We start from the raw sequence: 57671 nt of genomic DNA on the forward strand, positions 1-57671 counted from the left end.
ATTACCCATGGAGTGGCCGTACTCGCAGTTGATGCGCGGCTTGGGGAACGGATGCTCGCCAAAGTCGTTCATCTGCGACACGCGGGAGTACATGGTGGAAATGACGTCGACGGTATCGGCGTTGCGATCCTCCTCGTAGTGGACCGGACGACCGTCGAGCTCGTGAGCTTTGGCGTACATCGCGCGGATGTTGCAGCCATAGCCGCTCTCGTTGCCCATCGACCACATGATGATGCACGCGTGGTTGCGTTCCTGCATCACCAGGCGCTCAACACGGTCAACGTAAGCCGGCTCCCAGGCAGGGTCGTCGGTGACCAGGGCGATATTGCCGATATTCTCGAAGCCGTGGCTCTCCATATCGGTCTCGGCGACCAGCATGATGCCGTACTCGTCGCACAGCTCGTAGAAGCGCGGATCGTTGGCGTAGTGGGACGTGCGCACCGCGTTGATGTTGTGCTGCTTCATGAGCTCCAGGTCGCGGCGCATGCGCTCGAGACCCACGGCGCGACCCTTGTGATCGTCGTGGTCGTGGCGGTTGACGCCATGCATCTTAAAGTAGGTGCCGTTAAGGTAGATATGATTGCCCTCGACCGTCACCTCGGCAAGGCCTTGGCGATGCGGAACGTACTCGCTGATCTCGCCGCCGTCGTAGACCTCAAGCGTAAGGTCATAGAGGAAGGGGTCCTCGGGGTTCCAGAAGTGGGCATCGGCAACGCTGCACTCGGCATGGCCGTCGACGCACTCGCCCGTAGCGACCACATTCTGGCCATCGCTGAGCGTATACACGACGCGACTTGCGCCCTCGGCAACCGTATCGAGCGTGATCAGAGCGGCATCGCCCTCGCGGTGCGTGCGGAACCTAAAGTCGACCAGATGCGCGGCGGGACGCTGCATGAGGTACACATCGCGGAAGATGCCCGATGCCCACCACATGTCCTGGTCCTCGATGTAGCTACCATCGCTGTACTGCAGAACCTTGACCGCAAACAGGTTGTCGCCCTCGACGAGCGCGTCGGTCACGTCAAACTCGGCGGACAGGCGCGAACCCTTGGTCATGCCGATAAACTTGCCGTTGACATACAGCTCGCCGTAGCTCTCGATACCGTCGAAGCGAATAATCTCGCGAGCGCCGGCAGGCACGGCGGGAAGTTTGACGATGCGCTGGTAGACGCCCGTAGGGTCGTCGGAGGGAACGAACGGCTGATCCACCGGGAACGGAAAACCCTCGTCGGTGTAGGCAAGGTTGCCATAGCCGTCTACCTGCCACAGGTGCGGAACCTCCACGTGATCCCACTCGGGCTTGTACGTGCAAAGTGCTTCGTTGGAGACGGCCGCGGGGCCCTCAAAAAGGCGGAACTGCCACGAGCCGGACAGCTGGACAAATCCGCGCGACAGCTCGCGGCTGTACGTAGCGGCGAGATCGGCGGTCTCATAACCCATAAAGTACGCATGGGGTGCCAGGCGGTTCCTGTGGGTGAGCGCTTGGTTTTCCCAATCGTTAATGGCGTCCATGGTGATGCTCCTTCGTCATCGTAGTGCTTCTTTGTGCAACCGGTTGTCCTTATCTTACGGGCGGTACAAAAATCTGTGCAACCGGTTGTACAACCATGCTACTTATGTCACCCTAAGCTTAGGTGCACAGCACGGGGCATCGTTCTTGAACTCACAGGCAACTGTCGCGCCTGCCTATGTCTCGCCCATACATGCCGTGCTCAGTCGCAGTTTGATTGCAAAACGACACCGGTCACCGGATACCATGGACGCCGTTCACGCGCGCTATAGTTATCTGTATCCGCATTAGCCTTTATCGATAGCCCACCGACCCAATTGCACAGGAGACGCCATGACCCAACCAGCACGCACCGCACCCACGCTTGCCGAGGTTGCTGAAGCTGCCGGTGTTTCGCGCTCCACGGCATCGCGTGCCCTCAACGACTCCCCCCGCATTAGCGAGGAAACTAAAAAGCGCGTCCGCGCGGCGGCGAAAAAGGTTAACTTCGTTCCCAACGCACGCGGCCGGGCGCTCGCCGTCGGACGCACGGAAATTATCGCCGTACTGGTTACCGAGCCTTTGAGCGAGCTGTTTAGCGATCCCACCTACAGTGAGTTTTTAAGCGGCATTACCGAGGAACTTTCGGAGTCGTCTTACTTGCCCGTGATCTTGCAGGCATCTTCCTCGCATGAGCGCAACCGCGCACGCGAGCATTTTGAGCGCCGCTCGTTTGACGCCGCCATCGACGTCTCGCCCTACAAGGGCAGTGAGCTGCTCGAGGTGCTGCGCGAGCTGGGCGTACCCACTGTGTTATGCGGCCAGCTCGAGGGCCATCCCTATCGCGACGTGTTCTCGACGGTCTACTCCGACGACGAAGAGGGCGGACGCTTTGCGGCGCTCGCTATGAAAGATCGCGGACGCAAGGACATCGTTGCCGTGCTGGGGCCGCAGGATAACCCCGCCGTCATCGACCGCCTTCGCGGCTACCGTGCAATTTTGGGCGAAAGCCTTCCGGATGAAAATGTCATCTATACCGGATGGAGCAGCGGAGACGGCTACCAAGCCACGCGGCGGTTGCTCGCGCGCGAAATACATGCCGACGGCGTGCTATGCGGATCGGACCGTATCGCAACCGGCGTTATCGCCGCATTCAACGAAGCAGGAATTAGCGTACCCAAAGACGTTTCGGTCGTGGGCTTCGATGACCACGAGGTCGCAGCTCGCAGCGTCCCCGCGTTGACGACCATTCGTCAGCCGCTTCGCGAGGAAGGCCGCATGGCCGCAGGCATTGCGCTCGATATGATCAATGGCGCCGTGCCCACCACCACCGTCATGCACATGCAGCTCGTTCAGAGAGACTCACTGTAGGAAACTGGGCCGGGCTTTCCGCTAGGCTGCTTTAGCGGAAAGCCCGACCCATTCCGAACGCCGATTCTGGGATGTACTTTCCGCCAGAAGCTCAACCGGAAAGTGCGACCCGTTATTTGGCTGGATTCTGGGTCGCAGTTTCCGCGACGCCCGGTCATCCCAAGCCCTCACAATCTCGGCGCATAAAAAACGAGGAAAGGCACACGTCCTTCCCTCGTTGCAAGCAATATGTAGCCGCTCGCCTACATCAAGCGCAGGCTGACGTCCTTGAGCTGGGCGCCGGAAACGGCACTCGGAGCACCCGACATGAGGTCGGAGCCGCTGGCCGTCTTGGGGAACGCCATGACGTCGCGGATGGAGTCGGAACCGGTGAGCAGCATGCACACGCGGTCCAGGCCCAGAGCAAAACCACCCATCGGGGGTGCACCAAACTTGAGCGCCTCCATGAGGAAGCCGAACTGCGACTCGGCTCGCTCCTCGGTGAAGCCCAGGAGTTTGAGCATGGACATCTGCATCTCGGCGTTGTGGATACGCATACCGCCGCCGCCGGCCTCAAAGCCGTCCATGACAAAGTCGTAGGTGCAGGAACCGGCCGCCAGCGGGTCGGCCTCGATCTTGGCGATGTCGGTCTCGGTCGGCAGCGTGAAGGGCTGATGCTCGGCAGCATAGGCCTTGCGATCCTCGTCCCAATGGAACAGCGGGAAGTTGACGACCCACAGGAAGTCGTGACCCTCGCGCTTGACCTCAAGCGCATTGGCCATGTGCGAACGCATGCCGCCCAGAATCTCGTCGGAGAGCAGGCGCGGGCCGGCGGCGAACATCACAAGGTCGCCGGGCTCGACGTCCATACGCTCGCGCAGAGCGGCCATCTCCTCGTCCGAGAAGAACTTGACGATGGGGCTGTTGATGGAGCCGTCCTCGCGGAAGGCGATCCAGGCCAGGCCCTTGGCGCCAAACGTGGAGGCCACGCCGGCGAGCTTATCGATCTTGGCACGTGCCCAGGCACCGGCGCCCTTGGCGTTAATGGCCTTGACGACAGAACCCTCCTCGTTTGCGGCAGTCGCAAAGACCTTGAACTTGGAGTTGGCAAAGATGTCGGTCAGGTCGACCAGATGCATGCCATAGCGGGTATCGGGCTTGTCGGAGCCATAGGTGTCCATGGCCTCCCAGTAGTCCATGCGACGCAGCGGCGTGGGCATCTCGACACCCATGCGGCCGAAGGCATCGGACAGGACCTCTTCGAGTGCGCTCATGACGTCATTCTGGTCCACGAAGGACATCTCGATATCGACCTGAGTGAACTCGGGCTGACGGTCGGCGCGCAGATCCTCGTCGCGGAAGCACTTGGCAACCTGGTAGTAGCGCTCAACGCCACCGACCATGAGCAGCTGCTTCAGGAGCTGCGGGGACTGCGGCAGGGCGTAGAAGTTACCCGGCTGGATACGGCTGGGAACGATGAAGTCACGAGCGCCCTCGGGCGTGGACTTAAACAGGGAGGGCGTCTCGACCTCCATGAACTCACGGTTGTGCAGCGCCTCGCGAATGGCAAAGGTAAAGTCGGAGCGCAGCTTGAGGTTGGCCATCATCTCGGGACGACGGAGGTCCAGATAGCGATAGCGCAGACGGGTGTCCTCGCTGGTCTCGATGCCGTCCTCGATCTGGAACGGCGGGGTGACGGACGTGTTGAGCACCTCGGCGTGGTCGGTCAGGACCTCGATCTCGCCGGTCGCGAGCTTGGCGTTGGTGGTCTCCTCGCCACGGGAGCGCACGACGCCGTGAATCTTGATGGGCCACTCGGGACGCATGGTCTCGGCGATCTTAAAAGCATCGCCGTCGGAGTGCTCGGGGTCGAAGGTGAGCTGCGTGATGCCCTCGCGGTCGCGAAGGTCGCAGAAAATAAGGCCGCCGTGGTCGCGGCGACGGCTCACCCAACCGGTGAGGGTGACCTCTTCGCCCACGTTCTCGCGGCGAAGCTCGCCGCAGGTACGGGTGTGCATGGAATGCTCGTCGATGGGACGGGTCTGGCTCATACCAGTGATCCTCCTTTATGGATCTGTGCCGCCCCGTGTCGTTCCGGGCGGCGTCGTACAGATTTGCCCAGCCTGCGTAAACCGCGCAGCCAGACATGGCGTTCTATCTTATCGCACCTGTGTCGATGTGCCGCGGAAAAGTAGCTCCTGCCCAAAGACTTGACGGAGACGAAACAATTGCCGCACCGTGGCACCCGCCCGCGCTCGTCACGTGCGACAATATGCCCCAATAAAACAGCACTTGGAAAGGCCCGTCATGACTGCACGCCTCATCGTTATGGATATCGACTCCACGCTCATCAACCAGGAGGTCATCGACCTGTTGGGCGAAGAGGCCGGCGTAGGCGAACAGGTGGCACAGATCACCGAACGCGCCATGCGCGGCGAGCTGGACTTTAAGCAAGCGCTCGTGGAGCGCGTGGGGCTGCTCGCCGGCTTGGACGACAGCGTGTTCGAGCGCACCTTTGAGCGCGTGACGTTTACCCCCGGCGCGCTGGAGCTTGTGCGCTCGGCACACAGCAAGGGCTGGAAGGTCGGCGTGGTGAGCGGCGGCTTCCACGAGGTCGCCGACAAAATCGCGGCCGCCGCGGGCATCGATTTTTGCCTGGCCAACCGCCTGGAGGTCGTGGACGGCAAGCTCACCGGTAAGTTGGCTGCCGACATTGTGACCAAGGAGTCCAAGCTCATCCAGCTGCTGGACTGGGCAGTTGAGTGCGGCGTCGACATGGCCCACACGGTCGCTATTGGCGACGGGGCAAACGACATCCCCATGATCCAGGCCGCGGGCACGGGCATCGCGTTTTGCGCCAAGCCTAAGACGCGCGAAGCCGCCCCGTTTGCCATCGACGAGCGCAACCTGATGCTCGCCATGGACATCATCCTGCGTGACTAGCCGATCCGTCTAACAATTGAATCAGTCTGTCCTATAGTTTCCGAACAATTTTGTCTTAGTGTTCGGAAACATACCCTTTGAGTGCTAGACTTTGCGCCGTCGAAGGGAACATATATGGATAAGCGAGATCTTGAGCAGCTGCTGAGCGATGTTGCCGACGGAGCAGTCGCCCCGGCAGTCGCCCTCACGCGCATCCAGACGGCGCCAACCGCCGATCTGGGTTTTGCGCAGCTCGATCTTTCGCGCGGAGTGCGCCAGGGAGCCGGCGAGGTTGTCTACGGCGCCGGTAAAACCGCCGAGCAGATTGCCGCCATTATCGAAGCGCTGCACGATGCCGGCCAGGAGCGCATCCTGGTCACGCGCCTGGACGCCGAAAAGGCAGCCCGCACCTCGGAACTCCTCGACAACGGCATCGACCTGGGATATGTCCCGGACGCACAGCTCGCCCTCGTAGGAGGCAAGCCCTCCCCTACCGGCAATGGACGCATCGTCGTCGCCTGCGCCGGTACGAGCGACTTACCCGTCGCCGAGGAGGCCGCGTTGACGGCCGAGTTCTATGGCAACGAGGTCGACCGCCTCTACGACGTGGGTGTCGCCGGCCTGCACCGTCTGCTCGCGCATGCCGAGGAACTTGCCCGGGCGCAGGTGGTCATCGCCATCGCCGGCATGGAGGGCGCACTGGCGAGCGTTGTCGGCGGCCTGGTGAGCTGTCCGGTCATCGCCGTTCCCACCAGCGTGGGTTACGGCGCGAGCTTTGGTGGCGTAGCCGCGCTGCTCGCCATGCTCAACTCCTGCGCCAGCGGCGTTTCGGTCGTCAATATCGACAACGGCTTTGGTGCCGCCTACCAGGCAAGTCTTATCAATCATCTGAGCGCCGGCACACCCCGCGCCCGTTAAGGAGCATTCCATGTCCAACCATCAGCACACGCTTATCATCGACGGCACCTCGGGCATCAGCGGCGACATGACCGTCGCGGCCCTGCTCGACCTGGGCGCCAGCGAGGAGCACCTGCGCGAACAGCTCGCCACGCTGCCGGTCGACGGCTTTGAGATTGCCGTTACGCGTGCAAACAAGCATGGCATCGACGCCTGCGATTTCGACGTCCAACTTGCAGAGGAGCTCGAGAACCACGATCACGATATGGCCTGGCTCTACGGCAACGAAGCAACCACCGAACACACGCACGAGCATGAGCACCACCATCATGACCATGGCGAGCACGAACACGAGCACTGCCACGATCATGACCATGAGGCCCACGGTCATGGCCACGAGGACCATCATCACGCCCACCACCATCACCACCGTTCTTTGGCGGACGTCACCGCCATCATCGACGGCTCGCAGCTAAGCGATGGCGCCAAGCGTCGCGCCCTCACCATTTTTTCCGTACTCGCCGCTGCCGAGGCAAAGGCTCACGGCAAAACGCCCGACACCGTCCTGTTTCATGAAGTGGGCGCCGTCGACTCCATCGTCGACGTCTGCTCTGTCGCCATCTGCCTCGATGACCTGGGCATTGAGGACATCGTTGTCGAGTCGCTCTCCGAGGGCCACGGAACCATCCGCTGCGCCCACGGTCTCATGCCCATTCCCGTCCCCGCCGTTGTCAACCTATGCCAAGCAGGCAATATCGCCCTCACGCCCGCGCCGGTCGCCGGCGAGCTCGTGACGCCCACGGGCGCCGCCATCGTCGCCGCACTGCGCACGTCCGAGCACCTGCCAGCCCGCTACCGCATCGAAGCCGTCGGCTACGGCGCCGGCAAGCGCCCCTACGAGGGCTGCTCCGGCACGCTCCGTTGCCTGCTTGTTCACGTGGATGCATAGCCATGGATGCCCGCAAAACCAAAAGCCGCGCCGCCATCGTCGCAGCATTTTCCGAGCTCCTTCGCGAGGAGGACTACGGCAAGATCACCGTCGGCGACATCATCGCTCGCGCCCATGTGGGTCGGGCCACGTTCTACGGCCTCTTCAAGAGCAAAGACTACCTACTGTCCGAGCTCGTGAGCGACATCTGTACCCACGCCCTCGACGACGATGGCACACCACTCGATGATCCGCTCGTACAAGTCGAGCATATCCTCAACAACCTCTGGGAACGCCGTCAAGGCGTACGAGCCCTCGTAGCCGGCGCCGGCTCACGCGTCTTCGCCGACTGCCTACGCAAGACCATCATGTCACGAGCAGCCGAAACCGTCCCTACCGACCCAAACGGTCCCGCCGCCACCATGGACCGAAGCTTCCTGCTACACCACATAGCCTCAAGCTTCGTAGGAATGGTCCAATGGTGGGCCTGGCACAACTTCCAAGCCCCAAAAGAGGACGTAGCCAAAGACTACCTATCAGCCATAAAACCCCTCTTCAACTAAGTAAGAAACTCATCCCAAAGCATCGCCCCAACCCAGGCCGCCACGCATCCCAAAGTGTCACTCGCACCTCAAAGCGCCTAACAACAAAGTGCCCACCACATCCAAATTCAGATATATATGTTGGTTGCTTGTTCGAACGCAACTGGATTCCCGCAGGGTCCGGCATAGGTTAACTTTCCGCCGCACTCCGCAGGACGCAAGAAGCTCCCGCCGCACGAAGTGCGCAGCGGGAGCTTCTTGCATGTCCGAGGACGCGGCGGAAAGTTAACCTATGCCGGACCCGGGCGTTATATCAATTGTTTTGGACTAGAACATGCCCAAGAAACCGTGCACAAACAGCGCGGCCAGAGCGGCACCGATAAACGGAGCGATGCCAGGAACGAGCAGGCCGTACTTCCAGTTGTTGTCAGCCTTGTTCTTGATCGGCAGCACCTGATAGGCCATGCGAGGACCAAGGTCACGAGCCTGGTTCATGGCGAAGCCGGTGATGCCGCCCATGCCCATGCCAACAGCCCAAACGATCAGACCGACGCAGATGGCAAGCATCAGAACGTTCTCGCCGGCGCGGTTAGCGGCAGCAAGGATGGCGCTGATGAACACAAAGGTGCAGATAGCCTCGCAGAAGAAGTTACGGGCGTAGTTCGTACCCTCGGTGGTGGGGTTGGTCGAGAAGATGTTGCGCTGGGCAATGGGGTCGACGACACCATCGGAAGCCTTGAACTCATCGGCATACATCAACCACGCGATTACGGCGCCCACAAAGCCGCCGAGCATATCGGCAACCATGAAGGGGATGCAGCTGCTCCACGGCACCAGACCGACGATGCACTGGGCGAGCACCATAGCCGGGTTCATGCACACGGCACCGCCAAAGACAAACAGGCAGACCGAGATGCCAAAAGACCAAGTGGTGATGGCAAACATGTGGCCAGAGCCCTGATACTTGGTGCCCTTGAGCACGGTATCGCAGTGCACGCCCACGCCAAAGATGATCATGAGGGCCGTTGCGCCGAATTCGTAGAGGAGTTTGGTAAGCATAAAACCTTATCTTTCTTGTCGGTTATAAACGATTCGTTTAGGCCACGCGCTAGTGCTGCGCGACGACAACGCCCAGGCCATCGGGAATGACGGCGACCTTGGCATCGGCACCCTTCATCTCAAAGGCGAGCTTGAGCGCCTCCTCGATAGTGTTGACCGGCGTCATGTGCATATCCTTGAGCATCTGGTGATCGCACAGGTCGGTGACCATGATCACAGGGTGATGCGCCAGGATGCGGGCAAAGATCTGGCTCGTCCACTGGTCGGGCAGGGTCTCGTCCTTAGGACGGTCGATGCAGGCGCGCTCGAACTCCGCCGGGTCGTTGTCGGCGATGTTGTGATAGAAGCCCTCGCCACCGTGACCGTCGGCACAACCGGCGACATCGATGATCACACCGCCCTCGGGAAGCGTAGCCTCGGCAGCGCACATGCCCTTCACGGCCTGGTAGATGTTCTGGTCGAGCGGGTAGCCGCCGTTGGTGGTGATGGCAATCTCGCACTCAACGGGCTCAACACCGGCAAGGCTCTTCACAAACTCGCAGCCAGCCTCGTGTGCCTTGTGGATGTCGCCGGCGAAGGAGCCAATGACCTCGTGCTTACCGTTGAGCACCACGTTGAGCACAAAGGCAAGGTGAGCCATCTCGGCAGCGGCAAACATATCCTCGCTCACGTGGTTGTGGCACAGGTTGCCGGCACGCGAATGGGAATCGTTCACAAACTGGCCGTTGTGGTTGTACATGATGGTCTTGTAGCTGGCGATACCGGGCAGCACGGACTTACGGCTGCCAGAGAAACCGGCAAAGAAGTGCGGCTCAATAAAGCCCTCGGCAAGCAGCAGATCGCAATCGGCCGCAATCTTGTTGATGATGCACTCGCCACCAGAAGGCAAGGTGCCGATCTTTTTCATCATGCTGTCGTCAGTCGCGACGTGCATAACGATTTCCTCGTTGGCAACGATCTCCTCGCCATACTTGTTGACGAGCTCCTCATGCGTCGACGGACGGTGCATACCCGTAGCAACCAAAATACGAACTCGAGCCTCGGGCGCAGCGGAATGGATGTGATGCAGCAGAATAGGCATCGTCACACGCGAGGGAACGGGACGCGTATGATCGGAGCTAATAATGACAATATCCTTCTTGCCAGCACAAAGCTCCTCGAGCGAAGGCGAGCCATAAGGGTTGGCAAGCGACTCCTCTACCAGCTCTTCCTGCGATTTCGTAGTCTTAAACTCGTTTTGATGACCTTCCATCACACCCGCGAAGTTCTTATCCTCGAGCTCCAGATGCAACGTCTTGTGGTCAAACGGCAGTTCACATTCAAACAATGACGAGCGCCCTCTTCCTTTCAACTGACACACTAGATAAACCGTTGGAAGGATACGCCGCTCACCGAAAAACACCACCGTCCACCGACTCATTAACACAACGTTCATATTTGACCCACAACAAAACGGCCGCGATCCCAAACGGGACCGCGGCCGTCTGCCAAAGACACTATAGACAGGATGACTTACGCAGCGCCGAGGCAAACATCTACCCCGAGACGTACGCGCGTAAGCCATTTTGCATATATGCGTTAATTAATTGCATAAAATGGCGCATGGATTTCTAGCTGCAACAGGGTAGTGCCCTCCGGAGCGTGCATTTTTGCGAGTATTCAGCATCACGAAATCAGATTATGGGGCCAAGAGTCTTTTAAAAGGCAGAAAGCCCTCACGACTCATCCCGTCAGGACGACGTACTGCGATAAGCCATCCATATTTGAACATCGTTAGCCTCCAATTGGCGCGCAGAGGCATCAACAAAGGCAGCGAAAATCGGCTATCGCCTTATACATCAATCTTTGGCTGCTGAAAACTCCGTTTTTTGCACGTCGCCCCAAGCACCACCCTCAGCCAACGGCTAATCCGCCGAAGACCAGACATCGCAGGGCCCGCCATAGGTTTACTTTTAGGCAAACTCCGCAGGACGCAAGAAGCCCTCGCCGCACTCCACGCTATGCGCGAAGCGCACCATTCTTCTCCTCAGCTTTAATCCCAGAAGACCGAGGACGAAGGGACCCGATGGGTTTCCCTCTGAATGCATACCGCAGCACGAAGCCCCCTTATCCGCAGCTCCGAAGGAGCAGGATAAGGGGGCTTCAAGTGCGAGGACGCATTCAGAGGGAAACCCATCGGGTCCCGGTGAGAGCCACAGGGCTATCGATTACCCCGTGTTCTGCAGTCCTGCCGAGACGCCGGTCACAGTCGAAAGAATCAGGCTCATGTACTCGGCCTTCTTCTCCTCGGCCATCTCGTCCTGGTTCATACGCACCTCGCGAAGGGCGCGGACCTGAGCGATGGACAGGGCGTCGACGTAGGGGTTACGCACGCGAACGGCGCAGCCGAGCACGCGGCGGCGCTGCAGCGGCCACTCGTCACCGACGATGGCAAGGACCCACTTACGCGTGAGCTGCATCTCGGTGAAGACCTTCTCGGACAGATCCTGGCGATCGCCCAGGTGCAGATACATCTTGGCGATGCGCTGGTCGGTCTTGGCGATCGACATCTCGATGTTATCGATAAAGGTGCGGAAGAACGGCCACTCCTGGTAGGCAGCCTTAAGCTGGTCAAGGTCGCCCAACTGCTCGCAGGCGGTGCCCAGGCCGTACCAAGCGGCCAGGTTAATGCGTGCCTGGCTCCAGCTGAAGATCCACGGAATGGTACGCAGGTCGTCGAGCGACTTGGCGCCCAGGCCGCGCTTGGCGGGACGCGAGCCGATCGGCAGCAGACCGACCTCGGTCAACGGCGTCACGGTCGAGAACCACGGTGTAAAGTCCTCGGTGTTCAGCAGGTCCAGATAGCGCTCGTGGCTTGCGGCGTTGAGCTTCTCGGCCATATCCCAGAACTTCTGCGTGGTCTCGGTGTTGGTCTTCTCGACACTCGGGGCCGACTGCAAAAGCGTTGCGGCGGCAACGGACTCAACATGGCGCTGAGCCAGCGTGCGGTTGCCGTAACGGGCAAAGATGACCTCGCCCTGCTCGGTGAGCTTAAAGAAGCAGTTGACCGAACCCTTGGGCTGCGCCAGCACGGCCTTGTTGGCCGGGCCGCCGCCACGGCCCACGGCACCGCCGCGACCGTGCATGAGCACCAGGTCGATATCGTTCTTCTCTGCCCACTTGGCGATGCGCTCCTGCGCGGAGTGCAGCGCGAGCATGGCCGTGGTAGGACCGGCATCCTTGGAAGAGTCGGAATAGCCCAGCATGACCTCCATGCGGCGGTTGGTCTGGGCAAGGCGCTTTTGCACCACGGGCAGCGTAAGCATCTGATCGAGCACGTCGACGCAGCCCTCGAGGTCCTCGAGCTGCTCGAACAACGGGATCACGTCGAGCTCGGGGACATCCTCCTCGTGTGCAAAGGACAGGTGCGCCAGCTCAAAGACGTCGGCCACATGCTGAGCGCTCTTGGTAAACGAGATGATGTAGCGGTGCGCCATCTTCTTGCCGTAGCGCTTTTGGATGGAGCCGATAGCGCGGAAGGTATCGATGACCTCGCGCGTCATGGGCTGCAGGTCGCCATGGATACCGTTCTCGTGGATATCCTTAAGGGCGCGGGCATGCACCACGGAGTGCTGACGGAACTCCATCTCGACCATATGGAAGCCGAAGGACTCGACCTGCCAGATGATGGTCTGGACCGGGCCGTAGGCAGCACGGACGGCACCGCAGGCGGCCAGCGAGCGCTGGACGACGCGCAGGTCCTCCAGGAACTCATCGGCGCTGTGGTACATGGTGTCGGTGATACGACGGACGGTGGCGTTCAGGCGGTCGGCCATGACGAGCATGACGGCGCGATGCGGCTCGTGCTCGGAGATCAGCTCGGCGCGGGCCGTGTAACGAGGGCTCATCTCGACCTGATGGTTCCACAGGTTAATGAGCTCGGCCGACGGCTTGCTGTAGGTAGCCTCGAGCGTGAGGTTGCGGCCGATGTGGCGGCACTTGTCCTCGAGCTTGAGCACCATGTGCGTAAAGTACTTGGCGGCGACCTCACGGCTCACCTTGGCGGTGACGTTGGGGTTACCGTCGCGGTCGGAACCGATCCAGCTGCCGGGATGGAAGAACGCCGGGCACAGCGGCGGCACAGTACCGGCCTTGTCGCCCAGCACCCAATCGTCAAAACGACGATAGATAACGGGGATAACGTCGAACAGCGTGTTATCGAAGATGTCGATGATGGTATCGGCTTCCTCGACCGGCGTGGGCTTCTTGAGCGCGATGGGACTCGTACGCACCAGGGCGTCGATCTCCTGCAGCATATGGCGCTCGTTCTCCACCAGGTCGGAGCCGCCCAGACGCGGACGCTCCTCCAGCAGGTTGGAGATACGGCGGATCTTGCCCTCGACGGCCTTACGACGGGCCTCGGTGGGATGTGCGGTAAAGACAGGGTGGAACTCGAGCTTGTCGAGCAGCTCGTTGGCACCCTCGACACCCAGCTCATTCACCAGCTGGTGATAGGCAACGGTAAGCTCGTTGGCAGGATCGACCTCGGTATCGGTCGACGCACCGGCCTCGCGCTCGCGCAGCTGCGCCACACGGTAGTTCTCCTCCGACAGGTTTGCCAGATGGAAAAAGCTCGTAAAGGCGCGAACGATGACCTGCTGCTTATCGAGCGGCAGGCTGTCGATCAAATCGACGACCTCACGAAATGCCACGGCAGTGGGCTCGTCGGCGGTGGGCACGCCCTGCTCGTCGACGGCTTCGTCGGCAGCGCAGGTACCGGGGTTGCCGGCATTGACCACAATCTCGGCTGTCAAAATCTTGTCGAACAGGTCCGCGATCTCGGGATCATACTCGCTAAGCACACGGCGCTCCAGGCGCAAGAACAGCGCCAGATTGTCGCGCAGCTCCTCGGGGATCTCGATCTCGGCGAGACGCTCCCTGGACTCGGCATTCGAGCCGATTCGGTTAACGAGGCGGTTGACCACGGCAGCGACGCGCGCCGCGGCTTCGGGTACAGACTGGTTGCTTAGGTTCTCAGCCACGTTTCCTCCCATTCCTCCTTCTATGCACGTAACATGCGGTATTCATTATAGGCGCTTGAGAAATACTTTCGACACTGATTGCGCTTTACCACACAAAAGTATTTTCTGCATTGCAAAGGTTTTTGCCCTAAATGGTCGTATTTCTCGGTGGGCGGCATACGTAAACGGGGGCATTCCGCATAAAAGCGAAACACCCCCGTAACAATCGCTCTCCATGAGCAGGGCACGTTAGCAGGCCCGAAGCTCAAAAAGATGCGCTACAGGCGCTCGCGAACCGCCTCGACGACGTTGTCCAGATCGGCGAGCACCTCGTCATGGCTCTGCATGTCGCGCACTTTGACCTTGCCGGCGGCAAGCTCGTCGCCACCCAGGACCAAGATGAGCTTGGCGCCTACCTTATCGGCTTGCTTAAACTGGGCCTTGAGCGAACGACCCTGATAGTCGGCCTCGGTCACGATACCTGCGGCGCGAAGCTCCTGCGTAATGGCAAAGACGTTCTGACGCAGCTCCTTGCCGGCGTTGGCGACATAGACGCACGGGGCCTCATCGGCACCCAAATCGCTGCCAAAGGCCTGCAGGGCCAGCAGGGCGCGCTCAAAACCGACAGCAAAGCCGACGCCCGCCGTGGGCTTGCCACCCTCGAGCTCGACCAGGCCATCGTAGCGGCCGCCGCCGCCGATGGAGCCGACGCCGGCGCCAGGGGCCTCGACCTCAAAGACAGTACGGGTGTAGTAGTCCAGGCCGCGCACCAAGGTGGGATCCTCGACATACTCGATACCGGCGGCATCCAGATAGCGCTTGACCTGCTCGTAGTGCTCGCGGCACTCATCGCACAGGTTGTCACCCATCAGCGGAGCCTCGGCCATGATCTCGCGGCAGTGGTCGTTCTTGCAGTCGAAGGCACGCAGCGGGTTGAGCTCGGCGCGCTCGCGGCACTCGTCACACATCTCGTCTGCGTGATCGAGGATGAACTGCTTGACCTGCTCGCGGTAAGCCGGACGGCACTGGGCGTCACCCATCGAGTTGATGAGCAGACGAAGCTTGGAAAGATCGAAGCCCAGGCGCTTGTAGAACTCCATGAGCATGATGATGCACTCGGCGTCTGCCGCCGGATCGGGAGCGCCGAGCCACTCGATGCCCACCTGGTGGAACTGGCGCAGGCGGCCCTTCTGGGGACGCTCGCCGCGGAACATGGCCTCGGCGTAGTAAGCCTTAAACGGCGTGGAGCCCTGGGGCACCAGATTGTTCTCGACGACGGCGCGCACCACGCCGGCCGTGCCCTCGGGGCGAAGTGCCAGGCGCTGCTTGGGCTTGAGTTTGGTGTCGGTGCCCTCGGTAAAGACGCGCTCCAGGTTGGCACCGCTGAACACGCGGAACATTTCCTTGCGCACGACGTCGGTCGACTGGCCGATACCGTGGACAAACACGTCAACCTGCTCGATCGCGGGCGTCTCGATGGGTTTAAAACCAAACGGCTCGAACACGCCGGCCGCAATCTGCTGCATCTTTTGCCAGGCGCGCATCTCGGCGCCGATAAGGTCGCGGGTTCCCTCCGCCTTCTGTGCCTGCATGGGCAAACACCTTTCTTTTGTATCGCGTCATAGGTAGTGGACATTATACGGCACAAAGCAGCAACGCGGCGGCGCGCCTGACCGAACGAGGGTATGGGGACTCGTTCGGCCAGACGCGCCGCCGCGGACGAAGCGGACAAGCGGCGATGCGCTTTGGCCTACCTACTCCCCCGCCACGCTCGCGCGCAGCTTGGCGGCGATGGGCTCGGATGCCAGCAGGAACACGAGCATGACCACGGAGCACGCCAGGCACACGATCCAGGTGCTCGCAAAGGAGCCCGAGACGGCAAAGAGCACATAGACCTGCCAAAGCTCACCCACAAAGCTCATGCCCGCGAGCACCGTCGAGGTGGCGATAACGGTAAGCGAGCCCAATACGCGGCCACTCACCTTATCGGCAACATGGCCGATAACGAGCGAACCCACGACACTCACCACGGTGGAGATGGCATTGGAGATGTTGTACTGCGCAAGGGAAATGCCCAGGTCGCTGACGATCAGCGGCTGGAACAGGCTCATGCAGTTGACGAAAATCGTGTAGCACGTGGCCATGATCACGAAGCCGGAGGTCACAACGAGCCAGCCGGGGAAGAACTTACGCTGCTGGGACATACTGCTCCTTATTTAACAAACGAATAGCCGGCGCCGGGCGCCGGTAGTGCCCAAGATTGCCTTGAAAGACAAGGGCATAGGCCTTACGGCCATGCCCGCAGGCTTGAAAGGCAAGGTTGGGTGCTACCGGTGGTCGGCGATATAGCCCAAAGCGACGGCGGTATAGGCCGCGGCGCCGAGAGGAAGCTCGGCATCGTTAAAACGTGCCTTGGGATGGTGCTGGGCAAAGTGTTCGTCCGTGTCGGTTACGGCCGCGCCCACGGTAAAGTACGCACTCGGAATCTCGCTCGAGATAAGCGCAAAGTCCTCACTCGCCATGGCATGGAAAAGCGGCAAGAAAGCCACCTTGGGCAGCACTGCGCCCACGTAGCCAAGCGACGCCTGAGTCATATCGCTGTCGAGTACAAGCGGCGGAACATCCGAAAGCGTCTCGATGGTCGCCGGCGTACGATATGTTGCGGCAACGCCGTTAACGACCTCCGCGATGCGGGTCTTGAGGTGCTCCATGAGCTCAACATCAAAGCCGCGCAGCGTTCCCTCAAGCACGCAGGTGTCGGGGATGACGTTGGCCGCCAAGCCGCCGGCAAACTTACCAACGGTAAGTGCGACTTCCTTGGCCGCCGGCACCTCGCGGGAGATGAGCTCCTGAAGTGCCAGATGCACATGCACGCCGGCCGTGATGGGGTCGATGCAAATCTCGGGGCTCGAGCCATGGCCGCCCTTGCCTTGAAGCGTGATGCGAAAACCGTACACGCCCGAGAGCGCCGGGCTGCCGTAGAGCACCAAACCAAGCGGCGACTGGCTATTGACATGCATGGCAAAGGCGACCTGAGGACGCGGGTTCTGCAGCAGACCGTCGGCGATGGCGGCGCGGGCACCCTCAAAGGTTTCCTCGCCCGGCTGGAACAGCAACTTAACCGTGGCGTTGGCATCAACAAGCTCTGCCTCGCGCGCTTTGAGCATACGAGCCGCACCAAGCAGCGCCGTCGCGTGCATATCGTGACCGCAAGCGTGCATGCAGCCGTTGGTGGATGCAAAGGGCTCGCCGGATTCCTCGGCAACGGGCAGGGCGTCCATGTCGCCACGGAGCATGATGACCGTACCGGCCTGCTCATTCGTGCAGACGCCATTACCCTGGGCCGCGGCGGCACCGGCGCCGACAAGGCCCACAACGCAGGAACCATCGACGAGCGTGGCAAACGGGATGTCCATCTCGGTCAGGCGCGCTTGGATATACGCAGAGGTCTGTGGGAGGCTATTACCCAGCTCGGGCATCTGGTGTAGATCGTGTCGCCACGCAGCGAGCTCGTCTGCAAAAGCCTGAGCTTCTGCAACAAGACCGTCACCGATAGCGGTCTGCGCCGCTGCGGTGGCCTTGGGCGCTGATTGCGGTTGAAGATCGGACAAAGCTGGTGCCATAGATGCCCTCCAGTATCGTTTTTGCAGCAAGCACTTTGATAGCATAAAGTGCAAGGTACTACTTTAAGGGCGAGGCATAAAAAATGCCGCCCCGGGAGGGCGGCGCAACAAGTTGTTTACAATTGCGGGCGCGGCTTTCGACGCAAAAAATCGAAGTGAGTCTCGCTCAAGATAATCGACAGGAAGATGAGCGCGAAGCCGGCGAGCAGGCGCGAGGTGAGCGCCTCCCCCATCAGCAGCACCGAGAACAGCACACCCGAAGGCGACTCCATCGAAAGGAGCAGCGAGCCCGTCGAGGCCGGGACATGCGCCAGGCCGACGTTTTGGATGAGCAGAGCCACGCATGTGCAGCCCACCGAGAGAAACGCCATCGCAGTGATAAAGCTCGGCGTCCACACGGACAGAGGCGCTTGGGTCTCGAATAGCAGCGACGTTGCCAGGCTCAGCACGCCGTTGCCCACAAACATCCAAAACGTGATGACGTTGATGTCCATTTTGCGACCGTACTTGGCAGTCACCGCCATCTGGATGGCGAAAAAGACCGCACCCGCCAGCGTAATGACGTCACCGATGTTGAATTCAACGCTATCGAGCGCCACCAAACCAATGCCCGCCAAGCACAGCAGTGCCGCGCCCAGGTTATAGCGGGTGAGTTTTTCGCCGCTCAGAAAATAGCTCGCGAACGGCACAAGGATGCAGTACGTGCCCGTCAAAAAAGCATTCTTGCCCGCCGTAGTATGTGCCAGACCGACCGTCTGCAACGCATAGGCCGCCCACATGAGCACGCCCATACTCAGGCCAACGATCAGGTTGCGAGCGTTGAAATGTGCAATGATGCGCTTGTGGAAGACGGCAAACATGACCAACGCTGCGGGCAGAAAGCGTACATAGAGCAGCTCGAACACCGGAATGGTGTCGAGCGCATCCTTCATAGTGGTAAAGGAGTAGCCCCAGATAATCGCCACCGAAAGCAGCAGAACTTTCCAGAACAGCGGCGAGCGAGCGCCGGCGCCGCGGGAGGTGCCGCCCGCGCCTAGGTCCTCGCGAGCAACAGGGCTATCGGGCAAGTTTTCGATTTCGTTGGCAGCGTATTGGGCCATGGAACATCCTCACACTCAAACTGGGCGTGGTGTCCGCACGCGTAAGGCTGCGTGCCGCCTCATGGTCAAATAAAAACGGGACGCGCCGGACCCCCGGCACGCCCCGCTACTGTAGCAACAACCAAGCAACCCGTGCAATCCAGCCCACTAAAGCGTTTTGTTCCGCCGTTCTACCGAACGGCGGACCGGCCGACGCTGCGCGAGCCGCATTCACACCAATCTGACGTTCAATTTCAAGGGCGCGACCAGAAGGTCAGCGCCCTTTCATTTCACGTCACCTTGGCGCAAATGCGGCTCGCTCGCTGACATTGCCGCAGCATCAGCGTTTACATTGTTGCGCTAGATTAATTTAGTACTCTCCAGCTTTTCGATGATCCAGTCGTTAGCTTTGATAACCGGACGGCGGAAGACGACGCCCAGGGCCAGCGACGGAATCAGGTAGCTCGCCAAGATACCCAGCTCAATCCAGTACTCCATATGGTAGGCACCGGCCATGGCGGCGTGCATGGCGTTGATGCCGTGAGTAAACGGCAGGAACGGGTAGATCGCCTGGAACACGGGGCCGGTCATCTCGATGGGGAACGTACCGCCCGAACCGCCGACCTGCATGACCAGCAGCACGACGGCGAGGGCCTTGCCGATATCTCCAAACGATACCGTAAGCGTGTAGACGATATTGGAGAACACTAGACTCGCGACCCAGCCCGCCAGCACAAACTGCAGGGGATTGTCGCACTGGATGCCAAAGAACAGAATGTCGCCCGCGCACACGAGCGTTGCCTGCAGCAGAGCCAGACCGCCAAAGAACAGGTAGCGACCCAGGTAGATCTCGTGCAGGCGCACGGGGATGAGCTCGTTGATAAGCTCATCGTCAACCGAAACCTTCATCATGGCCGCCAGTACGATCGAGCCGACCCATAGCGACAGAATCGTGTAGAACGGCGCCATAGCCGAGCCGTAGTTGCGGATCGGATAGACCGGCTTGCGATCGAGCGCAACGGGGCCGGAAAGCGACACGGCGAGGCCCTCGGGGTCGCTGCCAATCATTGTCTTAATCATGGCCAGGTCACCCGAGATCAGAGCGCTATCAAGCTCGTCCTTAAAGGCACTGATCTTGTCCGACGCCTCGCCCAGCTGATTGGAAGCCTTGTTGACCAGCTTTGCAGCCTTGGAGAGACCCTTCGCGAGCGAACCAGAGGCGTCGGTCAGACCGCTCACGGCGCTATCCAAGTCACCCGAGATACCGTTCAGGGAATCCAGAACGCCCGAAATGGTCTTCTTGAGCTCCTTGGCCTTAACCGAGAACGTAGAATCGTAGTCGGACTTGGCACCCGAGATACCCGCCTTGGCATCGGCGATGGCCTGGTCGACCTCGGCACGCGAATTGTTGACCTCCGCCATGCTGCCCGAAAGGGACTTTGCGGTCGCCGTCAGGTCCTTCGCATTGTTACGGTACTCCGCGGCAATTCTGCCCAGCGACGTCGCAGCGGACTTGAGGCCGTCTTTGAGCTTGTCATCACTCACCTGGTCGGCAAGGTTGCGGAGCCGATCGGCCATCGCATCGATATCGTCAGCACGCGTATTGAGCGCCGCTGCGGCTTCGTTGAGCTGAGACACCGTAAGGTCAACATGCTGATTCGCGGCATCGAATGCCTTCGCAAGCTCGGCGGACACGTTGTCGAACGAGCCCGCGCTTCCGTCAATCGCCGCGTCAACGGCATCGCTGGCGGCCTTGAGCGCTTCCTTGGAATCATTGATTCCGTTCTTGGCGTGCTCCATCAGCTGCTTCGTCGACTCATCAACGGTGCCCGTCTGCTTGAGCATGCCACCCGCCGATGTCAACGAATCGGACGTAGAGCTCAAAATGCCCGCGAGTGACGTCGCGCTCGCCTGAACGTCCTGCAGGTCCTCGACCGAATCGCCCAGTGTAGAGGACAGATTGGCGATAAAGTTGCTCACCTGGTCGGTGCTCATATAGTCGAGCAGGCTGGACACGGTCTTAAGGCCGATAGTCGTAATGGTCTTGGTAAAGGTCTCGTTGACCTGGCTCTGGACGGCGCTCGAGCCCTTCTCGGTCACGATCTGTGCGATGGCGTTGGCCTTCTGGTTCTCATAGAACTCGATATCGGCGTGCTTCACGTCGGTCGAGAAGAGCGTCATCATGTCTGCGCTAAAACTTTTAGGGATAACAACGGCCGCATAGTATGCGCCCGACTTAACGCCCTCAATCGCCTTATCGCGGTCGTTGAGGACGACCCAGTCGAAGTTCTCGTTGCCGCGCAGGGTGGCGGTTACGTTTTCGCCCACGTTGACCTCGACGGGAATCAGATCGCTCTCGTAGCCCTCGTCAGTGTTGACCACTGCAATTTTAAGGTTGCCGGTATTGCCGTAGGGATCCCAGCTTCCGGCGATGTTAAACCACGCGTACAGGCACGGCACGATGATCAGGCCCATCACAACAACCAAGCCGATCACGGAGCGGGACACGTTTTGGACATCGCGCTTAAACAGGTGCAGGATGTTTTTCATTTATGCCTCACCTCCTTTAGAGTGCTTGCCAAGCGGGGTGGTGTCCCCGTCGTTTCCGCTTACGTTGTCAACGTCGTCGACATCTTGAGCCTTACGATGCGCACCGATATGCGGCAGACGGCTCGTGGGCTGTTCGCTGTCCTTGGTGCCCCGCTCGCTGGCGTTGAGACCAAACATGCGACGGGCAGCAGGGATGGCAGCCGTGTGCTCGCGCATCTCGCGGCGAAGGTCCTCGTCCGAAAGCGCCGAGATACGCATCTGGGTATTGAGGCTCGCACGGATGTACTCGATGTTGATGAGCCAGCCACAGATGGCGATAACCGAAATGATCCAGATAACGAGCAGGATAATCTTGCCGTTATTGTCGATATCGAGCACCGTCGAGAGCACAAAGAGCAGGACCTGCACGCCTACCACGGCAGCAAAACCGCCCTTGATGTAGTACGGGTAGCGATGCTCAAACGCCACGGCATGATCGAGCAGCTCGCGACGGTACGAATCGGAATCGAGCATGACGCGCATGGCCGTGCGCAGCGAATAGCGCTGGCGCGGCAGGTCGTTGGACTCGCAGATCATGAGGCCCGTCGTGGAAAGCTGCTTATCAAAGAGCAGGTTAAGGTTGAGCAGCAGCGGACGCAGCTGCAGGCCGATAAAGAGCGCCACGATCAAGAACACGCCCAGAATGCACAGGTTGAACAGGTAGTTGAACGAATACATGCCGCCGACCGTCTCGCGCAGCAGATTGATGCCGTAGGTAAAGGGCAGCAGCGGGTGCAGCCACTGGAAGAAGCCGGGCATCATCTCGATGGGGTACATGCCCGACGAACCCGGGATCTGCACGATGACGAGAATGACGCCGATAGCCTTGCCGATATGCTTAAACGTGGTGGACAGCGCATAGATGATATTGACGTAGGTGAACGAAATGGCGATGCCGCCCAGCACGAACAGCAGCGGGCTGACGCACTGCACGCCAATCACCAGATCGCCTACCGTAACGATGATGGCCTGCAACGCGCCCAGGATCACCAGGAGCAACCAGCGGCCAAAGTAGCCCTGACGCGCGGTAAAGCTGCCGATGCCTTCGCGATCGACCTCGAGCTTGTAGATGGCGATAAGCACGTAGCCGCCCACCCAAAGCGCCAGGTTGGTATAGAACGGGGCAATGCCCGAGCCGAAGCTCTTAACCGGATAGATCGACTTGGACGCGAGCTCAACCGGAGATGCCATGAAATCTGCCACGTCATTGACATCGACGCCCATCAGATCGGCCAGCTCGCCCATGGACTCGGAGGTCTGCAGCGCCGCGATGTCATTGGCGGCGGTTGCAAGCTTGTCCTGGACCTTGGCAAGCGAGGAATCGGTCTGGGACAGCGTGGTCTTGGCCTGGCCGAGCGTAGCGCTAAGCTGCGCCAACGTGCCGCGCGCATTTGCAAGTGTAGGTGTCATACCCGAGACGATACCGGTCAGGTCGCCCGAAACGGCAGCAAAAGAGTCGAGCGCGCTCGAGGCCTTCGGCAGCGCGTTTTGGCCCAAGTCCGTCTGGGCTTGGCCAAGGTTGGTCGCACCGGTATGAATTGCGTTATTGATAGCGTCACTGGCACCCGAAACAGCCGCTGCGTCATTCGCCATGGCGCTCGACTGCGCGGACAGACCGTCCTTGATGCTCTGAAGCTTTTCATTCTGCTCTCGAAGCAAATCGATGGTCGATACAATGCGCGCGTCAATTTCCTCGGAACCTGTCGACGTGTCATTGGCGAGAATCTCCAAGTGCCCGATAACGGCCTTATTGTGGTCGATCGTCGCTTGAAGAGACTCGAGCGAGTTGTCGATACGGGTGGTCGTAGATGTGACCGCGCCCGTCAGCTTGCCGATGGCAGCGTTCGCAGAGGCCGACGTCTTGGTGAGCGCAAGGCTGCCTTCCGAGAGCGCCTTGGAGAGCGAGGTGATGGAGTTGCCCGCCGTGGTGCGAGCTTCGCTCAGCAGGTCGTTGCCCTGGGAGATCGCCTGCGTCAGCGACGGTGCCTGGCCTTGCAAGCCGGCAAGTGCCGCATCAGCCGAGGCGATAGCGCCGCTCGTCTTATCGATGGCGGCATTCATATCGCCAATCGAATCGCGCACCTCGCCCAAGGTGTCGGACGCCTCGGACACCGAACTTGCCAGCGAGTCCTGAGTCTGGGTTGCCTTGTCCTTTAAATCGACACCGGCATCCTTGGCGATACCGGCAACAGTCTTGCCTACCGTAGAGACAAATTCCGAGTTGATCTGCTCCTCGATGGTGTTTGCACCGGTATCGGTAACCTTGGGCGCAATGGCGCTCTTCTTCTCATTGACGTAGTACGTGAGCTTGGGCTGATGGTAGTTGCCGTCGAGCATCGAAACCAGGTTATCCGAGAAGTTCTTGGGAATCACGATAGCGGCATAGTACTCGCCGCTCTCGACGCCCTCCTTGGCATCGGCCGTCGAGTCGACGAACGTCCAGCCCAACTGATGATTCTCCTTGAGCTGGTCGACCACTTTGTCGCCAGCGTTGAGCTCACCCACCAAGTCGTTTTGGGTGCCTCGATCGTTGTTGGCGATAGCAATCTTGATGCCTTGGGTGTTTCCATACGGATCCCAGTTTGCCACGATGTTATACCAGGCATACAGCGAGGGAATAACGCACACGCCTAGGGTAACCACCAGGGCGACGGGGTTCACAAGCAGTCGCTTAATGTCGCGCTTAAATATCGCAAAGGACACCTTTGCATTGGATAGTTTGCTGCCGAGACTCACGCTTGGACCATCCATCCTGTCGTTAAATCGAATCGTACTATCGACAACCATTGTAGTAGGCGCTTTAACGTCTCAAAGCACAATGGTGTTGAGTTTTGCGGGTAGCAATATACTACGAAGATGAGTTAACGTACAGATGTACAGTATCCTAAATTTCAGCAGGTCACAAAACCACAACCCGCACAAATTAGCAATTCAAATAGTCATCGGGGACGTTCTTAAACGACTAGTCAAACAAAAACGTCCCCAATGACTACTTAGGACCACGGCAACGTCGATGTTTTGGCAATGCCAGCGAGCGGGCGCCAGAGCGAACAAATTGGCATGAAAAGAGGACGGCATAGACCTTCTGGTCATGCCGTCCTCTTTGAATGACAAGTTGTCGCTCTGGCGCCCGCGCAGCGTCGACTGGTCCGCCGTTCGTTAGAACGGCGGAACTGAGGGCAGCGTCGAGCCGTTACGCGGTTTGGTAAAACCGCGTAAATACCTAACTACATCAAGTTGCAAACAGCTGCTGCGAAGGCAACGGGGTCCTCGGGCAGAATGCCCTCGACCAGCAGGGCCTGGTCATAGAGCAAACCGGAGTACTGCTTGATCTTGTCGGCGTCGCCCGCCTTCTGAGCGGCGACGAGCTTGGAAAAGACCGGGTGCTTGGCGTTGAGCTCGAGCACGCGCTGGCTCTTGGGCATACCGTCGGGCGCGCCCTCGGGACCCTTCTGGAGCACCTTCTCCATCTCGAGCGAAAGCGGGCCCTCGGTGGTGATGCACGCGGGAGCATCGGTCAGGCGCGCAGAGACGGCAACCTTCTCGACCTTGTCGCCGAGTGCCTCCTTCATGGCGTTAAAGAGGTCCTCGTTCTCCTTGGTGGCGTCCTCGGCCTCCTTTTTCTCGTCCTCGGTCGCCAGGTCAAGATCACCGGTTGCGACGTTCTTGAGCTCCAGGTGACGATCCTCAACCTCGGGCTCGGCACCATCGGCCACGGCCTTCTCGGCAGCCTCGCGGGCGGCATCGTCCTCGTAGATCTTGGGCATATCAGCGGCAACGTACTCACGCATAGCCTGGAAGGTGAACTCATCCACGTCCTGCGTCAGCAGCAGCACGTCATAGCCGCGGTCGAGCACGCCCTTTACCACGGGCATCTTGGCCAAGCGCTCACGCGAGTCGCCGGCGGCGTAGTAGATGGCCTTCTGATCCTCGGGCATGCCCTTGGCATACTCGGCCAGGGTAATCATCTTCTGTTCCTTGGCAGACCAGAACAGCAACAGATCGGCGAGCTCATCGGCCTTCATGCCATAGCTCGAGTAGATGCCGTACTTAAGACCGCGGCCAAAGTTCTCAAAGAACTTCTCGTAGGCCTCGCGGTCGTTGTCACGCATATCCTCAAGGTCGGCGGTGATCTTCTTTTCCACACGCTTGGCGATGGCCTTGAGCTGACGGTTCTGCTGCAGCGTCTCACGCGAGATGTTGAGCGACACATCGGCGGAATCCACGACGCCGCGGACAAAGTTGTAGTAGTCGGGCAGCAGGTCGTCGCACTTCTCCATGATCAGGACGTTGGAGCTGTAGAGTGCCAGACCCTTCTCGTAATCCTTGCTGTACAGATCGAACGGCGCGCGGCCCGGCACAAACAGCAGGGCATCGTACTCGAGCGTGCCCTCGGCATGGAAGCTGATGGTGCGCGCAGGATCGTCAAAGTCGTGGAACGTGGACTTGTAGAACTCGTCGTAGTCCTTCTGCTCGACATCGGAGCTGTGCTTCTTCCAGATCGGCGTCATGGAGTTGACGGTCTCGAGCTCCTGGTAGTCCTCGTACTCGGGCGTGTAGTCATCGCCAGCATCCTCGGGCTTGGGCTTCTGGCGGCTCTTGGACACCATCATCTGGATCGGGTAACGCACATAGTTACTGTACTGCTGAATTAGGCTCTTGAGGCCCCACTCGGTCAGGAAGCGATCGTAGGTCTCGGCCTCGCCGTCGGCATCGAGCTTCTCGTTCTCGCGCAGCGTCAGGATGACATCGGTACCGTGCTCGGCACGCTCGCCGTCCTCGATGGTGTAGCCCTCAAGACCGTCGGATTCCCACACATGGGCGACATCCTCGCCGTAGGCGCGGCTGACGACCTTCACATGGCTGGCGACCATAAAAGCCGAGTAGAAGCCCACGCCAAACTGGCCGATGATGTCGACATCGGAGCCCTGCTGCTCGGCGTTCTCGGTCTTAAACTCCTCGGAGCCGGAATGGGCGATGGTGCCCAGATTGCGCTCGAGCTCCTCGGCGGTCATGCCAATGCCGTTATCCGAGATGGTAATGGTGCGGGCGTCTTTATCAAAGGAGACGCGAATGGCCAGGTCGCCCTGGTTGATCTTGACGCTCGGATCCTGCAGGCTCTTAAAGTTGAGCTTGTCGACGGCGTCGCTCGCGTTAGAGATAAGCTCGCGCAGGAAGATTTCCTTATTGGTGTAGATGGAGTTGATCATGAGGTCGAGCAGTTTTTTGCTCTCGGTCTTAAATTGACGCATGTGCAGTCCTTTCGCGCTACCCCCGTCCGCAAAAACGGCCCGGTTGCCCGAGCCGCATCGCAGACCTGCTATGTTCAGACTTAGATTTTATAACCCAATAGCGCGCATATATACATACGGAATCGAAAAACTGTATGTCCGAGCGCTCCAATGCGTCAATTGCCAAGGAGTGTCCCCAGCTGCCGGCAGAAAAGGAACGTCCCTATCTGCCATCTACGCGCTTGGCCATCCAGACATGGGGCTGGCCCTCGTCTTCGTAATCTACCGGGGCAATTTGCGTGTAGCCCGCCTTTGCATAGAGCGGCAACACGTATTCCTGCGCATGCAGCTTAATAAGCTTAGCGCCGGCATCGCGTGCACACGAAGCACTGGCCTCGACGATCGCACTCGCCAGTCCGCGACGACGCATAGCCGGCAGCACGGCGACGCGCCCCATAATGTAGGCCTCCCCCGCCGCAACGCCTTCGTCCATGTCGCATGCCGGCAACACCGGGGCCTCTGCGTCAGCCACGCGCTCAAGCTCCTCGGGAAACACGCGCGAGCAACCGGCAAGCTCGCCGTCTACATAGAGCGTCACATGAATGCAGTTCTGATCCTCGTCGATAGCGTCGAACTCATTCTCGTAGCCCTGCTCGTCCATAAAAACGACGCGGCGCACCAACGCCGCGTCATCAAAGCATCCCGTCTTAAGTTGGATATCCATGGCTGCCCTTTCATTCAATGCGAACGTTAGGGACAGATATTAGCGAAAATGAGCTCCGCGCACGCTAAACTTCGCGCGAGCCTTCGCCAGGCAGTCGTAATGACCCACGTTATGGGCATCGCTCGCGATGAAGCTGTACAGGTTCTGATCGAACAGGCGCTGTGCCGGCTTTTTTTCGCGACCAAAGCGACCGCCGGCAATAAAGTCCGCCGAAGCCTGCAGCTTGCAGCCCATATCGACCAGGCGCTCCGCCACGCTTACATCCTTTTGAACCGCACGATAGCGCTCAGGATGAGCGATGATCACCTGGTAGCCACGGCACTGCAAATCGTAAATCGTGTTCTCGTACTCTCTAAACGCATACGCATCGGCATGCGTCGAAAGCTCGAGCAGAAACTCGTTGGTTCCATCGAAATGCAAGTGCTCCGCGGCATCGATACCAAGTTCAACGAGCTTTCGATGGTTGACCTCGAAGCCCATCTGGAGCGGAAAACCGTCAGCGTTATCACGCAGCAGTTCAAAGGCATCCCACATCTTGTCGTAATCAAAATAGGGATCACGGCAGTGAGGAGTGCAAACGATTCTGGTTACACCGGCCCGCTTGGCAGCCTCGAGCATCGCCAAGCTCTCATCGAGATCGGCGGCGCCGTCGTCTACACCCGGCAAGATATGGCAATGAATGTCACGCATAGGTCAGCCTTAATCAACTAAACGTTTGCTCGGTTGGTGAAGATGCCCTTTTTGGAAGTCCCCTGATCGTCCGAGCCCTTCTTCACCTTCTTACCGTCCTTGGTGTAGTAGGAGTAGTAGTACTCGCTGGTCTCGGTCTCGCAGTAGTTCATAACGGTACCGATGAGCTTGACCTTTTCGGACTTCTTAAGCTGGCCGATAGCGTTGAGTGCCTCCTCGCGCTTGGTGAAGTCCTCGCGCACCACGAACAGCGTACCGTCGGTCAGGCTGGCAATCTCGGCAGCATCGATGAAGGTGCCGACCGGGGGAGCATCAAAGATGACGTACTGGAACTTGGCGGACAGTGCCTTTACCAACTTGGCAAAGCGGTGAGAGACAATGATGTCGGCAGGATTGGGAATATGCGGCTCGGCATCGAGGAAGTAGAAGTTCTTCTGACCCGTCTCGACAATTGCCTGGTCAATGGAGATCTGCTCGGAAAGGACCGCATAGAGTCCGCCGCGCGAACGAACGCCGAGCATATCGGAAAGGGACCTGCGGCGCATATCGGCCTCGACCAGGAGCACGGACTTGCCGCTCGTGGCGATAGCCTGGGCAAGGTTGATGGAAACCGTAGACTTGCCCTCGTTGGGAATCGAGGACGTGACGGTAATAGTGCGAATGGGGTCGTCCACGCTCGCAAAGCGGATGTTGGCCAGAAGGGTCTTGGCGGCATTCTGTACAACGAGCTTATCGGTGTTCTTTGCCTTAGCCATGCCTATTTACCACCTTTCATAGCCGGAATTCGGCCAACAACGGGAATGCCCAGGAGCTCTTCTGCCTCTTCGGCACCGCGGATGCGGGTATTGAGCATGTCTGCCAAAACGACATAGGCGACTGCGATAAAGATACCGGCGAGGAACGCGACAGCAACGTACAGCATACGCTTGGGACCGCTGGGGGCTTCGGGGGTCTTAGCCTCGTCGATAACGTTGATGCTCTGGGCAGCGCCGACGTTCTGAGCGACCGTACTCACCGAGCTGGCCATGGCCTTTGCGACCTTAGCCGTCTCCTTGGCATCGGTGCCGGTAACCGAAAGCGTAATGACACGCGTGGTGGTCTCGGAGGAAACAGACACCTTGTAGTCATCCAGATCGGTGAGGCCCAGTTCATTGGCTGCGCCGCTCTTAACGCTATCGCTATCCAGCAGCGTGGCGATATCGTTGGAAAGCATCTGACTCGCCGAGAGATCGTTGTAGCTCATCTGACCGCTATCGTCGGTCTTGGCGAGAATGTACATGCTCGTCGTCGCGGTATAGGTGTTGTCCATCGCAACGAAGGACACGATGCCCATGGCGATCGCGCAGACCACCGGAAGGGTGATGACCAGCTGAAGGTGCTTCTTCAGCAGCTGGAACAGTTCGAGAAGGGTCATGCAGCTTGCCTTTCATTTCCCCAGTTCGGATTGACAAAACTGTCCGTATGTTATCGCATCTTTTTACCGAGACCAAACTCTATACATAAGAAACAGGCTCTCCTGTAAAAATGTCGGAAGCAATCGTAAAATTGCACAACAACGCCGCACCCGAAAGTCAAATGCGGCGTCTGCATCAATATCTATGTTATATCGCTATGCGAATGGCTCGTCCTGCTGTATGGGAAACGTCACCGTAATGGTGGTTCCCACGCCCAACTCGCTCGACAGATCGAGCGTGGCGTGATGATACAGGGCCGCATGCTTGACAATGGCAAGCCCCAGACCGGTTCCGCCGCGTGCCTTGGACCTACTCTTGTCCACGCGGTAGAACCGCTCAAATACCTTGCCCTGTTCTTCAGGCGCGATACCGATTCCCGTGTCGGCGACCGCAAGGAACGGATGGCCTTCGTCGTTGGTGCCGCACTGCAGCGTAACCGTACCGCCGGGTCGATTGTAGCGGATGGCGTTGCTTGCCAGATTATAGATGAGCTCGTCAATCAAGCGCGACACGCCCTCGATGACCACAGGCTTGGTCTCATGACTTATCGTCACATTCGCCTGACGGGCGACCTGTTCAAGACGCTGCTCGACCGCGTAGATGGCACGCGAGAGCTCAATAGGCTCCGTGGACCCAATGGGCACCGCCTCGCCCTCAGCTGCACGCTCGGCCTCGTCCAAGTTAGACAGCGTAAGGATATCGTTGACAAGCGCTGCCAAGCGGCCCGCCTCACGATAGATGCGACCGCCAAAGTTGCGCAGGTCGCCCTCGCCCTCGACCATGCCGTTTGCGATGAGCTCGGCATAGCCCGAAATCGCCGTAAGCGGCGTCTTGAGCTCATGGGTGATATTCGCCGTGAACTCGCGGCGCATACGGTCGTTGTCCGCCAGCACCGCCATTTGGCGCTTGAGCTCCTGGCGCTGCGACTCAATACGCTCAAGCATGGGGACCATCTCGGCATAGGCGTGCTCATAGCTACGGCGTGGGTGGTCCAAATCCACCTCTTGCAAAGGCGCGATGATGGCACGGGACTCGCGGCGCGCCATAAAAAACGAGAGTACCGCACCCGCTGCTGCGATAAGCAGCATCGGCGCCACCATCGACAGCAAAATCGCCGCAACGCCAGGCTGGGCCTGCGCCAAGCGGACAACCTGGCCGTTATCAAGGGCGACGGCGCGATACAGCATAATCTCGTCGAGCGTAGAGCTTGCGCGCTCCGCGGAACCCGAACCACTCTCAAAGGCCTCGATGACCTCGGGGCGATCGCCATGGTTGGGCAGTGTGGAAGGCGGCGCCTCGTTGTCGTAGGCAACCGATCCATCCTTGTTAATCAGCGTGATGCGCAAGTCCTCTCGATCGAGGCTACGCAAGAACGGGATGGGCTCCTGCTGCTCGTCGAGGGCGGCAGCAATGAGCTCGGTTTCTTGCGCCAGGTTGGCACTCGTGGCATCCGCCAAGGTGTTTTGCACAAAGAACGCACCCAGCACCGTAAACGCCACGATAACCGCCATGGCGCAGACAAAGATCGTCACAAAAACGCGGTGCGACAGCGTATGTTTTCCCTGGGGGGCGAAGACCACGGGTTACTCCTCCGATGCGGTGGCCGCGGTGTCGTCACCTTCGGCACCATCACCGGCAGAAGGCTCGGCCAAGCGGTAGCCCACGCCGCGCACGGTCTCGATGGCGCTGGCATGCTCGCCCAGTTTTTGGCGAAGCGTCTGCACGTGCACGTCAACGGTGCGCGAACCGCCGTCGAAGTCCCAGCCCCACACGCTCTGCAGCAACGACTCGCGGGTAAAGACCACGCCGGGCTTGCGCATGAGGTACTCGAGCAGGTCGAACTCGCGCAGGGTGAGCTTAAGCGACTCGCCGGCAACAGTCACCTCACGATGGCTGGGCGAGAGCACGATGTCGCCCACGCTGAGCACATCGCTTGCCTGTTTGACCATGCCGCCGCGACGCAGCAGTGCGCGGCAGCGGCTGGCGAGCTCCATGAGCGAAAACGGCTTAGTCAGGTAATCGTCGGCACCGCCATCGAGCGCCATCACCTTGTCGAGCTCGGTATCCTTGGCGGTAAGCATCATGATGGGCACCGTCGCCGTCAGGCGATCGGCACGCAGTCGACGCATAATCGCCAAGCCATCGGTATCGGGCAGCATGATGTCGAGCAGGACGGCATCGGGTACCCGTCGCGCCACGGCAGCCTTAAACTCACCGTCGCACGAAAAGCCTTCGGCCTCAATCCCCTGCTTGCGCAGCGCATAGACCGTCAAATCCCTGATGTTGTCATCGTCCTCGACGTAATAGATCATGTTGAACCCCTTTGCGGCCGGCATGACCGCATCTTAACCCTAAAGGTACCTTTACTAGATGGTATCAGCCAAAACGCCCCGTCAAATAATCCGCCGTGCGCGGATCGGTCGGATTCTTGAAGAGTTGCGCGGTGGGCGCGTGCTCCACCAGCTCACCCAGCAAAAAGAATGCGACCGAATCGGAGATACGCGCCGCCTGCTGCATATTGTGCGTAACGACCACGAGCGTGCAGGTCTCTTTGAGCTCGCAGGCCAGCTGCTCCACCACCAGCGTCGATACGGGATCGAGTGCCGAGGTCGGCTCGTCCATCAGCAGAATGTCGGGCTGCACGGCAAGTGCGCGGGCGATGCACAGGCGCTGCTGCTGGCCGCCCGAAAGACCCAGACCCGACTCTTTGAGCTTGTCCTTGGCCTCGTCCCACAGGGCGGCGCGTCGCAGGGAGTCTTCGACCAGCTCGTCGAGCACGACGCGATCGCGCACACCCATACCGCGCGGCCCATAGGCGACGTTGTCGTAGATGCTCATGGGAAACGGGTTGGGGCGCTGGAACACCATGCCCACGCGCTGGCGAAGGCGGCAGATGTCGTAGTCGCCCAGGATATCTTGACCATCGAGCGCAATCTTGCCCTCGATTCGGCAGTCCTTGATGCCGTCGTTCATGCGGTTAAAGCAGCGCAGCAACGTGGACTTTCCGCAGCCCGAAGGCCCGATGAACGAGGTAATCTGCTTGTCGCGGATCTTGATATTCACATCCTTGAGCGCATGGTGGTCGCCATAGAACAGGTCGAGGCCCTCAACATCGATTCGCGTCGGCGAGGCGGCAAGATCCTCTGCCGTGGGGCGAGTCGCATCCCCAACCTCGCGCTCGTGCGCGGCCTCGGCCTGCGCTTTCATGAGTTCTTCAAGCTCCGTGGGCTCCACAGCCGCAGCAGCCGTCATACCGCATACCTCCACATCGATATCAATTCAGCAGTATCGATAGTAGGAATCGCGGCTCATATGCACGTGAGCGCATTGTCAAGTGTTTGTAAGGGCACGCTGGCTATGCGGCGGGCAGCTCGATGGTGAATATCGTGTGTTCGGGCGTCGATTCACATGCAACGGTACCGCCGTGCGCGCATACGATCTCCTTGGCGATGGCAAGCCCCAGTCCAGCGCCGCCGCGATTGGTCGCACGCGCCGCATCCAGGCGATAGAACTTCTCAAAGATCACCTTGAGCTTAGCCGCAGGGATGGGATCGCCCTGATTGATAAAGCGCACGCGCACGCCACCGCCGTCCCGGCGTCTGGCCTCGATCGTGATGGTCGAGCCCTCATAGCTATAGGCAATAGCGTTTTTCATGATGTTGTTGAACACGCGAGCCATTTTGTCGCCATCCACGAGCACCGTCAGGTCCTCGCGAATATCAACTTGGACTTCCTTATGCTGCTCGTTGAGGATGGGATAGAACTCGTCAGTCACCTGAGCCAGCAGCAACCCCAGATCAACATAGCCGCGCGTGAGCACGATATCGTGGAAGTCAAAACGCGTGATATCGAAGAACTCTTCGATGAGCGTATCGAGCCGGTGCGCCTTGTCGAGCGCCACGCCCGTAAAGTGCGCACGTTGCTCAACCGGCAGCTCGGGAGCCTCTTGCAGCAGCGAAAGATAGCCCACCACACTGGCAAGCGGGGTGCGTAGGTCATGTGCCAAGTACGTGACCAAATCGTCCTTGCGATGCGACTCGTCACGCAGAGCTTGCTGCACCTTGCGCTCACGGTCACGCACGCGGTTAAGGGCGCCCTCGACCTCCAAGAAGTCGCCGTCGATGTTATCCCAGGTGTCGGGGTGATCGATCAGGCGATCTTGAATACGAGCGGCCAGCACACAATCGGCATGCTGCTCGCCCTGCTCGTAGCCCTGGTAGTACAGGGCGCGGCCACACAAGAACAGCACGCACGCTGCAAGCGCCAGCACAAAGCCAAGCATGTTGAATACAAAGCCGGCATCGAACAGCACCGGCCCTTCGATGCCGCCGAGCGCCATGGCGCCAATCGCCAACGTCATGGCCCACGCGGCGCCGCCAATCACCACGCAGCGGCACACGATCTCAAATCGATCGATCAGCAAAAAGCCGACAAGCAGCACCGCCAAGATTCCGACGATGTTGTCGATGCCAATCAGCAGCAGGCTCAGCAAAAAGAGCAGCACCGTTGCAAGCGCGCGGTTGTCGACGACCGACCTCACGTATTCAAAGAGCCGATCGGGCACCTCGAACGCTTGCCTATCGTCTTTTGTCATATCAAGATCCTCACAAGCGAAAAGCGTTATTCGATGATGTAGCCGACGCCCCAGACGTTTTTGATAAAGCGTGGCTTTTGTGCGTCGTCGCCGATCTTTTCACGCAAGTGGCGAATATGCACCATCACCGTATTGTTGGAGCCGGGCATAAAGTCCTCGTTCCACACCGCGCGGAACAGGTCCTCCACGGCCACCACGCTGCCGCGATGCTCGACCAGATACAGCAAGATTGAATACTCGGTGGGCGTGAGGCGAACCGGTGAACCGTCCACTGTCACGGAACGAGCATCGCGGTTGATCTCCAAGCCGTCGAGCTGGAGGGTCGGCGACTCGGCCGCCTGTGCGCGGCTACCGTAGCTGGTGTAGCGGCGAAGCTGAGCGTGCACGCGCGCGATGAGCTCCAGAGGACGAAACGGCTTAACCACGTAATCGTCCGCGCCAAGCGAAAGGCCCTCGATCTTGTCTTGCTGGGCATCGCGCGCCGTCAGCATGATCACGGGATAGGTATGGCTGGAACGGATCGTACGCAGCAGCTCAAAGCCATCGATATCGGGCAGCATGACATCCAGCAGCGCCAGATCGAACTCCTGCTCCAAGATTGCCTTGGCAGCATCGGCCCCGCTATAGGCAATCTGGACATCAAAGCCCTCTTTTGTAAGGTAGATACCAACCAAGTCGGCGATGGCCTTTTCGTCATCAACTACCAAAATGCGCTCGTTCATGCGTGCTCCTCTCGCGCTCCATTATGCCCGAGGGGGCGCCCGTCACACACAACAAGCGTGGGTGATTAAGTCGGCCTTAAGCACCCTTGTGCCCGTTCGGGCGCGGATGTGGGCCACGCACGCACGCGATGATCGCCGACGCCGGCAAACGATATACTCTTGTTCCAGAAGAGACCATCCCGTCGAAAGCGAAATCCGTGAAGTCCCTCACCTCTTTTGCAAAGCGCTCAGCCCAGCTTGCCGCCGGCTTTGTCTGCGCTATCGCCCTTGCCGCTGGCGTGCCCACCGTCGCCGGCGCCCAAGTGCTTACGACCGACAATGTTTGCGGCAAAACCGCCGATGCGCGCGGCATCACGGCCGAAAACCTGCCCGATATCGATGCGACCAATGCCCTCGTCATGGGCAAAGACGGCACCGTCTACTATGGGCGCGGCGCCGATGAGCAGGTCAAAATTGCCTCGATCACCAAGGTCATGACCGCAATCCTAACCGTCGAGAATTGCAAGATGGACGAGAAGGTCACGGTGAGCAACGCTGCAGCCACCGTGGGCAATTCGACCGCCGGCTTGCTCGAAGGCGACAAGCTTACCGTGGAGCAGGCGCTGCGCGGCCTGATGATTCCCTCGGGCAACGTCGCCGCCATCGTGCTCGCCGAATATGTGGGCAAGAAGATCGACCCTAAGACCAAAGACGCCGAGGCCACCTTTGTGAAGGCCATGAACGAGCGCGCTAAGAAGCTCGGCTGTACCGGTACGCTTTTTGAAAACCCGCATGGTCTGGACTTTGATGAGTGGGCTGGCGATATGCACTCAACCGCACATGACGTGGCGCTGATGATGCAGGAGGCCATGAAAAACGACACGATCCGCGAGGTCGTAGCGAGCGAGGATTCCTGGATCGAGGTCACGGGCGCCGACGGCACCGACCATTCGCATTCCATGGACACGCATAGCTATTTGCTGGGCCAAGATGGCAACATCGGCGGCAAGACCGGCACCACCGACGACGCGGGCTATTGCTTTACGAGCGCCTACAACCGCGACGGCGACGAGATCTACACCGTCGTTTTGAACTCCACCACCACCGACCAGCGCTTTACCGATACCGCAACCCTTGCCAATTGGTACTACGGCCACAAGATCACGGTCGCGATCGCCAACACGCAGGAAAAGACCGCCAACGGCAACCCGCTTATGGCACGCATTAGCCAGACAGATTGGACGGACAAGACGATCGACGCCACGCTCGCCGACCCCACGGCGCAAGCGACCGTGTTTTCCCTTGCCGGCGAGGTAACCGAAAAGGTTAGCTACGACGATCTTTCGGGCACGGTGCATGTGGGCGACAAGGTGGGCAGCGTTACGCTCAAGCAGGACGGCACCAAGATTGCCGTCGTGGATTTGGTTGCCGACGAGGAAGGCTCGGGGCCGAATCCCATTGAGTGGCTCCTTGTGAAGCTCGACCGCCTGGGCCGCCGCATCGACAACCGCCCACTTGCGGCAGAGAGCGAGACCGTAGCCAAGGCACCCGAGGTGTAGGGCTGGGGGAACATTACATTTGAGATTGGAGAGGCGTCCAACGGGCGCCTCTTTTTGAATACCTCTTAAACGGGATGCGTCAGAATCACCAAAGCGACATTGCTAGCCGTTTACCTTCGCTGTGTCTTTTCGGACCTTGAAAACGGGTCCACCGGGCATGCTAGTAGATCCTTTCGACCTCCTTGGTCAAGGCCCTGAAAAGATCCCCAGCTGAGGGGTCTGCCCCAGGACACAGCGATTGCCAGGCACCCGTTTCTCCGATGGTGCCCGCACTCGTCATAACAAGATCGTCGCTCCGCCTGCGAATGGAAACACTAACGGAGCGGCCATTATGGAACCCATGGATATCGACTTTATTTATGCGCCCATCAGCTAGATAACTAATCATGACATTGATGCTGTCACCATACTCCGGCAATTCGAAGCCGTGGGAATCCATCAATAGCTTCACGTCCTGATGGTAAATGCGGGCCTCGACGACATTCTTGGGCATTTTCCCCGTCTTTGTTGGAGAGCAAAAGCTGATGCTTGGCTCCTCTTCGCTCATGCCTCGGTCAAACCTAAGCATGCACGGGCATACCGACTCAATGGTTCGCAAGGCGTCCGCCGCGACCTTTTCCTCGGTAAACATCTCCACGTCGATGCCGTTTTCTTCCATATAGGCACGGTTTTTACGTTGAAGCTCTAGCCGAGCCGCAGCCTCCCCATCTCCACGCTGTTCCCAATTTCCGGAGTCGGCGACATTTCGATCGAATGTAGAATCAACGGAACATGGCGCTTGCTGTTGAGTCTGATCACTGTCGCCGAGACGCCTTAGCTCGGAGCGTCTCATCAGTAGTGTCACAATATCAAACAGCCAACCAAATCCAAAAAGGCCAAAGGTAAAGAGATATAGAAAGAAGCTACCCCACATCCGTGCATACGCCCTATGAGCGCCCGACCACCCAAGAAGGAAGCATAGCAAAAGCGCCTTGTTTGCCCTGTCAACCGACGTAATCTCTCGAGTGAGAGATTTCTGTTCAGGCTTCGCCAAAGGTGTAATTTCATGCGATGAAACAGTAATTGAGGACGTCCTTGACGCCGAGCTCCGAGCGCCTGATTTAGCAACGGCGCGAGCGACATCCCCAACTCCGACGGTCGTTCTGCTGTATACGGCATTGTAAGCAGCCTTCTTCGGATTTTTGATCCACCCCATGCCCTTCTTACCATAGCCGGGGATTATCGCCCGCTTTACCGCGCGCTTCGCTCTGCCGGTCGTTCTTGCCTTGAGTGATGTCTTTAGATTCGGCTTACGCAGCCCGACCTTTACCATATTTCTACTCCATCCCCTCGGAACCCCACACCGGGGTGCACGAGCACGCCTGGGTCTCCCCGTTTTCAAGCGCCCCGTGTTTGCCTAATGTTCACGCCCTTTCGGACTCTAATCCCCAGCTGCCATTCTTGATAAAAAAAAGGCCCCAAATGGGACCCTTCTTCAAAGTCATACTGGCGGAGAGCTGGGGATTCGAACCCCAGATGCCCTTTTGGGGCATACTCGCTTAGCAGGCGAGCACCTTCGGCCTCTCGGTCAGCTCTCCGTAACAGCCGTTCTATAGTAACCAAACAGCCGAAGTTGGGCAAGGGGAATTTTGAGGCGTTTCCTCTTTTACCTCTCTTTTACCAGTAAACGTCTCAGTCAATCATCTCAACCTGTAACATCTGCAGGCCGTAATCCCCTCCAGATGTTACAGGTTGAGACAAAGATACAAGGACGGCCCCAGCGACAGCGCGGACAGCCCATTCTTTATTAGTCCTCTCGAACGGTCTCCAGCAGATAATCGCGCATGTACGGAATTGCAAACGAAACACAGCCATAGCCCGCGGGCTCAATCAACCCCGCATCGATCAGACGCTTGCGATATGACCCAACTTTGTTCGCCGACAAACCCATCTTCTTGGCGATATCGCCGTTGGCGATATCGACGCCCTCGCATTGAGCCATCGCCGCGAGATACTGAAACTGCCGTTCCGACACCCTGCGCAGCGCTGGGGCAATCACCATAGCATTAAAGCTATCAAGAGCCGCCTGGATACCCTTACGAGCCGCCTCTTCGCTCACGCTCTCCGCCCCACTGCGCGCAGCAACCTGCCAAGCGTAATATCCGACCAGCTGGACCATAAAGGGATAGCCTGCCGAAGCTTTTGTTAATAGCTCAGCGGCACCTTTGTCGAGCTCCTTGCCCGCTCGTCTCATCGTATCCTCAAACGATCCGCCAACTTCAAAATCGGAAAGCCGAGTAAGTTCAACATGTTTGGCTCGCTGAAGGAACGTCAACGTATCATCCACCACCACGCCATCTACCGATGTCGGCAGCCCGGCGAAAGCGAAAGCGACATTCGCTCCTTGGCGGATCAAGAGCTGCATCTCATTGCCTAGCTCGCGCATTTCCTCAGTTGAGGCATCCTGGATCTCGTCGAGCGTAATGAGCAGACCACCGCGCTTCGCAGCATCGTACATCGCCTCGCCCAGATGAGAGGCCGACTTCGACATCTCCATGGAGCCAAGGCTGACCCCTAAAATCGATGGGGAAATCGAGATTGATTCAAGACGAACGTTTCGCTGCAGAGCCTCGAGGATTCTATTGCAAAAACCAGCATTGGAGGCAACGTCAACGACCTCGAATCCTTTTTTGCGTGCAAGGTCACCCAATGCATTAAGGAGCACCGTTTTACCTGTGCCTCGGACGCCCGAGATGCGCATGAGTCGATCGGGGGCACCAGGACCATTCTCAAGAGCCTCGGCAAAGTCATCCAAAACAGTGTCCCGTCCGATAAGCTCAGGCGGATTCATGCCCGCCGTTGGCTTAAAGGGGTTAACAGCTTTCGTCATTCTGCCCTCCTCTGCTAGTTTTAACAACTTTAACAAAGTTTAGCAACTTTAGCAGAGTTTAACAGTTTTAGCAGGCTCGGCGGCTTTATGCCTTGATTATCGACTTCATCCGAACACCTCCCACATTCATCCGCACATGTGCGGATGAATGTGGGAACCCGATACCCTGAGGGCCGGACCGGCCGGCCCCGGAAGATCGGAGGACGGCATGTCCGGAAAGAGGAAGAAGGGTTCCGCGAAAGCGGCCCCGAGGGCCTACGGAAGGCTCACGAGGCACGAGCGGGACACGGTCCAGAGGATGCTGGAGCGCAGGGCCTCGTGCAGGGAGATCGCGAGGGAGCTGGGCAGGTCGCCCTCGACGGTGAGCGCCGAGGTGGCGTCGCACAGGTTCGTGACGGCGCCGAAGCCCAGGCGCGGCGAGCGCGTGGGCGCCGGCACCGACCTGTCGGCGGCCTGCCCGCGCCTGGCGGCGTGGCCGCGCTGCTGCAACGGGTGCGGCCGCTACCGCGCGGTGGGCTGCAAGCGCCGCCCGCACGTCTTCTACGAGGCCCGGGCCGCGCAGCTGTGCGCCGACTCGGTGCTCGTCTCGTCCAGGCGCGGGATCGACGCCGACGAGCCCGCCGCGGCGGCGAGGCTGGAGGCCATCAGGGACTGCCTGCGCCGGGGGCTGTCGCCCGAGCAGATGGCGGCGCGCAACGGCGGGCCGGTGGACCTGTCTCCCTCGACCATCTACCGCTGGGTCTCGGCGGGCTACGACGGCATGACGAACATGGAGCTCAGGCGCAAGGTCGGCTACAGGCCGAGGAGGCGCGCCGCCGGGCGGGCGGCCACGCGCCACTCCGCCCGCAGGTCGTATGCCGCGTTCCTCGCCCTCGGGGAGGACGCGTGCGCCGCGGCCTGGGAGATGGACACCGTCGAGGGCGCCCGGGAGGACTCGGCCTGCCTGCTCACGCTACTGCACCGCCCCAGCAGGCTGCAGCTCGCGCTGCCGCTGGGCGGGAAGACCTCCGGGTGCGTCGCGGCCGCCCTGGAGGGCGTCCGGGCGGTCCTCGGCGCCGACGGGGCGCGCCGCGTGTTCCGCGCCGTGCTCACCGACAACGGCGCCGAGTTCTCCGACGAGGGCGCGATCGCCGCGCTCCTCGGCGAGGGGCCCGGCGAGACGAGGCTGTTCTACTGCGACCCGCGCCGCAGCGACCAGAAGGGCGCCTGCGAGCGCAACCACGTCGAGATCAGGAAGCTGCTGCCCAAGGGCGCCGGGCTCAGGTTCGACCGGCTATCCCCGGCCGACATGGCGCTCGCCATGTCGCACGTGAACTCCGAGCCCCGCGGCGCGCTCGGCTTCTCGACGCCCGCGCGCGCCTTCAGGGCGATGCTCGGGGACGATGCGGCGGCGCTGCTTGACGCCTACGGCGTGGAGGATGTGCCTCTGGCCGAGCTCGACCTGACGCCGGGACTCATCGAGAGGGCGCGCGCAGAGAGGGGCGATGCCCCGCTGGCCTAGCCTGAAGGCAAAACGGAATAGACTGACCGACCGTCCGGCTGAGTCTGGGAAGAGGTGCCGGGCGGAGGGCGGAGCATGGCCACCGGACCCATCGAAACACATCTCCACCGTTCCTTCAACTGGGAAAACGGCGCCCCCGGGGCCCGGATGGGGCCTCGGGGGCGTTCGGCTAGCTGCGGGAACGGCCTGTCCGCCTAATGTGTTCGGCTGAGATCGGAAATCAACCCGGCGGCTTTATGCCTTACCAATCCTGCCGGGTCCTCCCGCCCGCGCCGATACAAATAGCGCGGTGCGGCCCCTCTATATCGCCCCTACCCCAGCGAGCGGTTGAGGGAGCCGAGCTCGTCGTTGCCCATGGTGCGCCACATTTGGAAGATACAACCGCGCGCCAGGAAAAAGAAACCGTTGTCGACCAGTTGCACAGCGGCATCTGCCAGCTGATTCGTCACGGCGGACACTGGCGGCAGCTCTAGTCCAGCCTTGTGGATGGTCTCGACCGCTTCCTCGAACGTCGGAGGCTCGCTGACGCCCATCTCGTTCATAAGGCCCTGCATTTCTTCCAGCGCGCTGCTGCCCGACTCCTCGCCGCGCGGCACCAGACGGTAACAAGCCAGCGCCAGGTCGAGCTGATCGCAATTCCAATAGGCAAACGCCAAGCGATAGAACAGGTAGCCGATTGCAGAACGATCGCTGGCAATACGTAGGCCGTGGCGCGCCACCTCGATAATCTCGTCAAAGCGCTCCAGACGCGCAAGCACGTTGATGAGCGCAAAGTGCGACTGCATGGACGAGCGCGCCAGATCGTAAAGATGGCGCACCTCGGGCAGTGCTCGTTCAAAGTCCTCTTGCTCGGCGTAAAAGCTGCAGATCTCGTGCTGGGCAAAGTACAGCGCATCGGGCGCACGAAGGATTCGCACAGAGCGGTCTTCTTCCAACACCGGTAGCACCATGCGCACCAGCTGGTTATCGCAAAACTGCGTTTGAACCGGACCTGTCGCCAAAAGCTCGGCGACGGCGCACTTAGCCTCCAACTCCTCGACAAGACGAGAAAAGCCTTCAAAAGCACCTGTACGGTCGACTTTTGCCTGCTCGCGCAATTCAACAACACGGGCCACGTATGGGTCGTCGTCCTCTTCCATGACCTCCAACTCGTCAGCCGTATCGGCAAGCAGCAGATCGCGCAGCGCCGGCGGCAGCGTGCGATGGTCATCACGCGGACGAGCATGAACCTCCGCAGGCTCAATCGTCTCCGGAGCGGTTGACTCATACGCCTCAAGTACACGCTTGCACGACATATCGTCCATGTCCATGCTCTCAAGATCCTTGGCGACAGGCACGCAATCGGCCAGATAGGCCGCACGCCCAAAGAAATACGTTGCAACAACGCGCTCGCCCTGCTCACTGTCGGGAGCAGCAATCTGCACATAGCAGCGCGTGATGCAGGTGCCCGCGGCAAAACACGCTGCCGCAAGCGTGAGTGCCACGCGCGCATCGTGCTCCGCGGCCCAGATCGCGCGCGTGTCCTCGTCCAGCTCGCGCCAGGCGTCATCCTGAGCGTCGTATTCACGTTGCGGCATGGCATCAACGACAGACTGCCCAAACCGAACGAGCATAATCCCCTCGGCAACGTTTACTCGATAGGTATAGTCGAGCCGCGTGACCACGTTGAGCACCTCAACGATTCGCGCAAAACGGGTGCGCACGTCCCACTCGCCGCCCGGTTGGCACGAAACCGTACCCGGTTTGCCCCACGGGTTATCGCTCGAGGCCGTATCGAACAGTCGGGGAACATCGTTGGTCGTCTTGGCGATATGCCACGCATCAAAGAGCGCGCAGCCCTCAAGGCTCGGCGAGGATGCCGCAGGGACCAATCCAGCCCCGATGCGCTCAAGGATGCCGGAGAGACGGTTAAGACGGCACTCGATGGCAAGCAGCATGTCAATCTCGTCCTGGTCCAGCAGGCTGCGATCAAAATTGAGATAGAAAAGCTTTGAGCAATCGATGCGAGCCAGGCTCATCTCGGACTTAGCGGCGATGGTGCGCAAGCGGGGCAAGTCAATTTCGCTCATAAGGGCGGCGGCATAGCGCTCGATACCGCTCGGATTCTCGGCATGGTCAACGCGGTAGAGCAGCGTCTCGATAGCGTCAGGCAGCGGTGTCGTGTTAAAGCCCAAAAACACCTCGACTGGCTCGGGCAACTTTACGAGCTTGATCTTGTCGACAACGTTTTGCATACCCTCGTCGAGTCCGTCGGCGTCCGCCGTGCTCGCAATGGTATTTTCGAAGTCAGCGAATATCACGTAGCGCAGGAACATCGATGCCATGAACTCACCGTAAGGAAGGGAGCGGGTCGAATTCCATGTCTCGTGATCGGACTGCTCGCGCATGGGGCCTTCGGGAGAGCCGACGGTTCGCGCGCACGCGCGCATCGTGCCGTTTGCTCCCCTCACCATAATCTCACCAATACCGGAGTCCGAGTCGTCAAGGACCAGTTCCATGTCGGGATCGTTGGGCAGCGGAGCCTCGCTAACGGGGCGGTCCACCTTGTACACCTCACCCGAAACGCTTACGTAACCCAAAAGCGACACATGGCTTTTGCCAACGAATTCGACGACATAACAAGATTCATGCTGATCCTCGCCAAAGAGTTTCCAGGCCACGCCATATGAGCGTCCCGCAGGCTGCTCGGGCATCACCGGAAAGCGCTTCTTGGGATCGAGAAACCTGAGCTTGTATGTCGGACGCTCTGCCACGAAATATCACCCTGATCGGTCGCTTGAGAAGGAGTGGTCGCGAATAAGTCGCGACATCTACTCGGAATCTTACACGAGTCGACACGAAATCGTCCCTTTGGACAAAAGCACTCAAGCTAGCGCAAAAGAAAAGCCCCCGTTGCCGGGAGCTTTAATCTCAAATGGTGCGGCGTATAGGATTCCGCGCATCCGCTGCGCGGATCCGCACCGGCTTCGCCCGCCTGCCGGCGCGCTCGCCCGCGGGCTAAAAACGCTCCGCGTTTTCTTTACGCCCGCGCCTCGACCGAGGTTCGAATCAATGCGGTGTTTACGTAAAAGAAAAGCCCCCGTTGCCGGGAGCTTTAATCTCAAATGGTGCGGCGTATAGGATTCGAACCTATGACGTTCTGATTCGTAGTCAGACCCTCTATCCAGCTGAGGTAACGCCGCGACTTATTGATTATTATGCACAGGAACTGAATAATGGTCAAGCATTTTTTCAAAAAAAGTTATCGAATTTGATTTTTAATCATTTGGAGGGCTTGGCGCGATCTTCGACGCATCGCGATATAAGAAAAGCCCCCGTCGCCGGGAGCTTTAAAGTCAATTGGTGCGGCGTATAGGATTCCGCGCATCCGCTGCACGGATCCGCACCGGCTTCGCCCGCCTGCCGGCGGACTCGCCCGCTCGCTAAAAACGCTCCGCGTTTTCTTGACGCTCGCGCCTCGAACGAGGTTCGAATCTCCGCAATGCTCCCATATAAGAAAAGCCCCCGTTGCCGGGAGCTTTAAAGTCAATTGGTGCGGCGTATAGGATTCGAACCTATGACGTTCTGATTCGTAGTCAGACCCTCTATCCAGCTGAGGTAACGCCGCAACGCACGGATTATTATGCACGCGAGCCCCCGATGGGTCAAGCGACAATTAGAAAAAATTTTACGGAGTGATAATTAAGTTGTTCGTGCCTCGACCGAGGTTCGAATCCATGCGGTGTTGCCATAAAAGAAAAGCCCCCGTTGCCGGAGGCTTTCAATTTCAATTGGTGCGGCGTATAGGATTCGAACCTATGACGTTCTGATTCGTAGTCAGACCCTCTATCCAGCTGAGGTAACGCCGCAGCGCAAGACATATAAAACCACTTTAGCTTATTGGAGTCAAGCACAATTTCAAACTTTTTTGTGGAACGCAGTCTTGTCATGCTGCTCCGCATATACCGCCATTCCCCGTACGATCGATTGGCTTTTCGATCACGTCAAACTTAGCATCAAGTTCCCTCAGGAGCGATCTCACCCGCTGGGCACAATCATAATCGGCAAACGAGATACTCAACATGCGAGCAACCTGGTTAGATGTCCGGACCCCATAGAAATGCTCCAGGGCCACAAGCCCCTCGTGCGCCACAAACGTCTCAACCACATGCGGCGACTCCTCGTAGCACCATTGGGTCAACGGACCCTCACTCGTCTGTCGAACCACCAGGCCACCCATGCCAGACGGCTCACACGTCACAAGCAGGTACTCTCCGCCCTCGTCGCTCTCAAACAAAACCACCCAATCATCAAACAGCTCCATCGCGTCCCCTTTCTCTCGCTCTTATTTAGCAAAAGCATAGCAGGTAGATGGCTGTATACAGAACAGTTGTTCGTGTGTTTTCTATTGAGCTGTCCGCACGGCATGGTATGGACCTGCGCACGAAATAGGGCGCCCCCGAAGGAGCGCCCTTGCATATCGCCTATGCAGCCAAGTTACGCGACCGGCTCGATCTTCTCGAGGCCGCCCATGTAGGGACGCAGGACCTCGGGGATCGTGATGGTGCCGTCGGCGTTCTGGTAGTTCTCCAGAATGGCAGCCATGGTACGGCCAGCCGGCAGGCCGGAACCGTTAAGGGTGTGCAGGTAGCGCGAACCCTTGAAGTTCTCGGGGTCGCGATACTTGATGTTGGCGCGACGGGCCTGGAAGTCACCGCAGTTGGAGCAGGAGCTGATCTCCTTGTAGGCGTTGTAGCTCGGCAGCCAGACCTCGATGTCGTAGGTCTGACGGGCAGAGAAGCCCAAGTCGCCGGTGCACAGGCTAATCACGCGATACGGAAGGCCCAGCTGCTGCAGCAGGTACTCGGCCTCGGCGGTCATGCTTTCGAGCTCCCCGTCGGACTCCTCCGGCTTAGCGAACTTGACCATCTCGACCTTGTCGAACTCGTGCTGACGGATGATGCCGCGGGTGTCGCGACCGGCGGAACCGGCCTCCTCGCGGAAGCAAGGGGTGAAGGCGGTGTAGCGGCGCGGCAGGGTGTCGGCGTCGAGGACCTCGCCGGCGTGCAGGTTGGTGAGCACGACCTCGGCGGTGGGGATCAGGAAGTTGTCGCCCGAGACGTGATAGGCGTCGTCCTCGAACTTGGGCAGCTGACCCGTGCCAAACATGGTCTGACGCTTGACGACGATGGGCGGCCACCACTCCTTGAAGCCACGGCTCGTGTGCGTGTCCAGGAAGAAGTTGATAAGGGCGCGCTCCAGGCGGGCGCCGGCGCCACCGAGAACGGTGAAGCGGCTGCCGGAGAGCTTGTTGCCGCGCTCGAAGTCGAGGATGTCCAGATCGGTGCCCAGGTCCCAGTGCGGCTTAAAGTCGAAGTCGAACTCGCGCGGGGTGCCCCAGCGGCGACGCTCGATGTTCTCGTCCTCGTCCTTACCGTACGGGGTGGCATCGCACGGAATGTTGGGCAGGTGAGCCATGAAGTCGTACTGCTCCTGCTCAAGAGCGGTACGGCGCTCGGCCAGACCGTCGATCTTCTCGTTGACGGCGCGCACGGCCTCCTTGGCGGCCTCGGCCTCGTCCTTCTTGCCCTCCTTCATCAGGGCGCCAATCTTCTTGGACTCGGCGTTACGCGTGGCCTGGAGCTCCTCGACCTCGGTGATGACGGCACGGCGCTCGTCGTCGAGTTCAAAGAACTTCTCGCGATCCCAAGACGTCTGGCGATTTGCCATGGCGGTATCGATGGCATCGGGGTTCTCGCGAACAAACTTGATATCAAGCATTAGATCCTCCGGCGATATACATTCCATTTAGGTTGCAACCTTGTACATGTATGGGCAAGTATATACTTATGAGCGTTTACGACCCAACCCAACTACGCAAGAAGGCACCCAATGGACGCAGTTTTTTCCTTTTTGTTTGGCACCCGCACCGGTTTTGCCATCCTTTTCGCCGGCGGCATCCTGTTATTTGCGATTCTTGCCTTTGTAATGGAGAAGCGTACCCATAAGATGTACGTCGACCGCGGACCCAAGTCCGAGGATGAGGAAGACAGCTTCTGGGACTAACCTGCCAAAAAGGGACAGGTTTATTTTGGTCGGTTTTATCTGGGCAAACGCAAGCGCCCCGCAACCGGTAACGATCCGGTTGCGGGGCGCTTTTCGCATATACGACAAAACCGCAGGAAAAACCTGCCAAAATAAACCTGTCCCTAAATGGCAGGTTTTACTGGAGAGTTGCGTCGATGGCCTTGACCAGGGCGCTGCGCATGCCGGCATCCTCGAGCGCGATGACGCCCTTGATGGTGGCACCGCCGGGCGAGCACACGGCATCCTTCATCGCTGCGGGATGCTGACCGGTTGCGAGCTGCAGCTTTGCCGTACCCAGCACCATCTGGCTCACAATGCGATAGGCATCGGCGCGCGGGATACCGTGCTTGACCGCCGCATCGCTCAGGGCCTCGATCGCCATGGCGACGAATGCCGGAGCGCAACCACCCACCGTGCCGCCCACAAACAGCAGGCTCGTATCGAGCTCAACCACCGCACCGAGCTTGCCAAGCAGATCAAGCACCACTGCGCTCTGTTCATCACTAAGCGTGGAAGCCTTCTCGCAAGCTATGACGCCCTCGCCCACCGAAACCGGTGTGTTGGGCACCGTCGAGATATGCGCGACGCCCGGCAGGACCTGCTCCCACTTGGCACTGTCCCAGGTCCAGGCAACCGACAGAACGACCTTTTTGGCAAGAGCATCCTTGAGCGGGGCGAATACCTTCTCGATCATGTACGGCTTGACCGCAGCGACCACGATATCGGATGCGGAGACAACCTCGGCGGCATCGTGGCAAGCGGCCATGCCGCGCGCCTCGCAGCGCTCAACCAGTGCGTCGTAGCGACCCGCGCAGGCGCACATGTCGCTCGCAGCTACACCGGCAGCGATCCAGCCATCGGCCATAGCGCTCGCCATATTGCCAAAACCGACAAATCCAATCTTCATATCTCATAGTCCTTTCAGACACATTCCTCAAAACGAAAGGTATTGTCCCACGCCATTGTTTCGTATTGCCGACCTATTTGTGATACGGCTCGCCACGACTGATCTTGCAGGCACGGTAAATCTGCTCTAGCAGCACCACACGCGCCAGGTTATGCGGCAAGGTAATGCGTCCAAAGCTGAGCATCTCGTCGGCGCGGGCGCGCACCTCATCACTCACGCCGTCCGAACCGCCGATTACAAAGGCAATGTCGCTACTGCCTCGCAGCATAAGATCGTCGAGCCTCGCCGAGAGCTCCTCACTCGAACGCTCCTTGCCCTCAATGGCCAGCAAGATCACATGCGCTCGAGACGGCAAGGCAGCAAGAATCGCCGCCCCCTCCTTGTCACGCGCAGCATCCACGCCGCCCGCCTTAGCCGGGTCGATATCGGCCACCTCGCGGATATCAACCTTGGCATAGGCACCCAGGCGCTTGGTGTACTCAGCGCACGCGTCCTTCCAAAAGCGCTCCTTGAGCTTACCAACACAAACGACGGTGTATTTCACGCGCGCCTACTCCTTCGAATCGTTTTGAACTTTGCCGGCGGCCAGCACCTGCTCGAACATCGAGGCCGACTGCGAAAAGTCGCTCGGCAGCACGACCGTCGAGTTTTTGCCCGTACGTGCGAACTCCGTCATCATCTCGGACCACTGCGTAAACATAAACAGCTGGTTGGCCTCGTCGTTACCGACGCCCGTCTCCTGGATAATCTCGAGCGAATCCTTGATGCCCAGCGCGATGGCCTTGCGCTGGTTGGCGATGCCTTCGCCCGCCTTTTCCATTGCCTCAGCCTCGGCGGTCGCCTCGGTGACGCGCTTGATGCGGTCGGCCTCAGCGAGCTCCTGTGCCGCAGCGCGCTTGCGCTGGGCGGCGTTGATGTCGTTCATGGAGTTCTCGACCTCGGTCGGCAGTGCAATCTTGGTGATGAGCGTCGACACGAGGGTGAAGCCGTAGGCGGCCATCTGCTCGGAAACGGTAGCGTTGACATCCTTGGCGATGTCGTCCTTCTTGGCAAAGACCTCATCGAGTGTGTAGACGGGAATCGAAGAGCGCAGGGCGTCGGTGATGAAGTCACGCATCTGGTCGACGGGCTCCTGCAGCATATAGTAGCTCTTGTAGATGCCCGAATCTGCCGGGCCGGCGCCCATGTCATAGCTCACGTGGTACTGAGCAGAGACCTCAAGGCCGATGGTCACGTTGTCCTGGGTCTTAACGTCGATACCAAAACCGTTTTTCATGGTTCGCAGGCTCACCGTAGCGGCTTTGCGGTCAATCACGGGTACCTTCATGTGGAAGCCCGCGTTGACGATGCGGTTGAACTTGCCTAAGCGTTCGATGATCACAGCATGCTGCTGTTCAACGACATAGCAGGCGCTGGGAAGCAGCAGCAACAGAATGATGATGGGGATCAAAAGGCTGGTAAGGGCGGCGATGATACCGGAAAACAGCATGGTCTCTCCTCTGATAGGCACACGTTGGCATTAGGATACCCGTCCAAGGAGATCGTGCATAACAAAAAAGCTCCCATTGCTGGGAGCTCTTTCATTTAATGGTGCGGGCGAAAGGACGTCCGCGTATCCGCTTCGCGGATCCGCACCGGCTTCGCCCGCCTGCCGGCGGACTCGCCAGCTCGCTAAAAACGCTCCGCGTTTTCTTGACGCTCGCTCCTTCACAGGTTCAAGTCCCTGCGATGGGCCCATAACAAAAAAGCTCCCATTGCTGGGAGCTCTTTCATTCAATGGTGCGGGCGAAAGGACTTGAACCTTCATGGGGTTGCCCCCATACGGACCTGAACCGTACGCGTCTGCCAATTCCGCCACGCCCGCGTGCAGGAATTAGAATAACGGAGCGCCACCGCGAACGCAAGAACTATTTTTGAAAAAGTTTGCAGGCGTTTTCCCAGGCGGCTCGAGCGATTGCTTCGGCGTCCTCGCCGGTACGATCGACGCGGTCGTTGACCAGCGCGTTTGCCGTAATGGAAATCATTGCGGGCTCGCACTCAAGACCGCGGATCGGCTCCGGCGCCATGTACGGGCAGTCCGTCTCAAACAAAATACGGTCGAGCGGGGTTGCCGCGAATGCCTCGCGCACGTCATCGTTGCGCTTAAAGGTGGCCGCGCCGCCATAGGCGATATAGCAGCCCAAGCCCACAAAGCGCTCCATCGTGGCGCGGTCCTCGCCAAAGCAGTGCAGCACGCAACCGGCCTGAGGCACACCTACCTCGCGAAGCACGTTGTAGGCGTCCGTGTGCGACGTACGCTCTTGGTCGGTGTCCTCGTGCCGCAAATGCAGCTCCACCGGCACGTTGCGACGCACGGCAACTTCGAGCTGACGCGCCATGCAATCAATCTGCACGTCATGAGGCGCCGGCGCAATGTCGTCGTCATAATCCATGTGGTAGTCCAGACCGATCTCGCCGATACCAACACACAACGGATCGTCGAGCGCAGCAACAACCTGCGCGTGAATGCCGTCGGTATAGTCCGGTGCGCCATAGGGGTGCACGCCGGCAAGATACTTGATCTGTGGAATATCCCGCATCGGCAGAATCTCGTGCGTCAGCCAGTCGCTATAGTCCGTCACGCTTCGTTTGTCGGCAATGGGATCGAAGACCGTCACCAACAGGTCGACGCCCGCGGCTTTAGCGCGCACGAGCGTCTCGGGCACTTCCTTGTCCCAAAATGAGAGCAGATGCGCGTGGGTATCGGCAAGTGGTGCCAGCGGCTCCGGACAGACGACCGTTTTCTTTTTCTTGGTAAACATCACGCGTTCGGCATTAAGCGTCATGGGATAGCTCCTGGGCCAGATGGACAAAGTCCGCAACGTCAAGTGTCTCGGCACGCGACGTGGGCGCGATACCACAAGTCTCAAAGGCAGCATCGAGCACGTCCTTGGCAAAGCCGTTGGCGCTCATGGAGTTGCGAATGGTCTTGCGGCGCTGGGCAAATGCGGCGTCAATCACGCGAGTCACAAAGTCGCGGTCAAGCCCCTCGGGCAGTGCGCCATCAACACGGTCGATACGCACGACGGCGGAGTCCACATGCGGTGCCGGCATGAAGCAGCGCGGCGGCACCTCAAAGCGACCCATCACCTGCGCATACAGGCCCAGCTTGGCCGTATAGCCGCCATAGGTTTTGTTACCGGGAACTGCGGCAATGCGATCGGCAACTTCCTTTTGCACCATGACCACGGCACGCTTGAGCGCGGGCATCGTCTGGAAAAACTGCAAGATGATCGTCGCTGCCACGTTATAGGGCAGGTTCGCGACAAACACCGTGGGCTCGCCGCCGGCGGCCTGCCCAATCTGCTCCGGCGTCACCTTGAGCGCGTCGCCCATGATAAAACGGAAGTTGGCGTAGTCGGCGGCGTGGGCATCGAGCACCGGCTCAAGCTCGGGATCGGCCTCGATCGACGTGACACACGCCGCCTCCTGCAGCAGCGCAAGCGTGAGCGTACCAACGCCCGGGCCAACCTCGAGCACGCGCTCATCGCCCGTGAGCTCGGAAAGCTCGCAGATACGCTCGATCACATGATTGTCGATTAGAAAGTTCTGGCCCAGGCGATGCTTGGTCGCAAGGCCAAACTCCTCCAGCAGCTCCCTGGTGGCCGTGGGGTTTGCCAAAGGCGAAGTTGTCATGGTTGCCTCCTTAGCATGATGGCGGCGTCTTGAAACAAAAGGGCATGGACCGTGGCGGCCATGCCCTTACAGCTAAACAGCAAATTGCCGATATGGCGCTCGCGCGGTCTCTACGCCAGACGCGGGAACAGCGGATCGCCCTTCTCGACGGGCTGACCGCCGGCAAGCAGGCCCCAAGTACAAATGCCCTTGAGGTCGTCGCTCGCGGCCTCGCCCTCACAGGACAGGCGGCGCAGGGCCTCGACAGAAGTCTGGGGCATGAGCGGCATCAGCAGGTGAGCGGCAATGCGGATGGCCTCGAGCAGGTTGTAGATCACAAATGCCAGCTCGTCAGCCTTGGCCTCGTCCTTGGCAAGCGCCCAGGGCTCGGAGTCCTCGATGTAGTGGTTGGCGGCATGGATGAGCTCCATGACCTCATCCTTGGCTCCGCCGTAATCGAGCACGTCCATCTTGGCCATGTAGCGCTCGACCAGGCCATCGGCGATCTTTGCCAGCGGGTTGTCGAACGCATCGAACGACGCGGGCTTGGCGGGCGCGCAACCGTCAAAGTACTTGCCGCTCATGTTGAGCGAACGCGAGATAAGGTTGCCCCAGCTGTTGGCCAGGTCGGCGTTGTAGACCTGCTCCATGCGATCGAAGCTGATGGCACCGTCGGTGCCGGGGACGACGTCGGTCATGAAGTAGTAGCGATAGCCCTCGACGCCCAGCATGTCGATAACGTCCTGCGGAGCGATGGCGTTGCCGCGGCTCTTGGACATCTTCTCGGCCTTGCCGGTCTCGGCATTGCGCACGGTCAGGAAGCCGTGGGCAAAGACGTGCTCGGGCAGGGCCTCGCCGATGGCCATGAGCATGGCGGGCCAAATGACGCAGTGGAAGCGGATGATGTCCTTACCCACGATGTGGAACTGCGCGGGCCAGCGATAGGCCAGCTCGGCACGCGCCTCGTCGGTGTCGACACCGTAGCCGACGGCCGTCATATAGTTGAGCAGCGCATCGAACCACACGTAGGTCACGTGACCCTCGTCAAACGGGACCTGAATGCCCCAGTCAAAGCTCGTACGGCTCACGGAAAGGTCATTAAGGCCGCCCTCGACAAAGCTACGTACCTCGTTCATGCGGAACGCAGGCTCGACAAAGTCGGGGTGCTCGTCGTAAAGCTTGAGCAGCTTATCCTGGAAAGCGGAAAGCTTAAAGAAGTAGGACTCCTCCTGCACGCGCTCAAGCGGACGGTGGCAGTCGGGGCACAGGTGCTGGCCGACGCTGCCGTACTCCTCGTCGCCCTTCTGGACCTGCGTATCGGTAAAGTAGGTCTCGTCAGGCACGCAATACCAGCCGTCGTAGCTGCCCTTATACAGGTAGCCGGACTCCTTCATGCGCTCCCACAGGTACTGCACGGCATGGTGCTGGCGCGGCTCGGTGGTGCGGATGAAGTCATCATTGGAAATCTCGAGCTTGCTCCAAAGCTCCTTGAAGTGCGGAGCCTGGCTATCGGTCCACTCCTGCGGCGTCATGTTGTGCTTGGCTGCGGCCTCGGCGACCTTCTCGCCGTGCTCGTCCATGCCGGTCAGGAACTTGACGTTATAGCCGGCGGAGCGACGATAGCGAGCCTGAACGTCGGCGATGATGGTGGAATAAGCCGTGCCCAGGTGCGGATCGGCGTTGACGTAGTAGATGGGCGTCGTGATAAAGAACGAAGGCTTGCTTTGATCCATGGGGTTTGTCCTCCAGAAAAACGTTGCATACAGGGGATGATTCTAGCGCAAGGGCTGGATATCCTCCATCTATTGCATATCGAGCACCATGGCATAGACATCGCGCTTGCGGCGCGAATACTTCTGAGACAGGCGCTTGGCCACCGCAGAGGCGGGCTCCCCCTCCTCGAGCGCGGCGCGGATATCCTCGCGCAGGGCCTCGTCGGGATCCGCTGCCGCGGCGCCAACCGGCACGATACCGGCCTCCTCATCCTCGCTCGGCGGCGCGATGACCAGCGCAATCTCGCCCTTTACCTCGCCGCGAGCACGCAGCTCCTCGGCAAGCTGAGCAGCGGGCCCGCGCAAGACCTCCTCGTGCAGCTTGGTGAGTTCGCGGCAGACGGCAACCTCACGCTGGGGAAAGACCTCCGCCACGGCCTCGAGCGTCGCCACGATGCGATGTGGAGACTCGTAGAAGATGAGCGCGCCGGGCACCACGGCAAGGCGCTGCAGTCGGCGCACGCGGTCGCCGTGCTTGCGACCCAAAAAGCCTTCGAAGAAGAAATGCTCGCAGGGAATGCCGGACGAAACAAGCGCCGTGACGCAAGCAGAGGGCCCGGGAATAACTTCGACGGGCACATCGGCCTCACGCGCCGCCTCAACTAGCGCCTGGCCGGGATCGGACACGCTCGGCATGCCGGCGTCCGAGGCAAAGGCGAGGGTCTCCCCCGCCAGCAGACGGTCGACTAGGCCGGCGGCGCGGCTGGCGATCACATTCTCGTCGCAACGGACAAGCGGCTTGGAAATGCCCAGGTGCATCAGCAGCTTTGACGTCACACGCGTGTCTTCGCAGCAGATGGCATCGGCGGCGGCAAACGCCTCGCCAACGCGCGGGGACAGGTCGCCCAGGTTGCCGATGGGCGTGCCGACCACATAGAGTTTGCCCGTATGGGCGCTGTTTTGCGTCATATCAACCTATTCAATCATGCCGCGCTCGAGCGTACCGAGCGCCGCGCGGGCGTCCCATGCTGCAATGCGCTTCTCGGTCTTCCACGTTTGGAAGAACCAACCGGCAGCCGGCGCAAACGAAGCCAGCTGATTGGCGATAAACACGCGCTCGTAGGCATTGCGGCCCTCGGGCGTAACCGACGAGTTGGCAAAGATCGCCGCGCCCGACCATTCGCCCACCAGCACGGGGAACCCAGTCGAAATCGCTTCTTTGAGCTCGCGCTTGTTGCGCGAAATCGCCGTCGTCAGCCCGCGGGGGCTCGTGATATCGAGCGCATGCTCGTCACGGTAATGGTACAGGTGAAGGTCCATGTAGACGTTCTTATACTTGGCGTCGCGCATAAAATGCTTCCACTCGCTGGGATGCCCCGACGACGAGAAGACGACGATCTTATCCTCGGGCATATATGAACGGACGAGCTCATAGGCATCGCGATAGAAGTTGCGCAGGTAGTGCGCCGGAATGCCATCCGTCATGGTGAAGAGGCTCTTGCGGACACTCATCTGCGGCGTATCCAGCAGCTCAATGCCCAGCAGGCTCTCGGCCTCGCCGTAGCGATCGGCCAGGCGCTCGAGCACGTCGAGCGCAACATGACGGCCGTTGGTGGACGAATGCCACTCGGCAACAGCCTCTGGCGTGGCGGGCGAATCATTGGAATCGCCCTGGCCACCGGGCACAGTTGCTAGATCAAGCAGCACGCGGATGTCGTACTTGGCAGCCCACTCAATCGCACGGTCAATGTAGTCGACAACCGAGATGTAGGACGCATCGGACTCCTGCGAGCCAAAGGCATACCAGGGCACCGGCAGACGCACGGCATTGAGACCGATCTGCGCCATGCGACGGAAATCGTCCTCGCTCACAAACGTCTCGTAATGACGGCGCATGCGCTCGTTATAGGCGGCGGTGCCCATGGCCTCCTGCAGCTCGGCCGCGTTGGATGCACCGGTCGCCGCGTATAGCGACGGGGTCACCCAAGGCTCGGGAATAAACCAGCCAGAGAGATTAACGCCGAGTATCCTCTCCATCACTGCCCCCTTCGGATCGTGCAGGCCGAGCCTGCATCGTATTGCATAGGAAAAGTATCGTTTTGAGTATACCCGCGCGTGCGGACAGACGACCGAACGGTCTGTAAAGTGGCGCAAAAGCGGGAGGAATATCTGGGCGGGCCCGAGATGGCGCGCCGAGATGTACATATGCGCCGGAAGTAGGCGGCCGAAAAGCGCATCCCGTTCTGAGCGCGGGATCTGGGACGCAGTTTCCGCCAAAGACCGCAAAAGGAAAGCACATCCCATTCTGACGCCGGATTCCGGGTCGCGCTTTCCCAAGCGGCCTCAAAGCGGAAAACGCATCCCACTCTGAAGCCAAATTCCGGGACGCAATTTCCGCAGAGCCCTCAATAAAAGAAAAGGACCCCTTTGCAGAGGTCCTAGTCAATTCAAGGTGGCGGGGAAGGGAATCGAACCCCTGACACGAGGATTTTCAGTCCTCTGCTCTACCAACTGAGCTACCCAGCCATTTGAGGTGTGCCTTGTTTCAAGGCTTGATTAGTATAACCAAGGACGCGTTCCGGTCAACCGAGAATTTTAAAAAAGTTTTTGGGCACAGCCTCGGTTCTATAAATCGGCACGTCAGAGGCATCAGCCGGCAGCAAGAAGTTTTTCACTCAGAGCCGCACGGGCAAACTCACTTGGCGTCATCCCCTCGGCAGCCGCCCGTCGACGAATGGCCTCCTTCATTCCCAGAGGAATCTTGACCGACAGCGTTGCCGTCCCCTCACCTGAGAGCGGGGGCCGTCCATGCACGATCCCACCAACGGTGTGTTCGCCATCCGGAAACTCTCCGCGCTCGTACGACTCGCACCACGCGTCAATCATTTCATCCGTTACAACCTGACCATTAGCGGCCGTATACGTCTTGCCCATCATCGACCCCTTTGCCGAGCCTGTTCAATCTCCTGCCAAAATTTCTTCTGGACTGGAGACAAGGCATGAATGATAAGCAGCCCACGGACAAGCTCGACCGCGACAAGCTCCACGCTTCGTCCGTCTGAGAGCCATCCAATTGCAAGCCATCTCGGCGGCTCGTCCTTCGGCTCGCGACGAATGCACTCAGTAACCGCAAGCCAAGCGCTAAGCACCTGCTTTTCCGTCAGGTGCTTTTTAGCGTTGGGATGGATCTCAACATCCATGCATCTTCTCCTCCATCTTACCCAATTTCGTATGACGAAAGTCCACTGTCGCCAATTCTTAAGCCGGCACGCGTTGGAGAGCAGGAGTCGAAACAATGATTGAAGGACGCTCTAGTACGGCCCAGGCGCCGAGGCAGGAGCACATGCGCCAAGGACGAACGTTTTCGTAGCGCGCGAGGATATTGCCGTCGCGATCGATGAAGGCGATGTCGATGGGATAGGCCATAAAACACGTATGGACCGAAGAGCAGCGTGGAAACGCCATGACGAGCGACAGGCCGTTGGCGGCAACCGGACGCCGTCCCAGCATGCCGCGCAGGCGCACGACAAACGACTCCGCCACCACAAACTCGGCCGGCGTCCAACCCAGCCTATTGAGTGCCCGCGCGTAGGCGATGTAGGACGAGACCGCGGTCACATGACCACCCCCGGATGCCATGGATCGACCGTCACCGCGCGCTCGTGCGACAACGTTGTCGGCGCCCCCAGCGGAACGCCAGCGATGCTGAGAGAAGTCGGCCACGGCTCATAGTGCATGGTGCAGGTGTAGGTCCTAAACGTACCGGATAGGGAGAGCAGGCCACCATCTGATGCCTTCGCGCCTTGCTCGCTCGACACTTCGATCTGCAAGTCATAGCCTTCCATGGCATTCAGAATTTGAGTCTGGACCGTCGCCGAGGCATCGGCAGAGCTTTCGTCGCCCTCCCCCTCCGACGCCACGGCATGCGCTAGCACGATGTCGGGCACCACGCGGTCGAAGCGCGCGACAGCGCCGGCAAAGATCATGACGTTGTACACGATGAGTGCCAGCACCAGCAAAACGGGCGTAACCACTGCCATCTCCACCGTCGCTTGGGCGCGCTCCTCGCGCAGACGCATGCGGATACTCATTACGACCCACCGCCCAGAGCGCCAACCAGCGTGGCGACATCGACGGTGAGCGGGATGGAACCGCCGCCGGGCAGAGGAATCTCCGCAAGTGTGAACACCGTACCGCTAATGGTGCGTTCGACTTGATATTCCAACGCCTCGCAAAGCGCCTTGGGATCGGTCACGCCCAACGGAATACTTCGCAGTTTGTCTTGCGCTTGAGAGAGACCCGCAATGTCAGACCCCGGACTCTTAATGACGTTGGCAGAATCGGTCAGCACCGGCTTTCGCAGGCGCAAGTCGCACGGTTCCAAACCCAGCGCCGCCACGGACGCCGAAACGGTATCGCCGAGCCACGATGCGATGGAGCCCAACGCGCCGCTGCCCCCTCCTAGGCCTTTAATCATCTCGTCCATAAGTTCGTCGGCCGAACCTTGAATATCACCGTATCCTACGAGCAG

Annotated in this window: 47 protein-coding genes and 6 tRNA genes (2 of these 53 only partly in view); 8 read left to right on the forward strand and 45 right to left on the reverse strand. The window is 59.6% G+C overall.

Annotated elements, in window-relative coordinates:
- On the reverse strand, positions 1-1512 hold the 5' portion of the coding sequence (locus tag OIL77_03000) for a DUF4981 domain-containing protein (GenBank protein ID HJI44391.1). It extends 1497 nt beyond the left edge of the window; only the first 1512 of its 3009 coding nucleotides appear in the window; the start codon lies at positions 1510-1512; its stop codon lies beyond the left edge, outside the window.
- Positions 1513-1843: 331 nt separating this feature from the next.
- On the opposite strand from OIL77_03000, the gene OIL77_03005 reads away from it, so the two are divergent.
- Entirely contained in the window at positions 1844-2860 is a 1017-nt protein-coding gene (locus OIL77_03005; protein HJI44392.1) for a LacI family transcriptional regulator, read from the forward strand.
- Positions 2861-3102: 242 nt separating this feature from the next.
- Here the strand turns inward: OIL77_03005 and aspS are convergent, their stop codons facing one another.
- Positions 3103-4890, reverse strand: a complete 1788-nt coding sequence (gene aspS, locus OIL77_03010; GenBank protein HJI44393.1) for an aspartate--tRNA ligase — start codon at positions 4888-4890, stop codon at positions 3103-3105.
- Between the two features lie 256 nt (positions 4891-5146).
- Here aspS and serB point away from each other — a divergent pair, with 256 nt between their 5' ends.
- The 4 genes from serB to OIL77_03030 all read left to right on the forward strand — a co-directional run bounded on the left by serB (position 5147) and on the right by OIL77_03030 (position 8149).
- Positions 5147-5782, forward strand: coding sequence for a phosphoserine phosphatase SerB (serB, locus tag OIL77_03015; GenBank protein HJI44394.1), 636 nt, complete (start codon positions 5147-5149; stop codon positions 5780-5782).
- A gap of 114 nt (positions 5783-5896) precedes the next feature.
- Positions 5897-6679, forward strand: a complete 783-nt coding sequence (larB, locus tag OIL77_03020) for a nickel pincer cofactor biosynthesis protein LarB (GenBank protein HJI44395.1) — start codon at positions 5897-5899, stop codon at positions 6677-6679.
- Between the two features lie 10 nt (positions 6680-6689).
- Complete coding sequence (locus OIL77_03025) at positions 6690-7607, forward strand: LarC family nickel insertion protein (GenBank protein HJI44396.1); 918 nt, start codon at positions 6690-6692, stop codon at positions 7605-7607.
- 2 nt (positions 7608-7609) lie between these two features.
- Positions 7610-8149: a TetR/AcrR family transcriptional regulator gene (locus OIL77_03030; GenBank protein ID HJI44397.1), complete on the forward strand. Its 540-nt coding sequence runs from the start codon at positions 7610-7612 to the stop codon at positions 8147-8149.
- A gap of 306 nt (positions 8150-8455) precedes the next feature.
- Here the strand turns inward: OIL77_03030 and OIL77_03035 are convergent, their stop codons facing one another.
- The 19 genes from OIL77_03035 to OIL77_03125 form a co-directional block, all read right to left on the reverse strand.
- A complete protein-coding gene (locus tag OIL77_03035) occupies positions 8456-9187 on the reverse strand; it encodes an aquaporin family protein (protein HJI44398.1) in 732 nt (243 codons plus the stop codon).
- 49 nt (positions 9188-9236) lie between these two features.
- Positions 9237-10514, reverse strand: a complete 1278-nt coding sequence (larA, locus tag OIL77_03040; protein ID HJI44399.1) for a nickel-dependent lactate racemase — start codon at positions 10512-10514, stop codon at positions 9237-9239.
- Between the two features lie 880 nt (positions 10515-11394).
- Positions 11395-14127 (reverse strand): phosphoenolpyruvate carboxylase, encoded by a 2733-nt coding sequence (locus OIL77_03045; protein ID HJI44400.1) that lies wholly within the window; start codon positions 14125-14127, stop codon positions 11395-11397.
- 338 nt (positions 14128-14465) lie between these two features.
- Positions 14466-15779 carry a histidine--tRNA ligase gene (gene hisS, locus OIL77_03050; protein HJI44401.1) on the reverse strand — a complete coding sequence of 438 codons (1314 nt, stop codon included), beginning with the start codon at positions 15777-15779 and terminating at the stop codon, positions 14466-14468.
- Between the two features lie 162 nt (positions 15780-15941).
- Positions 15942-16391 (reverse strand): hypothetical protein, encoded by a 450-nt coding sequence (locus OIL77_03055; GenBank protein HJI44402.1) that lies wholly within the window; start codon positions 16389-16391, stop codon positions 15942-15944.
- 123 nt (positions 16392-16514) lie between these two features.
- Positions 16515-17798, reverse strand: coding sequence for a M20 family metallopeptidase (locus OIL77_03060; GenBank protein HJI44403.1), 1284 nt, complete (start codon positions 17796-17798; stop codon positions 16515-16517).
- A 128-nt stretch (positions 17799-17926) separates the two neighbouring features.
- Complete coding sequence (locus OIL77_03065) at positions 17927-18910, reverse strand: DMT family transporter (protein ID HJI44404.1); 984 nt, start codon at positions 18908-18910, stop codon at positions 17927-17929.
- A 339-nt stretch (positions 18911-19249) separates the two neighbouring features.
- On the reverse strand, positions 19250-21439 hold the full coding sequence (locus OIL77_03070; protein ID HJI44405.1) for a YhgE/Pip domain-containing protein: 2190 nt from the start codon (positions 21437-21439) through the stop codon (positions 19250-19252).
- A complete protein-coding gene (locus OIL77_03075; protein HJI44406.1) occupies positions 21440-24181 on the reverse strand; it encodes a YhgE/Pip domain-containing protein in 2742 nt (913 codons plus the stop codon).
- A 524-nt stretch (positions 24182-24705) separates the two neighbouring features.
- Positions 24706-26730: a molecular chaperone HtpG gene (gene htpG / locus OIL77_03080; protein ID HJI44407.1), complete on the reverse strand. Its 2025-nt coding sequence runs from the start codon at positions 26728-26730 to the stop codon at positions 24706-24708.
- Positions 26731-26932: 202 nt separating this feature from the next.
- A complete protein-coding gene (locus OIL77_03085) occupies positions 26933-27433 on the reverse strand; it encodes a GNAT family N-acetyltransferase (protein HJI44408.1) in 501 nt (166 codons plus the stop codon).
- Positions 27434-27472: 39 nt separating this feature from the next.
- Positions 27473-28123: a phosphoesterase gene (locus OIL77_03090; protein HJI44409.1), complete on the reverse strand. Its 651-nt coding sequence runs from the start codon at positions 28121-28123 to the stop codon at positions 27473-27475.
- A 17-nt stretch (positions 28124-28140) separates the two neighbouring features.
- Entirely contained in the window at positions 28141-28878 is a 738-nt protein-coding gene (locus tag OIL77_03095; protein ID HJI44410.1) for a CpsD/CapB family tyrosine-protein kinase, read from the reverse strand.
- A 2-nt stretch (positions 28879-28880) separates the two neighbouring features.
- On the reverse strand, positions 28881-29537 hold the full coding sequence (locus OIL77_03100) for a Wzz/FepE/Etk N-terminal domain-containing protein (GenBank protein HJI44411.1): 657 nt from the start codon (positions 29535-29537) through the stop codon (positions 28881-28883).
- 195 nt (positions 29538-29732) lie between these two features.
- Positions 29733-31157, reverse strand: coding sequence for an ATP-binding protein (locus OIL77_03105; protein ID HJI44412.1), 1425 nt, complete (start codon positions 31155-31157; stop codon positions 29733-29735).
- Between the two features lie 3 nt (positions 31158-31160).
- Positions 31161-31889: a response regulator transcription factor gene (locus tag OIL77_03110; GenBank protein HJI44413.1), complete on the reverse strand. Its 729-nt coding sequence runs from the start codon at positions 31887-31889 to the stop codon at positions 31161-31163.
- Positions 31890-31953: 64 nt separating this feature from the next.
- Positions 31954-32829, reverse strand: a complete 876-nt coding sequence (gene pstB / locus OIL77_03115; GenBank protein ID HJI44414.1) for a phosphate ABC transporter ATP-binding protein PstB — start codon at positions 32827-32829, stop codon at positions 31954-31956.
- Between the two features lie 103 nt (positions 32830-32932).
- On the reverse strand, positions 32933-34171 hold the full coding sequence (locus OIL77_03120; GenBank protein HJI44415.1) for a HAMP domain-containing histidine kinase: 1239 nt from the start codon (positions 34169-34171) through the stop codon (positions 32933-32935).
- Between the two features lie 26 nt (positions 34172-34197).
- Positions 34198-34893 carry a response regulator transcription factor gene (locus OIL77_03125; GenBank protein HJI44416.1) on the reverse strand — a complete coding sequence of 232 codons (696 nt, stop codon included), beginning with the start codon at positions 34891-34893 and terminating at the stop codon, positions 34198-34200.
- A gap of 197 nt (positions 34894-35090) precedes the next feature.
- Between OIL77_03125 and OIL77_03130 the strand changes: the two genes are divergently transcribed.
- Positions 35091-36431: a serine hydrolase gene (locus OIL77_03130; protein ID HJI44417.1), complete on the forward strand. Its 1341-nt coding sequence runs from the start codon at positions 35091-35093 to the stop codon at positions 36429-36431.
- Between the two features lie 160 nt (positions 36432-36591).
- On the opposite strand, the gene OIL77_03135 is transcribed toward OIL77_03130, so the two are convergent.
- From OIL77_03135 to OIL77_03145, 3 genes are all read right to left on the reverse strand, one after another.
- Positions 36592-37464 (reverse strand): TM2 domain-containing protein, encoded by an 873-nt coding sequence (locus tag OIL77_03135; protein HJI44418.1) that lies wholly within the window; start codon positions 37462-37464, stop codon positions 36592-36594.
- Positions 37465-37917: 453 nt separating this feature from the next.
- Positions 37918-38008 (reverse strand) — tRNA-Ser (locus OIL77_03140).
- A gap of 209 nt (positions 38009-38217) precedes the next feature.
- Positions 38218-39300: an AAA family ATPase gene (locus tag OIL77_03145; GenBank protein ID HJI44419.1), complete on the reverse strand. Its 1083-nt coding sequence runs from the start codon at positions 39298-39300 to the stop codon at positions 38218-38220.
- A 208-nt stretch (positions 39301-39508) separates the two neighbouring features.
- Here OIL77_03145 and OIL77_03150 point away from each other — a divergent pair, with 208 nt between their 5' ends.
- Positions 39509-40801: an IS30 family transposase gene (locus tag OIL77_03150; GenBank protein ID HJI44420.1), complete on the forward strand. Its 1293-nt coding sequence runs from the start codon at positions 39509-39511 to the stop codon at positions 40799-40801.
- Between the two features lie 311 nt (positions 40802-41112).
- Here OIL77_03150 and OIL77_03155 read toward each other — a convergent pair whose 3' ends face one another.
- The 6 genes from OIL77_03155 to serS form a co-directional block, all read right to left on the reverse strand.
- Positions 41113-43554, reverse strand: a complete 2442-nt coding sequence (locus tag OIL77_03155; protein HJI44421.1) for a hypothetical protein — start codon at positions 43552-43554, stop codon at positions 41113-41115.
- 352 nt (positions 43555-43906) lie between these two features.
- Positions 43907-43983: transfer RNA gene (locus OIL77_03160), tRNA-Arg, on the reverse strand.
- A 348-nt stretch (positions 43984-44331) separates the two neighbouring features.
- Positions 44332-44408: transfer RNA gene (locus OIL77_03165), tRNA-Arg, on the reverse strand.
- Between the two features lie 164 nt (positions 44409-44572).
- A tRNA-Arg gene (locus tag OIL77_03170) sits at positions 44573-44649 on the reverse strand.
- A gap of 77 nt (positions 44650-44726) precedes the next feature.
- Positions 44727-45104, reverse strand: a complete 378-nt coding sequence (locus tag OIL77_03175) for a hypothetical protein (protein ID HJI44422.1) — start codon at positions 45102-45104, stop codon at positions 44727-44729.
- Between the two features lie 173 nt (positions 45105-45277).
- A complete protein-coding gene (serS, locus tag OIL77_03180; protein HJI44423.1) occupies positions 45278-46561 on the reverse strand; it encodes a serine--tRNA ligase in 1284 nt (427 codons plus the stop codon).
- 111 nt (positions 46562-46672) lie between these two features.
- Between serS and OIL77_03185 the strand changes: the two genes are divergently transcribed.
- Positions 46673-46846 (forward strand): hypothetical protein, encoded by a 174-nt coding sequence (locus OIL77_03185; protein ID HJI44424.1) that lies wholly within the window; start codon positions 46673-46675, stop codon positions 46844-46846.
- 157 nt (positions 46847-47003) lie between these two features.
- Here OIL77_03185 and proC read toward each other — a convergent pair whose 3' ends face one another.
- From proC to OIL77_03260, 15 genes are all read right to left on the reverse strand, one after another.
- Positions 47004-47774, reverse strand: a complete 771-nt coding sequence (gene proC, locus OIL77_03190; GenBank protein ID HJI44425.1) for a pyrroline-5-carboxylate reductase — start codon at positions 47772-47774, stop codon at positions 47004-47006.
- A gap of 73 nt (positions 47775-47847) precedes the next feature.
- On the reverse strand, positions 47848-48318 hold the full coding sequence (gene rlmH / locus OIL77_03195; GenBank protein HJI44426.1) for a 23S rRNA (pseudouridine(1915)-N(3))-methyltransferase RlmH: 471 nt from the start codon (positions 48316-48318) through the stop codon (positions 47848-47850).
- Positions 48319-48324: 6 nt separating this feature from the next.
- Complete coding sequence (locus OIL77_03200) at positions 48325-49263, reverse strand: SPFH domain-containing protein (protein ID HJI44427.1); 939 nt, start codon at positions 49261-49263, stop codon at positions 48325-48327.
- A gap of 288 nt (positions 49264-49551) precedes the next feature.
- Positions 49552-49638 (reverse strand) — tRNA-Leu (locus tag OIL77_03205).
- Positions 49639-49681: 43 nt separating this feature from the next.
- Entirely contained in the window at positions 49682-50599 is a 918-nt protein-coding gene (locus OIL77_03210; GenBank protein HJI44428.1) for a TatD family hydrolase, read from the reverse strand.
- Positions 50589-51449: a 16S rRNA (adenine(1518)-N(6)/adenine(1519)-N(6))-dimethyltransferase RsmA gene (rsmA, locus tag OIL77_03215; GenBank protein ID HJI44429.1), complete on the reverse strand. Its 861-nt coding sequence runs from the start codon at positions 51447-51449 to the stop codon at positions 50589-50591. The genes OIL77_03210 and rsmA overlap by 11 nt, the downstream gene beginning before the upstream one ends.
- A 110-nt stretch (positions 51450-51559) precedes the next feature.
- Positions 51560-53161, reverse strand: a complete 1602-nt coding sequence (gene metG / locus OIL77_03220; GenBank protein ID HJI44430.1) for a methionine--tRNA ligase — start codon at positions 53159-53161, stop codon at positions 51560-51562.
- A 69-nt stretch (positions 53162-53230) separates the two neighbouring features.
- A complete protein-coding gene (gene rsmI, locus OIL77_03225) occupies positions 53231-54109 on the reverse strand; it encodes a 16S rRNA (cytidine(1402)-2'-O)-methyltransferase (protein HJI44431.1) in 879 nt (292 codons plus the stop codon).
- 6 nt (positions 54110-54115) lie between these two features.
- Positions 54116-55177 (reverse strand): cellulase family glycosylhydrolase, encoded by a 1062-nt coding sequence (locus tag OIL77_03230; protein HJI44432.1) that lies wholly within the window; start codon positions 55175-55177, stop codon positions 54116-54118.
- A 416-nt stretch (positions 55178-55593) separates the two neighbouring features.
- Positions 55594-55666 (reverse strand) — tRNA-Phe (locus OIL77_03235).
- 123 nt (positions 55667-55789) lie between these two features.
- Complete coding sequence (locus OIL77_03240; GenBank protein HJI44433.1) at positions 55790-56074, reverse strand: ribbon-helix-helix domain-containing protein; 285 nt, start codon at positions 56072-56074, stop codon at positions 55790-55792.
- Positions 56074-56340, reverse strand: a complete 267-nt coding sequence (locus tag OIL77_03245) for a hypothetical protein (protein HJI44434.1) — start codon at positions 56338-56340, stop codon at positions 56074-56076. Before OIL77_03245 ends, OIL77_03240 begins: the two co-directional genes overlap by 1 nt.
- Before the next feature lie 58 nt (positions 56341-56398).
- Positions 56399-56779, reverse strand: coding sequence for a DUF192 domain-containing protein (locus OIL77_03250; GenBank protein ID HJI44435.1), 381 nt, complete (start codon positions 56777-56779; stop codon positions 56399-56401).
- On the reverse strand, positions 56755-57231 hold the full coding sequence (locus OIL77_03255; protein HJI44436.1) for a hypothetical protein: 477 nt from the start codon (positions 57229-57231) through the stop codon (positions 56755-56757). The genes OIL77_03250 and OIL77_03255 overlap by 25 nt, the downstream gene beginning before the upstream one ends.
- Positions 57231-57671, reverse strand: partial view of a hypothetical protein gene (locus OIL77_03260; GenBank protein ID HJI44437.1) — the final stretch only. The gene runs 1713 nt beyond the window's last position; 441 of the gene's 2154 nt are visible here — the last part of the coding sequence; its start codon lies beyond the right edge, outside the window; its stop codon occupies positions 57231-57233. The genes OIL77_03255 and OIL77_03260 overlap by 1 nt, the downstream gene beginning before the upstream one ends.

The organism is Coriobacteriaceae bacterium, assembly GCA_025993015.1.
GTDB lineage: Bacteria > Actinomycetota > Coriobacteriia > Coriobacteriales > Coriobacteriaceae > Collinsella.

Coding starts and splice junctions, on each gene's coding strand:
- OIL77_03005 (HJI44392.1), top strand. CDS start 1,844: ATGACCCAACCAGCACGCACCGCACCCACGCTTGCCGAGGTTGCTGAA.
- aspS (HJI44393.1), bottom strand. CDS start 4,890: ATGAGCCAGACCCGTCCCATCGACGAGCATTCCATGCACACCCGTACC.
- serB (HJI44394.1), top strand. CDS start 5,147: ATGACTGCACGCCTCATCGTTATGGATATCGACTCCACGCTCATCAAC.
- larB (HJI44395.1), top strand. CDS start 5,897: ATGGATAAGCGAGATCTTGAGCAGCTGCTGAGCGATGTTGCCGACGGA.
- OIL77_03025 (HJI44396.1), top strand. CDS start 6,690: ATGTCCAACCATCAGCACACGCTTATCATCGACGGCACCTCGGGCATC.
- OIL77_03030 (HJI44397.1), top strand. CDS start 7,610: ATGGATGCCCGCAAAACCAAAAGCCGCGCCGCCATCGTCGCAGCATTT.
- OIL77_03035 (HJI44398.1), bottom strand. CDS start 9,187: ATGCTTACCAAACTCCTCTACGAATTCGGCGCAACGGCCCTCATGATC.
- hisS (HJI44401.1), bottom strand. CDS start 15,779: ATGCAGGCACAGAAGGCGGAGGGAACCCGCGACCTTATCGGCGCCGAG.
- OIL77_03055 (HJI44402.1), bottom strand. CDS start 16,391: ATGTCCCAGCAGCGTAAGTTCTTCCCCGGCTGGCTCGTTGTGACCTCC.
- OIL77_03065 (HJI44404.1), bottom strand. CDS start 18,910: ATGGCCCAATACGCTGCCAACGAAATCGAAAACTTGCCCGATAGCCCT.
- OIL77_03070 (HJI44405.1), bottom strand. CDS start 21,439: ATGAAAAACATCCTGCACCTGTTTAAGCGCGATGTCCAAAACGTGTCC.
- htpG (HJI44407.1), bottom strand. CDS start 26,730: ATGCGTCAATTTAAGACCGAGAGCAAAAAACTGCTCGACCTCATGATC.
- OIL77_03085 (HJI44408.1), bottom strand. CDS start 27,433: ATGGATATCCAACTTAAGACGGGATGCTTTGATGACGCGGCGTTGGTG.
- OIL77_03090 (HJI44409.1), bottom strand. CDS start 28,123: ATGCGTGACATTCATTGCCATATCTTGCCGGGTGTAGACGACGGCGCC.
- OIL77_03095 (HJI44410.1), bottom strand. CDS start 28,878: ATGGCTAAGGCAAAGAACACCGATAAGCTCGTTGTACAGAATGCCGCC.
- OIL77_03100 (HJI44411.1), bottom strand. CDS start 29,537: ATGACCCTTCTCGAACTGTTCCAGCTGCTGAAGAAGCACCTTCAGCTG.
- OIL77_03110 (HJI44413.1), bottom strand. CDS start 31,889: ATGATCTATTACGTCGAGGACGATGACAACATCAGGGATTTGACGGTC.
- pstB (HJI44414.1), bottom strand. CDS start 32,829: ATGACGGCTGCTGCGGCTGTGGAGCCCACGGAGCTTGAAGAACTCATG.
- OIL77_03120 (HJI44415.1), bottom strand. CDS start 34,171: ATGACAAAAGACGATAGGCAAGCGTTCGAGGTGCCCGATCGGCTCTTT.
- OIL77_03125 (HJI44416.1), bottom strand. CDS start 34,893: ATGAACGAGCGCATTTTGGTAGTTGATGACGAAAAGGCCATCGCCGAC.
- OIL77_03145 (HJI44419.1), bottom strand. CDS start 39,300: ATGACGAAAGCTGTTAACCCCTTTAAGCCAACGGCGGGCATGAATCCG.
- OIL77_03150 (HJI44420.1), top strand. CDS start 39,509: ATGTCCGGAAAGAGGAAGAAGGGTTCCGCGAAAGCGGCCCCGAGGGCC.
- OIL77_03175 (HJI44422.1), bottom strand. CDS start 45,104: ATGGAGCTGTTTGATGATTGGGTGGTTTTGTTTGAGAGCGACGAGGGC.
- serS (HJI44423.1), bottom strand. CDS start 46,561: ATGCTTGATATCAAGTTTGTTCGCGAGAACCCCGATGCCATCGATACC.
- OIL77_03185 (HJI44424.1), top strand. CDS start 46,673: ATGGACGCAGTTTTTTCCTTTTTGTTTGGCACCCGCACCGGTTTTGCC.
- proC (HJI44425.1), bottom strand. CDS start 47,774: ATGAAGATTGGATTTGTCGGTTTTGGCAATATGGCGAGCGCTATGGCC.
- OIL77_03200 (HJI44427.1), bottom strand. CDS start 49,263: ATGCTGTTTTCCGGTATCATCGCCGCCCTTACCAGCCTTTTGATCCCC.
- OIL77_03210 (HJI44428.1), bottom strand. CDS start 50,599: ATGACGCTTAATGCCGAACGCGTGATGTTTACCAAGAAAAAGAAAACG.
- rsmA (HJI44429.1), bottom strand. CDS start 51,449: ATGACAACTTCGCCTTTGGCAAACCCCACGGCCACCAGGGAGCTGCTG.
- metG (HJI44430.1), bottom strand. CDS start 53,161: ATGGATCAAAGCAAGCCTTCGTTCTTTATCACGACGCCCATCTACTAC.
- rsmI (HJI44431.1), bottom strand. CDS start 54,109: ATGACGCAAAACAGCGCCCATACGGGCAAACTCTATGTGGTCGGCACG.
- OIL77_03230 (HJI44432.1), bottom strand. CDS start 55,177: ATGGAGAGGATACTCGGCGTTAATCTCTCTGGCTGGTTTATTCCCGAG.
- OIL77_03240 (HJI44433.1), bottom strand. CDS start 56,074: ATGGGCAAGACGTATACGGCCGCTAATGGTCAGGTTGTAACGGATGAA.
- OIL77_03245 (HJI44434.1), bottom strand. CDS start 56,340: ATGGATGTTGAGATCCATCCCAACGCTAAAAAGCACCTGACGGAAAAG.
- OIL77_03250 (HJI44435.1), bottom strand. CDS start 56,779: ATGGCATCCGGGGGTGGTCATGTGACCGCGGTCTCGTCCTACATCGCC.
- OIL77_03255 (HJI44436.1), bottom strand. CDS start 57,231: ATGAGTATCCGCATGCGTCTGCGCGAGGAGCGCGCCCAAGCGACGGTG.